This window comes from Paenibacillus sp. J22R160 (genome assembly GCF_059692135.1).
In genome coordinates this window covers 57,672-107,701 of the sequence record NZ_JCAUAU010000024.1, presented here as the reverse complement: position 1 = coordinate 107,701, position 50,030 = coordinate 57,672, and the positions used below count along the sequence as shown (strand labels likewise).

The window sequence follows — 50,030 nt, the reverse complement described above, 5'->3', positions numbered from 1 at the left end:
TAACGTCGGTAGTAACCTGATCACCATTGAAGTAACGGCTGAGAACCAGACGAAGAAAACATATACCGTTGTAGTAAATCGTGCGGTTGCTCCACAGTCTGATGACGCGACTCTCAAAAAGTTAACCTTAAGCACAGGCATCTTAACGCCATCATTTGATCCAAATGTTTTCAATTATAAGGCAAGTGTAACCAATCAAATCAACAGCATTTCTGTAACCGCATCGGTATACGCGACTTCTTCACTTGTTGTCAGGTCCAATGGAGGTTTGGTAAGCGTAAGCGATGGGGTGTACGGTCCGATCAGTCTTAACGTTGGTGATAACAAGATCACTTTGGAAGTAACGGCTGAGAACCAGACGAAGGCAACATATACCGTTGTAGTAAATCGTGCGGGTGAAGAATTATCCAACGATGCCACACTTAAGCAGATGCAATTGGATAACAAATCAATTCAAGTATCTGCAGACCAAACAGAGTATACGGTAAGTGTAGGTAATAAGACTGCCACTGTTACTGTAATGGCAACCCCGAATGACAACCAGGCTAAGGTTGAAATTAATGATGAAGCAGTGAGTAGTAAACAGATACGTCTAAATGAAGGATTAAATACAGTTAAGATTAAAGTAACGGCTCAAAACGGAACAACAGTTAAAATTTATACGCTATTCATTAAAAGAGCCATTTCTCAAACCGTTTCCGATACACCGGTTCAAGTATCAAACGATCCTTTAACCCTAGTAATTCCTAATGGTGTGAAGAATGCTCAGATTCATGTTACACCTAGTCCAACAGGGGATACTAATCAAGCAACTATGCCATTAGTGGAAGCGAAAGCAGCCACGTCTCTGGGTGAAGTTAGTATGTCAATCCCTTCTGGAGTAACGGTATCGGGTCCTTCTACTTGGGATGGAACAATCAAATTACCAGAGCTTCAACCCAATAGCAGTGTATCAGTTAACGGAACGGTTAATGCTGTCGTTGAGGTTGGTGTAGAAGGAATGACATTAACTTTCGATAAAGCAGTAAGGCTGCTTTTACCAAACCAGAAAGGTAAGAAAGTTGGCTTTGTAAAAGATGGGATTGTTGTGCCGATCACTGGACAATTAAACGAAGATACTCAGGAAGCCGCAGATCTAATTGCTGCTGGTAAAGAGGCAGAAATTGAAGTAGGCAACGATATCGTGGTCTGGACGAAACACTTCACCAAATATGTAAGCTTTTCTTCGGGTTCGGGTGAAACACCTGAGCAAGGTTCCGATTCGGATAACGACAGTAGCTCAGATGCCAACACGAATATGATTACGTCTGCTGGTGGAACCGTTTCAGTGAATGGTGTTCAAATCGTTGTACCTGCAGGTGCAATCAATACGGATATCAATGTAACGATTGAAAAAGTAACAAACACAGTTGACTTAGTCGCAGAGTCTTCTTTGAAACTAATCGGTGATATTTTTGAAATTAAGAAGAATAAAGAGAACGCATTTAGTAAGTCCGTGTCTGTTTCCATACCGTTTGATAAATCAAAGGTTGATCCAACGAAGTCAACGGTATCCGTTTATTGGTATGATGAAGCAGCAAAGAAATGGATTGCATTGGATAATCCTATAGCAGATTTCGATAAAGCTGCAGCAACCGGAACGGTCAATCATTTTGCCAAGTTTGGGGTCTTCGCAGCGAATAAGCCAGTGCCTCCTGTTGAACCAACACCAGATTCAGTAAACTTTACTGATACTAAGGGGCATTGGGCAGAAAATAATATCCATGAACTCATCAAGGTAGGTGCTATTGAAGGATACCCGGATGGAACGTTTGGTCCGGATAAAAACATCACCCGTGCTGAGTTTACAGCTATCTTAGTAAAAGCCCTTAAGCTTGGTAAAAAGAGTGGGAAAGTATTTGCGGATTCAGTGAACCATTGGGCGAAAGAATCGATTGAGACAGCAACCGCCTACGAAATTATTTCGGGCTACTCCGAAGAATCTTTCGGACCTAATGAGCTGATAACGCGAGAACAAATGGCTGCAATGATTGTAAGAGCAGTTAAGCTGCCGAATGCAACAAATAAAGGTGCATTTACGGATGGCTCTGATATTTCAGAGTGGGCAAGTTCGGCAGTGTCCACAGCTATGGCGAGTGGTTTAATCAATGGCTACGAAAATGGCTCATTCAAACCAAAAGCAAATGCAACACGCGCTGAAGCCGTAACTGTCATTCTAAAAGCTATAGCGAAGAAATAAAATTGAATTGCTAGTGTGCAGGTATGAGATGACTTCTGTTTTATCAGAAGTCATCTTTTTTTACCCATTACAGCCCCCAAGCAGCTCCTTGACGCTCACAGCAACCTTCTTTGTCTTATACATGTGATGGTCAAAGATGGATGTCACACATTGAATCCGTCAATTGTCTTACTAGTGTTAAAAAATACATTGGAGGGGCGGAGAATAAGTAAAATGGCAAAAGTATTGTATATCACAGCGCACCCTGATCACCAGAACTCTTATAGTTTATCTGTCGGAAACGAATTTATTGAGGCGTACAGAGAGGCTAATCCCAACGATGAAGTACTGCATCTTGATCTGTTCCAAATGAACATCCCCCAAATTGATACGGATGTATGCAACGGATGGGGGAAATTAAGTTCTGGCATTGATTTTAATCAATTGAAAAAAGAAGAAAAAGAGAAATTAAATCGTATGGGTGAATTGGTGGATCAATTTGTTGATGCTGATAAATATGTGTTCGTCAATCCTATGTGGAATTTTTCATTCCCGCCCGTTCTGAAAGCGTACATTGATTCGATATGTGTTGCTGGAAAAACCTTTAAATACACGAGTAAAGGTCCTATTGGGTTACTTAGCGATAAAAAGGCTGTGCATATTCAAGCAAGTGGTAGCTTTTATGCGAAAGGGGGGCCGTTTGCAGATTTTGAAATCGGTCATCGACATTTAAAAATGATTATGGCGTTTTTTGCTGTCCCTTCATTTGAAGGCATCTTTATAGAAGGTGTCTCTGCAAAGCCGGATGAAGCACCAGCAATTAAAGAAAAATCCATTCAAGAGGCTCGTGAGCTAGCTCGAAAGTTTTGATATCTAGGAAAAATTCAACCCGTAGGAGGCCACTTTATCAGTGCCATCGAACGGGTTTTGTTCATATAAAATTTAACGTTGACGTAAACGTTAATCAATAATATGATGTTGTCAGTTGAGAGTTGCGGCATGAAGGAGGACAGCGTGCAACTGGCCATGGTTGATAACCAAAAATAAAAGATGAAAAGGAGTCTTCAAACATGCAATCTCCTGCAATGAGAAAGACCGACGAGCAAAAGCAAACACCGTCTCATCAAAAAGCGAAGAAAGCGAGTATGTTCAATCAGCCAATTGCGGTCTGGGCTGTTGCCTTCGCAAGTATTATCGCTTTCATGGGACTTGGACTCGTTGATCCGATTTTACCTATGATGAAAGAACAATTAGGTGCGTCAGACAGTCAGCTTACGTTACTTTTTACGAGCTATAATGCGGTCATGGCCGTAACCATGCTCGTAACCGGCGTTATTTCCTCACGCCTAGGCATTAAGAGGATGTTGCTAGCCGGTATCGTCCTAATTGCCTTGTTCTCAGCACTTTCGGGCAACGCGAGCAATGTCATGGAAATTGTTTGGCTTCGCGCCGGCTGGGGACTTGGCAATGCCTTTTTCGTCGCCACTGCGTTAACGGCGCTCGTTTCAATGTCTAGAGTCGGTGTCGCGAAGTCCATTATTTTGTTCGAAGTAGCTGTTGGCCTTGGTATTTCCGTTGGACCTCTTTTGGGCGGAGAGCTCGGGGCCATTTCTTGGCGGGGGCCTTTCTATGGCGTAGCGGGGCTAATGATCATTGCATTCTGCTGCATTTACTTTATGATGCCGAAGAAACCCGCGGTAGCTATTGCCACAACTCTACCGAAGAAAAAAGTGTCCATCCTGGACCCATTCCGAGCGCTCAAGCATCGCTCATTGCTGGTATTCGGTATCGCGGCTATGTTGTATAACTTTGGGTTTTTCACATTGCTCGTTTACGCGGCTCTCGTACTCGGCCACTTGCACCATTTAGACGTTCACCAGCTTGGGTATGTCTTCCTCGGATGGGGTCTTTTGCTGGCGTTTACTTCCGTTTTTACGGCTCCGAGCCTGCAGAAATCACAAGGCACCATCAAAGCAATGTGCGTGCAGTTATTACTTTTCGCTGTGACGTTAGGGGTGATGGGCTATTGGACAACGGAAAAAGCGGTCGTTATTACGATGGTTATCTTGGCTGGCGCTTTCCTTGGCAATAACAATACGCTTATTACAACCGCGGTTATGAATGCCGCTCCTATTGAACGTTCCACGGCTTCCGCTGCGTATAGCTTCCTACGCTTCATTGGCGGTGCGCTAGCTCCTTATTACGCTGTCAAGTTTGCTGAGTGGTTCAACTTCCATGCTCCCTTCTACATTGGAGCGGGTTTCGTAGTTTTGGCGGTTATTGTCATTTGGATAAACAGGAAGCACTTGAAGCATGTAGATGAGGTCGAAAGCGCAGGCGATCGGATAGTCGTCGATTAAGTTTAATTTAAACTATCTTTCCACTTTCCTTTTATTGGGATGAACTGCATACTTAAACTGAATCTTTGCAGTAATCATATTTTCAATGTAAAAGGGGAGTGGAGCTGCGTGAATAAGAACTCGAATATCAGCTCGAATATCATCAAAGAACAATGGAATCAGTGGTCCGATACCTGGTATTTGAAGCATAGAACAGATGAGGTTATAAGCAAAATTATTAGTTCTCCTGCTTCCGCCTTTCATCACATGACGTATTCCATGCTTCAGAAAGCTATGCCAGATATGAATGGCAAACAGGTTTTGGTTCCATCAAGTGGTGATAACCATGCGGTCTATGCCTTTCATTTAATGGGGGCAAAAGTAACGTCATGTGATATTTCGGAGAAACAAATAGAGAACGCTTACAATATTGCGAAAGATCATAACTGGGATATTGAATTCATTTGCGACGATACGATGAAATTAACGGAAATTAGTCCTAATGAATATGACCTTGTATACACATCAAATGGCGTTCATATTTGGATAAACGATTTAGAATCCATGTACAATAATATTCAGCGGGTGCTTAAGCATAATGGGATCTACATCATGTTCGATATACACCCGTTTATGCGTCCTTTTGGAATCACAGCGAGTAAATCAATAATAGTTGAAAAACCATACGATGTATTAGGTCCTTTTGGAGAAATCCCAACCTACAAGTGGCGTATGCAAGATATTATGAATGCTATGATATCCTCTAATCTTACCGTTATGGGTATGGAAGAAATGTATGCGGAGCATGGTTCGTTTTGGATAGACGATTCAAACGATGATGGGGAACGTTTATCAGAACAAGAGCTGGAAGACTACTGCAACTGGCATATAAATCCTTTAGCAGCTATCCCTCAATGGCTTTCTATAAAAGCAATGAAAGGGTAGTTGCTGGCTCGACACAAAAACCGCGTCCTTATCAGCGCGGTTTTTTGTGTTCTTCCAATGTCCGTAGTGTCTGTTGGGAGGGCTATACGATTTCATCTTCTGTTTTATGACCAATCGCATAGTGCATTTGAACGACGCCGCTGCCGAGCGATTTGAAATTCAACAGTTTCACTTCCTTATATTGGTATTTCTCCGTATCAATCAATAGATTGAGCCCTTTACCTTCAAGTACTGGCGCGACATTGAATATGAGCTCATCAACAAGCCCTTGACCCAGAAAAGCATTATGAAGGTCCGCACCTCCCGAGATGAGGGCCGTTTGATAGCCTCTTTCTCGCAGGTAGCTTAGGGCTTCGCTTGGAGAGCCAACAACCGTCACACCTGGGATTTCGTTTACGCTCCCCGATACGACGACGATATCCATGCCAGCCAAAGTACCGCCGTTGCCGCTTGACTGCATCCCTTCAAACGTGCGTCTTCCGACAATGAAATTACCCGCTGCCTGAGCATGTGCCTCAAAATCGCCTAGTGCTTCCTTTTTTGGGGGGTTATTCGGACTCGATTGCGCGTAGTTGCCATTACCTGTTAGAGTTGCCCATAGAATTGTTTTCATCATATTGCCTCCTTTGGTTGTTTCGCTGTCCTTTCAAGGACTCTGCGGATAGATGCGGTCACCCGATCAGGTCGATCCTCCTGCACATAGTGGGAGGCATCGACTAAGGACTCGGTTTCATTCAATTTCAAATAACTCTGCCATTTCGCCATCTCTTCGGGTGGAAACCCAGCGCTATCCTTCATTCCCCACAGAATTTGAGCTGGCAAATTAGAGAGAACCGGAAGTTTCTCCTCGATCTTCTCCAGCCATGGACGCGCCTTTCGGATCTGCCTCGGGAATACCCATGTCGGTTTCCGTGATTGTGGAGTTGGAAATGGATCTGTGTAGGCCTTTCTCAAGGCATCTGTGATTTTATCGGTATGATGGATCCCACGCGGGACAATTTTTTTAGCGAAAAAGTTTTGCCTTGTCTGCAGCCAGTATCCAATAGGCCAACCGCCCATGGCAACCGAGAATAGTTTCATCGCAGGGAGCGTGGCCGGCCATGCCCAGGTATTCATAACGACAATTCCGCGCAAGTTCTCACGGTGTCTTACGGCGTAATTGAGTCCGATTGGACCTCCCCAATCTTGGACGACTAGTACGAAGTCTTTGAGTTCCAAGCGCCGGATGAATTCGGTGACAGCCTCCGAATGCTCCTTAGGTGTATAGCCATAGTCGGATGGAGCCCGTGACATACCAAGTCCTGGGTAATCCAGTGCAATCAACCGGCATTCACCGCTCAAATCCTTGATGATATTTCGGTAAAGATACGACCAGGTAGGGTTTCCGTGCAGGAGAAGAATGACAGGCCCTTGCCCCTCGTCAACGTAATGAATCATGCCATCGCGATAAGGCATCCAGTTGTCCTTGAACGGATACTCCGCTCTATCTACATCAAATGGTCTTTGCATATGTGCCTCCAATCAGCCTTTTTCCAGGTAGCGTTTAAGTTGTATGAGTCAATTAGCTGAATATTCAGATTTTTAAAATGGTAAATAGTCCTGATCCTATCGCTTGATCGCCCTGGTTGCGCGCACCACGCAGGGGTTGATGTCGATATGAAGTTGAAAGTTGTATTCCTGATCTTTAATTAGACTACAATACTGTGGTACATTTGAAAAGTAGTTACAATAAAGTGCAATAGTTTCATAAAATGAACTATGGAGGAAACGTCCATGTTGGATCGTTCTTGTATCGAAGCCATTGATCCTTTGATCGAAATTTTGGATGGTAAATGGACTCTCCCTCTTTTGTTGGAGTTGTTCGTCGGCACTAGACGATTTGGAGAGTTGCGGAGAAGACTGCACCCGATTAGCCCGAAGACATTAACAGATCGACTGAGGGTGCTGAAGGAAAAGGGGATTATTACGCGTACGCTCTACCCCGGCGTTCCCTTGCACGTAGAATATGAGCTAACTGAGCGCGGATGGAAACTGCAGCCTATTTTTGCGGCTATGTGGGATTGGGTGAAGGAAGATGACCTGAGTGCAAACAAAAAGAACCAGCTTTAAGAAGCAGGTTCTTTTTGTTTGCGTTCATTATGTTGTTCTCCCCAAGCACACATTACTTCTGCTACAGGGACCAATGTTCTGCCATATTCGCTAAGTGAGTATTCTACTTTGGGGGGGACCGTTGGGTATACCGTTCTTAGGACCACGCCTTCTTGTTCCAAGTCTCGAAGATGCTGCGTGAGCATTTTCTGGGAGACATCAGGTATTAGCTTTTCCAGATCGTTATACCGCCTGGTTGATTCCACCAAATGCCATAAAATTGTCGGTTTCCATTTTCCGCCTAAAACATGAATGACCGTCTCGATGGGACACTCGAGTTGATGAATCATTGATTAATCACACCCTTACTTTTAAGTATGTGGCGTACTTTAAAGTGCGTTCTTAACAGAATCATAGTACCGGTATACACTAAAGTCAATCAAATTAATTGGAAAAAGGAGACAATAAAATGAGCAAATCTGATTGGGGATTAAAGTCAGTATCATTTTGGTTAGCGGGTGTTGTTACACTGTTGATGTTGTTTTTAGGAGTAAAAGGATTTATCCTGCCGGAAGCTGCGATTCGAGATTTTGGTATCCCCTTGCATGACGCTTCTGATAAATATCTGGTTCATATTAAAGCGGATCGTGACCTGTTTATTGGTATCTTCCTACTAGCCTTGATGGTACTTCGCATGAGAAAAGCGATGCTTGTTGTTATGTTAACTTCTATTTTAATGCCTATAATCGATGCCCTATTGGTATTAACGAATGCCGTAGATAAAACACCGTCTTGGATCCATATTGTTACTGCAGTATACGGACTTGTTGTAAGTTGGATGTTGTATCGAGAAGAGCAGCGTGCCCAGACGGTAAATACTGAATCAGTGGGTACTATAACAGTAAGCGCTAAAACAGTTTAAACCATAGTAAAAGAAAAAGTCCTATTTGCGGCAAGAAGGCTACGGTTTGACTTTGAATTATGAAGCTACGGGCTCAATCGGTAGCTTCACCCCGTTGGTGGACCCGCGAGTCCTGCATTGCGCAGGCTATCGGGAACTACAAGGCGCTATTTCATCGAAAAGCGTCCTTTGATGTGCGGAGGGGAACTAGGGGCCGCTATTTCCTCACATTTGGCTAGAATTCAGCCAAAACCGAGGAAATAAAGCACTGTAGTTCCCCTCCGGCCGCGAAGCCCCCGCTATTCATCGAAATAGCGGACTGTAGTTCCATTACCCCATGATTCTTTCGCTGATACTGCGCCCACTCTTAGACTAGCATTACTCAATAATCAGATTGCAAGTGCACACTCTCCCGCCGGCGACTCATGAACACCAAAGACAATGCGATTACCGTGAGGATGATCCCAAGCACTTGAAAACCCTTGAAGCTGAACGTACCGCCCATCACGATACCTATCAATAATGAAGAAAGAATAGTACCTAGATATCTTGATGTAATAAATAATCCAGATGCAACACCAATTATTTCTTTTGGTGAACTTTGAAACAAGGCTGCTTGCATACCGACACTGTTTAACCCGTTGCTAATACCGAACGCTGCCAAAGCCAAACACACGCTAATAACCGGTGAAGTTTGATTTAATGTCACGAGCCACACCGATCCGAATGTCATCAGAATGGCTGATATTCGTAAGGCTGGCCGAGGTCCTGATTTATCAATCCATCGCCCTGCAATGGGAGAAGCAACCAGCGAGCACAAGCCTAAGCTTAGCATGAGAATCCCCGTATGGAATTCACTGACATGACGTACCATTTGCAAGTAGGACGGAAGTCCGAAAAAGAGGGAGTAATAAAGCAGATTAACGAGCATGAATTTGACATTGACCCAAGTCATCGTTGGATAGTTGGCGAAAGTACGCAAAGGAATAAAAGGTGACTTCGCTCTTAATTCGTGGCGTACAAAAGCTCCCAATGCTATGACGCCAGTTAGCCCCACAATAATATGACTTAATGAGATCTTCCCCGATGATTTCGCTGACAGTAATCCTATAAGCAGGGCAACCAACCCCACTGCGAATAGCAGAATTCCTAGAGCATCCATCATTTCAAACCATTTACGAAAGGACATGTTGCGGGCATCGGAGGATTGCGGTCCGTCATGAGGGATATGCCTCCAAGATAATAGAAAGCTAGCAGCTACGATCGGGATATTGACGAAAAAAATGGCCTGCCAGCCCCACCAGTGTATCAAGATTCCGCCAATAAAAGGCCCAATTGCCGCTGCTCCCGATAAAAAGATGGACAAAACAGCCAGCGCAGCTGCTTGGTTCTCCGTAATATGAACCCGAACAATGGCCATTCCAACCCCAACCATCATGCTTGTTCCGATGGATTGCACAATACGGAACACGATGAGCCACCCGAAGTTTGGTGATAATGGGGCTAATAATGATGCAAGGAAAGCTACGACCAGCCCTGCAAGAAATATCTTCCTACGCCCGAATAAATCGCTAGCTCTTCCCATAACAGGTTGAGCGATGCTGCTAGCCATATAGAAAGAGAAAATAATCCAGGAAATACTTGTGAAATCTAGCTGGAACACATGCTGCAGTCTCGGAATAGCAACGGAGACCATCGAAGAATTTAATGGGTTCAGCAGTATCCCAAGGCAAACGGAAATCAGTAACCACCTGCTGCGAATGTTCATTTGTTGATCCCCCCAAAGAGTAATAATGTCATCCTACTTGAGATTGCTCATTTATTCCAACGCATTTTATGTTATTATTTCATTGATTTGAAGGAATGAGGGGGACAGGAAATGGAGCTTCTTCAACTGCAATATTTTCTGGCAGTAGCTCGTTTGGAGCATGTAACCGAAGCAGCACGAAGTCTGCACGTTACGCAGTCTTCTCTAAGCAGAACGATTCAGCGCTTGGAAGAGGATTTAGGGGTCCCATTATTCGATCGCGTAGGGCGGAAACTGCGGTTAAATGAATTTGGAAGCCGATTTCTTCTCCGCGCTGAAAGGGCGTTATTTGAACTGGAACAGGGGAAGCAGGAATTGATTGATCTATCCGGCTCAGAACATGGCACACTCGAATTGGCGGTGACCACGGCAAGCACGTTGCCCCATATTCTTCGAGAGTTTCGGAAAAAGCTTCCGTCCATCCAATTTCATGTACAAATGCTATCTACTCAGGAGATGGTTACACTTCTTCATAGAGGAGAGGTCGATTTTTGCTTATCTTCCCCTCCTATACATGAGGATGGCATTGAATGTCAGGTCTTGTTCATAGACCCTATCGTTGTTGCGGTTCCCAAGGGGCATCGGTTGGCAAACCGAAGTAGCGTGGCCTTAGCAGAACTAAGGGATGAATGGTTTGTAGGGGTAAAAAAAGGCTATGGTGCTCGTGATTTTGTGGACTCGTTATGTCAATTGGCCGGATTTGTCCCTAAATACGTGTATGAGGGGGATGAACCTGCAAGGCTGAGTGCTCTTGTAGAAGCCGAGATCGGCATAGCCTTCATACCAAGCACCGCAAGGGATTCAAGGGAACCTATCAAATATCTTCAAGTAGAGAATCATGAATTGGTGCGGGAAATAGCGTTATTATGGCACAAGAGTCGGTACATTTCGCGGGCTGCTCAGGAATTTCGTGAGGTAGTTGTAGAGTATTTTGGAGCCTTATCCAAACAGGAATAATGAAGTCGATACAAAAAATGAATTGTGAAGGAGCTGCGTACACTTACAGCGGCTTCTTTTTGTTTTCGAAACTTTATGTATGGATTTTGCGTCTATTTCTATGTGTGGGAAATTATGGAATATTTATATGTCCTACAAAGTAAATGCCGGGAGTGAATTTAAATGAAAAAAATAGGTATTGGTCTAGTCTTAACATTATTCTTGATGACCCTGAGCTCTACGTACCCTACTCATGCAGAAGTACCCCCTATTCATTTTGTTATCATCCAGGAAACAAACTTGTATGCGAATGACGATGGAAGCAGCCGTCCTCTAGGTGCCATATCGCCATATCAGAATGTGCAGCTTGCCCCGGATGCTCCATTCAATTTTTATGATAAAAGAAGTCCTGAGGAATGGTTAAAGGTGCAGACTTGGTTGGGAGACCGCTGGATACAGGATGATGACAAAGTCTTATATGGCACATATGAAGAGCGTAAGAACACCTTAACGCTTATGAACACCGCAAGTTTATTTAACCAGCCAAATATCCACACGAAAACAGATCAGATGCTTGCACCTCAGGAGATTCGCACTACTGCCACTATACATTATGGACCGAAGTACGTCATAAACGCGATGAGTGCCGCTGGGCAAGCCGGAACGTGGTACCAAGTGGATACATGGCTGGGATCTAAGTGGATTATTAATCCAGCCCTCATGGAGGATGTCCATGCTGAACCCGTAGATTATCAACTTAAGTTAATGGGGGCTGAGACGGCTTATTTAGTCCCTTATGACCAAGAAGGTGGCGGAGAATTGCTGGAATCGGGAACTGTGCACGCTATTGCTAAATGGAAATACGCCCCGCAGCCCGCTAATGTCATTACTTGGTATAAAATTAATCTTCCGCAAGGGGAGCGGTGGGTAAAACCTCAGAATGAAGTGATTGAACTAGCAACCGCTACAATTTTCTAAAACGAAATATAACCGCAGGAGGAAGCTCATACCAATCGAATTTATTGTTTGTATGTTCATCCTTCTCGAAGCTCGGTTCTTGCCACCCATCAAGAACAAAACCCAAACTAAAAAATAAGTTCATATAATAGGATAAAGGTCTATGAAATAGGATATGAGGAACAGGCTGACCTTTTATGCCTATTGTTTTACTAGACTCTGGAGTTAAGTAAGTTGAGATTTGGACACTATTTCTTGTGACGATCTCCCCGTTCCTATCTTCAGTTTCATGTATTTTTCTTGTAGAAGGCGTTTGGAAGCAAGGATGTGGTATTGAGAATACGAAGATCCCATTCTTTTTTAATAACTGTGAAAGAGCCTTTGTTAAACAGGTGATGTCGGCAATATCCATTAAAGCCATATTAGCTACAGCGCCATCATATTTATCAGTTCCAAGTGCTAATAATGAATGATAGTTCGTTGCATCAATCACTTGATAATCTATGCGATTTAAGTAGTCCTTTGACCTTGATTTTGCTCGCTCAATCATTTTAGGGCTATAGTCAAAAGCAACAACCTCAGCGCCTAAGTCAGCTAATCTTCGAGAGAAGTTTCCGTTACCACAAGCAATATCTAGTAGGATTTGACCTTCTTTTATCTCAAGCAGTTCTTCCGTTTGTGGTCTGATAATTTCACGATGGAATCGATTACTATGTTCACCCATATAATCATCCCAAAACTCCGCGATCTCGTCCCATCTTGATTGAGAATCGTCCGTCATCTCATTCCATTGGCTCAGAGTACCCACTTCCCTTTCAGTAATGTTCTAGATTGTTTCAACACTGATAATACCATATGTTGGTATAAAAAGTGAGACAATCGATTCAATGAAAAATAAAGCCCAAGCATAGTACGCTTGAGCTTTATTTTTGCGCTCCCGATCAGTCCCGGCCCGCCTCGTAAAGCTTCTGCGCCAACATGGCAGGCCTTGTGCGCGTATCCGTAAAATGGTCCCCATCTCCGACGATCAGGCGGAACACCCCAAGTCGTGAGGACATATGCGGATTCCAGCCGAAGCCTTCTCCTTGCGGCAATGCGTTGTCTTGGTAGAAATAGACATAACTTTTGGGTGTAGGCAATGTATAGAACACTTTGAGATTCAACTTCTCGAAAAGTGGTTTCGCCGGCTCAGGACGGACACTTGTATAAAATCGTTTGGCTTCTTCCAAAGTTGCCGTGTTGACGAACAAATCCCGAAACAGCGGAAACGGCAGCATGATGGTATCGTCCTTCGATCGGGCTCTAAGCTGCTCGAAGCTCTGTCTGGTTGGAGGCGGCAGCTCGTCGGCGAGCGACTCGCCGTCTTTCAATACAAACGCGTCCCAGAAGACGAGGCGCTTGATGCGGTCCGGTATCTGTTCAGCAACCTTCTGGACGACTGTACCACCGAAGCTGTGCCCAACGAGAACGATGTCGCGTAGGTTCAGCCTCATAATATAATCGACGACGGACTTTGTGATCATCGCGTGCGTGACATTTTTGGTTGGGTCTGTGCCATGACCCGCGTATTCCGGCGAATAGACGATGTGCCCCTGACTGCGCAGCACGGCAGCAACGCCGTCCCAGAAATTAGCGTCGGCCCAAGAGCCATGCACTAGCACGAATGTAAGCCGTTGCTGTTCAGGCAGACGACTGTTTTCGTCCGATTCGATGGCACCGCGCCAACCGAGCCATCCTTGCTCGGGATAAGGAGAATAATATGGCCAGAGGAGCGTAAATCTGTAATCGGAATATGGCATTGGATGAATTTCCGGGCGATAAGGAAACATGTTCAAACATCCTCTCAAAATGGCATATCTCAGCTTATGCCTACTGAGGTTGAGAGGTACCCGTATAGGAGCGAGATGAATACGGCATGCAGGGAGGAGCAGATCCCGACAACCGTCGCACATTTGATTGGGCGCAAGGATCGACTTCGAACAGTGCCGTTTCCTTGACACAGCAATTAATCAGCATTCGCAATCAATATCCCGCATTAAGGACGGGGTCATTCATGACATTACTTGCAGACGATGCCACTGACATTTATTCATTTGGCCGATTTGATCTTACAAACCGAATTGCTGTTGTGTTAAACAACGATACGGCAAGGAAATCAGTTACGGTCCCAGTGTCGAAGCTAAGTGTTGTGGACGGAAGTACCATGACGGATCAAATTACAGGAACTACATATACCGTTCAGAATGGTTCTGTGACCGTTTCTGTGAATGGGCATTATGGTGCTATTTTAACCCAGTAGAGGACTTGCGATCGCAAGGAAAATGACAGTTTTGTGTGATTTTACACCAGTTCTGTTCCTAGAATGTATGCGTATTATCACGTACAATTGGATTTGTAGGAGCGAAGGTTCGAGAATGATGTAAGCGTTATCTTTAAAAAGATGATTAAATAAGGGGGTTAACACTTTGATCAAAAACAGATTGCGTAAGGTAAATACTCTTGCAGCAACAGCAGTTCTAACTGCCTCTTTAATTGGTTGTTCTTCCGCTCCAACTGCAAACTCCTCTTCCGGTAATTCAAAAGCTGCTGCACCCATGGATTTAAGCGTGATGTTTTACACATCGGCTAATATTCAAATTACTCATGACGATAATGAGGCTATCAAATTTTTGGAGAAAAAGTTTAACGTTAAGCTGACGATTATGGACACGCCAATCAATGATTACACAACGAAGCAAAATACGATTGTTGCTTCGGGCAGTATCCCTGATGTGATGGTCTGGAACGCATTCCCCGATGCGGCTTTAAGTGGTTATTTGAAGCAAGGGGCCTTCATGCAATTAGATAAATATTTGGATAAAGCGCCTAATTTGAAAAAATACCCCCAAATGATTTGGGACAATGTGAAAGTAGACGGACATTTCTATATGATACCGAGGGTAAGGCCAATTGTGCGTACAGGCGTCCTTATTCGGAAGGATTGGTTGGATAAACTTAACTTACCTATTCCCAAAACGACAGATGACTTGGCTAAAGTCGCAGTCGCATTCACCAAAAATGATCCTGACGGCGACGGCAATGCAGATACATATGGGATTGCCACTGATCCTAAACTATCGAATTTGAATCCATTGTATGCTGCGTTCGGAACAGGTAACGGCTGGTTGAAACAAACAGATGGAACACTAGTAAATTCATTTGTTACGCCAGGAATGAACCAGTCTCTTCAATTTTTACGGGATTTATACGCGCAAGGAGCACTAAGTAAAGACTTCCCAGTCCAACAAGGAAACACTAGAAAAGAAATTCAAAGCGGGAAAGCTGGGATTCTCCTAGAAAGCTATATCGTTGACTACGCTCAGGATATTGCTGCACTGAAAAAAGTGGATCCAAAGGCGGAGCTTATCTATATCGATCCTCCTGCAGGGCCAACTGGAATCAGTGGATACTTTGCCGGCAGCGGAAACGCTGCTGGATGGGTGATACCTGCAACTGCAAAACCCGAGAAGGTAGATAAAGTATTAGAGATTATGAACTGGGAAGCAAGTGAGGAAGGCTATCATTTCAATAAATACGGCATAGATGGCATCCATAACACCAAGAATGCAGACGGTACATTTACTACGAACGAGAAGTATATTAAGGATGACCTTAAGGAATTGATCATGGTTTCACCATATGACGTCTATAGCTACACGGATACTGGAGCACCATTGGAGGTTCAAAAAGTCCAGCGTGATGCACTCGATAAGGTTAAGGACAAGGGAATTCCTCTACTTATTCCATCCTACATCTCACCAACTCAAATACAGAAAAACGAAGAAATCAACAACAAGCTTAGATATGATTACTTTACAAGAATTATTACGGGGCAGCTGCCGGCTAATGCTTTCGATGAGTTTGTCACGAAATGGAAAACGGGTGGCGGCGACCAAATCACGAAGGAAACAAACGAGTTCTATAAATCACAGGGTAGTAAATAAATGAAAGCCGCATTCTTTCAGTTTCCCTTGCCGTACATGGTGCGGCAAGGGAACTAGTATCATTGGGGGATGACATGTATGAACCAAATCTCAGGGCAATCCAGCTTAACGGGGCCGATAACGAAGAAAGCAACGAAACGAAGATTTGTCTCTTTTTTTCAGGATTGGGACCTTTATTTGCTTGCTCTTCCTGGGATCGTCTATTTTCTTTTGTTTAAATATCTGCCGATGTGGGGAATTCTAATTTCCTTCCAGGATTTCAGTCCTTTTTTGGGGTTTTGGAAAAGCGACTGGGTAGGATTTAAACATTTCCAGGAGCTTTTTGCTTATGATCATTTTTGGAACTTAATGAGAAATACGTTGTTAATTAGCTTTTATCAGCTGATCTTTTTCTTTCCAGTTCCAATCATTTTTGCCCTAATGCTGCACGAAATAAGCAAAACTTTCTTTAAAAAGTTGATACAGACGATCATTTATCTGCCGCATTTTATTTCCTGGGTTGTCATTGCCTCAATAACGTTTGTCTTGTTGTCAGGCGGGGGAGTCGTTAATCACATCATTGAAGCCATGGGTGGAAAAGCGGTTAATTTATTGTCCGAACCGGCAATTTTTAGATCGCTGATTGTTGTGCAAGATATTTGGAAAGAAGCCGGCTGGGGAACCATCATCTATTTAGCTGCGCTCGCAGGTGTCGATCCCCAATTGTATGAAGCAGCGGTTATGGACGGAGCGAACCGTTGGAAACAGTTATGGCATATTACGCTACCAACGATTCGCAGTACGATTATCATTCTGTTTCTATTACGTCTGGGACATATCATGGATGTCGGATTTGAACAAATTTTCCTCATGTTAAACAGCTTGGTGCGAAATGTAGGAGATGTTTTCGAAACGTTTGTCTATCAAAAGGGATTGGTTGAAGGGCAATTGAGCTTTTCCACGGCTGTTGGATTATTTAAATCAATCATCAGTCTCATTGTAGTCGCTGTTGCGAATTGGTTGGTAAAAAAGGCTGGCGAAGATGGCATATATTGAGCAGGGAATGAGAAGGAGGATGGCAGCATGATTCGAAATAGAGGGGTAAGCAGTCGGATTTTCGATGGAGCAAACTACCTATCATTGTTCATAGTAGCGCTAATAACCTTTATTCCCTTCTATTATGTCATTGTCGCATCACTATCACCAATCAAGCAGGTGCTTACTGAAAGCATTATTTTATGGCCAGAGAAGTTTACTCTAACGTCATACCACATGATTCTTACTACCCCGTCGTTCGTAAGAGCGTTACTCTTTACAATGTTTATAACGGTTGTAGGGACAGCAATTAACATGCTGTTTACCTCAACATTAGGCTACTCCTTATCGAAAAAGCGTTTTCGTGCTCGCAGGTCTATTTTGATGTTAATCGTGTTTTCAATGATGTTTAGCGGTGGACTTATCCCAACTTACCTAGTTGTTAAGCAACTGGGGATGATCAATAGCCTTTGGGCTTTAATGTTACCTGGTGCCATCTCTGCTTTTAACCTGATTGTTTTGAAAAATTTTTTTGCGAGCATCCCACAAGCGCTAGAAGACTCGGCAAGAATTGACGGATGCAGCAACTTTGGCATTTTTATGAGAATCGCATTACCGTTGTCATTGCCTGCACTTGCGTCTTTCACGTTATTTTATGCTGTTGGGAACTGGAATCAGTTTTTCGCGGCAATCATGTATATGAATAATTCGCGTTATTGGACGCTGCAGGTCGTTCTAAGGCAGCTTGTCATTATTGGCGATTCCACAGGTTACGGACAAGTTATCGATGATGCGAGTAAAACTGCTTTTCCCGAAACATTGAAATATGCGGCTATTGTGGTCGCCACACTCCCCATTTTGTTGGTGTATCCATTCTTGCAGAAATATTTTGTTAAAGGGGTATTAATGGGTTCGGTTAAAGAATAGAAAGAACAAAATAGAGCAGGTTGGCAGGATCTACAGGAGGGAAGATTATGTTTAAATTGGGCTTGATGGGTTGTGGAGTTGTTGCAAATTACGGGCATATTCCCTCAATAATAAATTCGTCTAAATTTGAATTAGCAGCTATTTATGAACCTGTTGTCTCTCGAAAAGAAGAGCTGGAGAAGAAACACAATGTTCAAGTTTTTAGTGAGGTAGAGCCGTTTTTCCAATCAGGCATTGATGCGGTAGTCATTACATCTCCAGCGCCTTCTCATTATCAAAATGTACGTGATGCCGCACGTTATGGAAAGCATGTCTTATGTGAGAAGCCACTAGCGATGGATGATAAAGAAGCCACAGAGATGATTGCCATAATGGCAGAAGCGGGATTAATGTTGTTTACAGCATTTGATTATCGATTTAGTCCTATTGCTCAAAAAATTAAAACCATCGTTGAAAATAAGAGCATCGGTGACGTTCGCTCACTGAGGTTAAGTTATATCTGGAATAATCATGGGAAATATGTGAATTATGATCAAGCCCCTCAACAGTTAAACTTAAGACGCGCGAACCGAATGATCGAAGGCGGACCTATGGTTGACTGTGGTGTGCATCAGATTGACCTTGCAAGATGGTGGCTGAATTCGGACGTCCAACTTCAGCATTCGGAAGGAGCCTGGGTGGACAATTATGAAGCTCCAGACCATATGTATCTTCATATGACGCATGCCAATGATGTACATACGATGTTAGAAATCAGCTATTCTTACTGTTTTACGGCGAAAGAACCGGTTTCACAGTTTATTTATGAACTGATCGGGACGGATGGCGTTATTCGCTATGATCGTGAATCCAAGCTATTTGAGATGCGGAACTCAACCGGCACAACTCGTTTCCCTTTTACCCGAGAGAAAAATTTCCCTGGTATGTACGATGCTTTTGCTTTATCACTTGAAACCGGTCAAACGGGCGATATGCCGACTGGCCTGGATGGGCTTATCGCAACCCGTATCGCTCGTAGGGCAACGAATGAACTCATTCAAAAACATGCGCATTTGCAGGATAAATAAGATGCAAAAAAGTGCTCTTCCGATTGGGGAAGAACACTTTTTTGTTATTCAAGTCGTTAAACAAACGATATAGGCTTTTGTATTCGCTTTTTTCGAAACTCGGAAGGCGTATACTCGTTGTAGCGTTTGAAAATTCGAATGAACATATTGACATTCGGGAAACCAGATTGCACACCAACATCGGCAATATTAAGCGATTCGGTAAGCAACAGATGCTCAGCTGTTTTAATTCGCCTCAAATGAAGATAATCGACAAAGGACATTCCGATACACTGCTGGAAATATTTGATAAAATAGTGATATTCTAAATGTACGAGATGGAGGATATCCTGAATCCGAATCGGATTTCGGTAGTGTAAGTCAATATAATCTAGTACTGGCTTGAGACGCTGCCAATCTGCAGGTGAAATGGGAGGAGAGGAGGGAGCATGACGTATGAGCAGGGAGAGCAGCTGTTTGAAGGCGCCGCTTATCGCCAGTTCGTAGCCGGGTTCCATATGGCTTGCTTCTTGGTAGACTTGGACTAACAAATGAAACATGGTTTCTTTGACTGATGGGTTGTTAGCCAGGACCTCATTAATGCGATCAAGTGGTTCCGATAATTCCAACAAAATAGGTGAGAAGTCTTTGGTATATTGATCTAATTGTGCTACTATGTCCAACTGCAGTACAATTTGTTTGACTAGCTTCTGTCTTCTAGTACGGTGTAACCGAGATGATCCGATGATTAACAAATCCTGATCTTGTAAGTTATAAATGGTATCGACAGTTTCAACTTGCATGGAACCTTCAAACAGCAGAATGATTTCTATTTCTTTATGATAGTGCCACGGGTTCCAAGGGAGCGAAGGAAGTGGCTCTAAAGTAATGTCCCATATTTTGTAGCGCAGTAAGGGATGATGGTAATTGACGTGCTCATTTTTTGCGTTTTCTTCCACATGTGTTCCTCCAACATTTCTGAATATAAGGATGCAAGGTGATATGCAAAGTAAGCGCTATCACAATTTTAACATAGATAGTAGGATATCACAAAGTGTTATATACTATTGATATTTCATAGTCTAGGGGATGGCAGAATGAGTGTAAAGGATAGTAAAAAGGGGCGGAAAACATCGCTTTATATGCAAACTGCCGAGAAGGTAAAAGAGGAAATACTACGTAAGAATCTGCAACCTCATGATCCTGTTCCTTCTGAAGGTGAATTAGCTAAGCTTTACGCAGTCAGTCGAATGACAGCTAAGCTTGCATTAGAGATTTTAGTAAAAGAAGGTATTGTGTATAGGCTTGCACGCAGAGGGACTTTCGTCTCAGGGGACTACGTGAGTGATAAACAAGTGAAGCCCTTGACACAAGCAGACAAAACGAAGCAGCCTGGGAAGAAAAGAATAGTTATGATATTTCCGAATTTGGATGAATATACAGCGAGAATTATTGCTTCAGCAGAAAGCGAAGCGCGGAAATTACAATGCCATTTATTAGTTCGTATTTCCAAGGACAAAGAGGATGAAAGTGAGTGCCTTCAGGAGCTGTACGAGGATCAAGTGGATGGCATCATCTTGTACCCAAGAGGACGGGAAAAGTGCAGCGAAAAGGTGTTGGCGCTGAATCTTATGAATTATCCGCTTGTCATTATCGACCGAATTTTCCGTGAGGTACATATCGATTGCGTCTATCATGATCATTATCAAGGAACGTATAGTCTCACTGAATATTTGATTGCAAAAGGGCATAAGGAAATCGGTTATATCTCCATGCCATTTGATGGGGTGACCAGTAGGAATGATCGGTATCAAGGGTATGTACAGGCGATGTTGGATCACAATCTTTCGCTTAACCGGCAAAATATCTTTTTGCAGTGTTCGGAGGATTACCTAGATAATCTTACTGCTTTCAATCCGCAATTAGAGGAGTTTCTAGGAAACAATCCCTCTTTAACAGCCGTCTTATGCACCGACGATTATTTGGCGACTTCTTGCCTTTTTACGGCTTTTCACATGAATAAGTCCGTACCTGAGCAGCTGTCTATTGTCGGTTTTTCTGATATTTTATTGGCAAGTTTGCTTCCTGTTCCTTTGACAACAGCTAGGCAAACGACAGAGCAGCTCGGACAAGTTGCTGTCAATCTGTTACACAAACGGATGGAGAATTCCAGAGAAGGAGCTGTTAGCATTAAAGTAAATACTTCGATTATTGAACGCAGTTCCGTGCATAACCTATTGAGCGTATAGACCTTCCTACGATACATAATGAAATCTTAACAGTGGATAATGGACCGGTAATATCTCCATTCCAATGTTAAGATTTTTTTATTTTCAATATTTAGTTATATGTCAGTGATATACTAAATCATTTGAATTACGTGGATTTTTACTTGTGAGCCCTTTGAAAGAGTTTGTTTTCTTTTTGTTAAGGTGCTTATCGGATGATTACAAGTCGTATTTGGGATTATATGGTTTACAAAATCAACAAAATCAGAACGATTGTATATGTCAGTGACATAATATAATCTGATATTGCACAACTGGTATTTAATGTTATCAGGAAAATTCAAATGAGAAGAGTGGGGAAAGTACAGTGAGAAAACAATTAGTAGTAAGCGCAGTTGCTCTTGGTATCCTTACAGCTTTGACAGGCTGTGAATCAAGCAATAGTCAAACGAATTCAGCTGCAGCGGTAACTGGAACTCCTTCGGCTGCACCCAAGGCTAGTGCAACTGCCAATAACGCTGCACTCAAAGAAGCTCCGATGCTGCAAGAACTTGTTAAAGCAGGTACATTGCCTGCCGTGAAAGATCGGCTTCCGGTTAAAGACGACGTCATGGTAGAGCCGGTTTTCGAAACAATCGGTACATACGGCGGTGACTGGAACAATCCTTGGAACGGGCCAGATGACAAATGGGGTATTGAAATGATAACGGAAGAGCCTCTTTTCCGTTTCAAACAAGATGGTAATGGCGTAGAACCAAACGTTGCCAAAAGCTATGAAGTGAATGCTGATTCCACCGAATATGTCATTCATTTGCGTGAAGGCATGAAGTGGTCGGATGGAAAACCATTTACGGCAGATGACGTTATTTTCTACTGGGAGCATATGCTGATTCCAGAAACGTTCGGTAAAGCGTTGTACGATTGTTATTATTCCAATGATCCAGTAACAGGAGCGAAGGAAAGAGCAGAAGTTACCAAAGTGAACGACTATGCGTTCAAGGTCACCTTCAAACATCCGAGCGTTCAGTTCCTGGAGCGCGTGGCCATTGATAATAAATGGTTCTTTGCACCAGCACATTATTATAAAACAATTTTGCCTGAGTTCATCGGCGAAGCTAAAGCACTTGAGGTTGCCAAACAATATGGTTTCGCAGATACGAAGACCCTGGGTCAATGGACAGGCTACTATTACTGGTTATACCCGCAGCGTCCAACGCTTCGCCCTTGGGTTGCGAAGAACGATGCGAACAGTGCCCGTTTCGTGATGGAGCGTAACCCTTACTTTTTCAAAACGGATGCAGAAGGGCAACAACTTCCATACATCGATCGTATCGTTATGACCAAAATGCAAGACGCAAGTCACAAGCTGGTTGAAACGATGGCAGGAAACGTGGAAATTGCACAATTTGACTTTAAGGATTACACCGTACTTAAAGAAAATGAGAAAAAAGGTAATTACCGTGTGCTTCCATGGAAAACACCAGGTTGGTCCAGCACAGGCGTTGAATTAAATCAAACAGCAGAAGATCCTAAGCTCCGTAAGCTGTTCCAAGATATTCGTTTCAGAGAAGCGTTATCTGTGGCTGTAGACCGCAAGGAAGTATCCGAGATTATTACGAGTGGAGTCGGTCTGCCAGCTCAAGCTTCTGTACCAGAAAGCCTCCCGAACTTCCAAGATGGTTGGAAAAATCAATGGGTTTCGTTCGACGCTGCGCGTGCTGCGAAGCTATTCGATGAAATTGGTTTGAAGTGGGATAGCAATCATAAATACCGAACATTTGATGACAACTCTAATCTATCCTTACTGATTTACGAGGAAAAAGGTTCGGATAACGAGCAATTTATCGAGCTTCTTAGAAAGTATTATGATCAAGTTGGTATCAAAACAGAGCTGAAAATTGTTGACCAAGGCGCTTACTTCGATCTGAAGTATGCGAACAAAATTCCCGTTTCCGTTAAAAACGTAAATATCGTGAACGTGGCATTAAGGCCAGATGAACTTGTTCCACTTCGCGTTATTACACCATGGTTCGGTCACTACGGTTTGTACAATTCCTCTAATGGCAAGGAAGGCGTTAAGCCAGAAGGCGACGTTGCTATGATTATGGAGAATTGGAACAAAGTGAAAGCTGCTAAGACCAAAGATGAAATTACGAAGTGGAGCAATGAAATCATTAAGCTACACCAGAAAAATCAATGGGTTATCGGCTATACAGCGGCTACGCCATACCTCACTGTTGTTAAGAATAATGTGAAGAATGTGCCAACGCTAGTCAATGCCGATGAGTACAGAGGCATTGGTTATGCCCATCCGGATCAATTTTTCATGAAATAATCAACTAGCTGCGTAAAAATGGGGGGGCTTGTCCTCTCCCATTTTTTGCGTAATGAAGAGAGGAAAACCATGTTAACCTACATCGCGCGAAGAGTGATCATGATGATCCCGGTCGTTTTGTTCATTTCTATCATTGTATTCTTCATTATTCAGCTTCCTCCAGGGGATTTCATCAGCACGTATGCTTCCAAAATGTCAACTAGCGGTGAAATCATGGATGATCAATCGCTTCAGTTGATGCGTGAAGCCTATGGATTGGATCAAGCCTGGTATATCCAATATGGCAAGTGGATATGGGGCATGATTAGCAGAGGGGATTTTGGATATTCACTCAGCTTTAACCGCCCGGTATCTGCTATTATTGGCCAATTCATGCCGCTAACGTTGGTCGTTTCCCTGATTTCAATGGTGTTTACCTATGTAATTTCAATCCCAATCGGGATTTATAGTGCTGTGAAGCAGTATTCTGTTGGTGATTACGTATTTACGGCAATCGGCTTTCTAGGAATGGCAACACCTAACTTTCTGATGGCCATTATTTTAATGTACCTCTCTTATGTTAGCTTTGGTGATCCGATGCTGGGACTGTTCTCTCCCAAATTCGTAGAAACAGCGTGGTCTTTTGCCAAATTCATGGATTTTATTAAGCATATGATCATTCCGGTTATCGTCATTGGTACGGGCAGCACCTGCGATTTGATACGCGTAATGAGAGCGCAGATGCTTGATGAGATGGACAAGCCTTATATGTTAACGGCAAGAGCAAAGGGGCTCTCAGAGAAGAAAATTATCATGAAGTATCCGGTGCGAGCTGCCATTAATCCAATTATCAGTACGTTAGGATGGTCGCTTACCGCTATCTTCACAGGTTCAACGATTACGGCTATTGTATTAAATCTACCGACACAGGGACCCGTTATGTACACAGCACTGCTTACGCAGGACATGTACCTTGCTGGTACGTGGTTACTCTTCATGGCTGTATGCATTGTGCTTGGTACGTTGATTTCGGATATATTACTCGTCTGGCTCGATCCTCGAATCCGCATGCAAAGTAAAGGAATGTGACGAATGAAAACGAGATTTAGCGGTTCAACTTTATGGTCAAATCTCTTATGGTCCAAACGCTATGCAGCAGTAAATAAAGAAGAAACCTATTACGCTGCCTCTCACTGGCGACTGATGATACGCAAGCTAATGAAGCATAAACTGGCAAGAGTCAGCCTTTTTTTGTTAACTTTTATGTACTTGTTGGCATTATTCGGCAACTTCATCGCCCCGCAAGGGCTGGACAGCTATGACAGCGTGAATTTAAACAGCCGGCCGTCCAAATTGCATTGGATAGATGCCCAAAATAAATTCCACTTTGTTCCCTTCGTATATGGTCTCAAATCGGAACGCAATCCGGAAACGCTTAGAAAAATATTCGTAGAGGATACGGAGAAAAGGTATGCGATTCAATTTTTTGTCACGGGAACGGAGTATAAGTTTCTTGGTCTAATTCCAAGCAATAAACATTTATTTGGCGTCGAAGCGCCTGGGAAATTTTTCGTGTTTGGTACGGATGGCATGGGAAGGGATTTGTTCTCAAGAATCGTTCTTGGGAGCCAGGTTTCACTTACCATTCCGCTTGTTGGCGTCAGCATCAGCTTTATCCTCGGTTTGTTGATTGGGGGGATCTCTGGGTATTTCGGCGGTGTCATCGATACGATTATTCAAAGGCTTATTGAGATTATTCGCTCTTTTCCCACGCTGCCACTGTGGATGGCACTCTCTGCGGCGATACCTCCGAAGGTTCCTATCGTGCAAATGTTTTTATACATTACGATTATTATGGCTTTGATTGAATGGACTGAGCTGGCAAGGGTTGTACGCAGTAAATTTATGTCCTTAAGGAATGAAGATTATGTTATGTCGGCAAGAATTTCCGGTGTCAGCAGTGCACGAATTATTGGCGTACACCTTGTTCCTGGATTTATGAGCTATCTTGTAGTCACGATGACACTTGCTATTCCAGCAATGATTATCGGTGAAACCGCTATGAGCTTTCTCGGGCTTGGCATTCGCTCGCCTGCGGCAAGCTGGGGAGTGCTTCTGCAGGAAGCTCAGCAAATGGAAAATGTCGCCTTGTATCCATGGAAATTGATCCCGCTTATCTTTGTTATCACAACGGTGCTCTCCTTCAACTTTCTGGGCGATGGCTTACGGGATGCGGCGGATCCTTACAAATAATACATACATTCTAATTGAGTGAGGTAATTTCTTATGGCCGAATCGGCTACAGTAAAGCAATCTCAAACACTTCTTCAAGTGGATGAATTGAATATACATTTTCCAACAGACCGGGGCATGTTAAAAGCAGTGAACGGGGTTAGTTTCCATGTGAAGAAAGGTCAAACCTTGGGCATCGTAGGGGAGTCTGGCTGTGGCAAAAGTATTACTGGCAAGGCTCTTCTTGGCATTCAGCCGAAGACTTCCGTCATTTCGGGATCCATCCAGCTTGGGGATGTCGATGTTGTGAAGCTCAAAAGAAACGGGGCTGAAATTCGTGCCATTCGTGGAAGCAAAATCGCGATGATTTTTCAAGAGCCGATGGCTGCTTTTTCCCCTTTGTATACGATTGGCAATCAAATAATTGAATCCATCTTGCTTCATCGGACCAAAAAGAAAAAGGAAGCCGTCCAAATGACGATTGACATCCTGCAGCGTGTGGGGATTTCAAACCCGGACAAGCGATTCCACCAGTATCCACATGAGTTCTCCGGTGGTATGATGCAAAGAGCGATGATTGCTATGGCCCTATCCTGCGAACCCGAGCTGCTCATTGCCGATGAGCCAACAACCGCACTAGATGTAACTATTCAAGCCCAGGTCTTGGAGTTAATGAAACAGCTTCAGAGGGATTTTGGCATGGCTATTGTGTTTATTACGCATGATTTAGGAATTGTAGCGGAGATGTGCGATGAAGTCGCGGTCATGTACTTAGGAAAGATTGTCGAGCAAGCGCCCGTACAAGAAATCTACCATCATCCGAAGCATCCCTATACACAAGGACTGCTGCGTTCTATTCCGACCATCCACAGCAATAAGGCTCGTTTAGAATCCATTGAGGGAACAGTGCCCGTTCCTATCAACATGCCTCCGATGTGCGGATTCTACGATCGCTGTAAGGATCGGATTCCGGGTCTTTGCGATAAGTATGAAGTTCCGCAGACGATGCTGTCTGATGATCATAGGGTCACTTGTTTTCTGTATAGCGATAAACCAAATGGAAACGGAGTGCAGCCATGACCGATCAGCTAATTATGCAAGTACAGAAGCTAGTCAAGGAGTACCCGGCGTCCGAAGGGATCGGAAGAACACGCAGGGCAGCTTCGGTCAAAGCGGTTTCGGATATTTCGTTTACCATTCATAAGGGTGAGACATTTAGTCTGGTAGGCGAGTCTGGCTGCGGCAAGACGACGCTTGGCAGGTGCTTAGTTCGGGGAATCGAAGCGACCTCAGGCCAAGTGTACTACTATACAGAGGACGGCCAGAAAGTCGACTTTTTGCAGCTGAAGAAACAAGCGTATAAAGATGTGCGACAAGACATTCAAATGATTTTCCAAGACCCTTATTCTTCCTTGAATCCTAGAATGACCGTTTACGATATTATCAGCGAGCCGTTAAGGGCATCTTCACGATTGACTAAATCGCAAATTGAAAGCATGGTTGTTGAGATGGCTGAACGAACGGGCTTAAATGCTAGCTACTTGAGGCGTTATCCGCACGCCTTCTCGGGAGGACAGCGTCAACGTATCGGAATCGCTAGAGCACTCATCACCAATCCTAGAGTTATCGTTTGCGATGAAGCTGTATCAGCGCTTGATGTTTCCGTACAGGCACAAATTATTAATTTGCTGAAGGATTTGCAGCAGCAATATCAAATGACCTATCTTTTTATTTCGCATGACCTATCCGTCGTTAACCATATTTCTGACCGAATTGCCGTCATGTACTTGGGGAGAATTGTGGAGCTTGGAACGACTGAAGCCTTATTTCAGCAGCCAAAGCATCCTTACACGCAGGCGCTGCTTTCATCGGTGCCTAATCCCGACCCGGCGATAAAAAGGGAGAGAATTATCCTGCAGGGTGAGGTCCCGAATCCAGCAAACCCGCCGAAGGGCTGTCATTTTCATCCAAGATGTAATTACAAAACGTCGTTATGCGAGACAACCGCACCCGAATTACAAGAGGTGGGCGAGGGGCACTTGGCTGCTTGTCATTATGCGAATGAATTAATGCTCAAAGGAATCAAAGGAGGAGTTCTACTATGAAAATATCCGAGAATATCCCGCATTGGGACACTGTGGTTCGTGTTGCGCCTCTGCTATATATGGATCGTCTTGAACCATTTAAGCCTGATCGCGTAGGGGTTACCGTTTTCAAGTCTTCCGGGCCCTCACAATCTTTTAACAGAAATATTGAAGTTGATCCTGATAAGGTTCAAATGGTTATCGAATACGCGATTTATTATGATTACGATATCCAGCATATGTATGACCTGGAACATGTCTGGATGTATATCGACCATGAGGGGGCAATCCTCACATGCGAAGTAAGCTTCCATGGGCGATACCTGCTTGGCGTTATGCGCGATGGCAGTAATAGAACGGATGACGGTCGCGTCAGTCTGTTTGTGCAGCCAGGCAAACATGCGATGTCTCCGCTGGCAGAGGTATTCCGTTTGCTTCCTAATGTGGAGTCCTGCTGCCTTATGGAGATAGGAGATGGGGGCGTGCTTGAGCCAGACATGTTTAAAGGTGAGTTTAAAACAGGGGAGGGTATTGACCAGCTAGCCGAAGAGCATATGCAGACCTTCCGGTTTCAACCAACCTTTGAGTATGAGCTGCACGAGTGGGCGCCAGAAGATATCTTCGTTTCTTGGGAAGAACTTCGGAGTGAGATTCCTGCTCGTATGAAATCTCTTCTTTCCACATTGGCCTAAACACAAGTATTCTGACATTATGAAAAGCGAGGATGACTCCAACATGACTGACAAGAAATTGATCATATTTCTGGATAGCGGAGATACGATTATCGATGAATCAACCGAAGTCCGAGATGCCGAGGGGATTGTTATAAGCGCGAATTTGATACCTGGAGCAGATATTATGGTGAGGACTCTTTTTGAAAGAGGCTATACGCTCGCCTTGGTGGCCGATGGGGATGCACAGTCGTTTAAGAACGTATATAAACAAAATAATTTGTATGATTATTTTACAACGATGATTTATTCAGAGACGATTAAAGCAAGCAAACCAAGCCCTCGAATGTTTAAGGCGGCGATAGGCGCGCTTGATCTTAGCGAGGCAGATTGCTCGCGTATTATCATGGTTGGCAACAATTTGAGCCGTGATGTCAAAGGCGCTAATGCGCTTGGAATAGCGAGTGTCTTTCAAAGCTGGACAACGCGCTATCCTCATTCACCTGCGGATGAAACAGAGGTGCCTGCTTATACAATTCGCGAGCCTCTGGAGCTGCTTGAGTTGGTTGAACAGCTGAATCAGGAGCTAATTTTAAAATAAAAGAAGGCTACCGATTCGTTACTGTCGGTAGCCTTTGTCGTTAATGTTTATTTTTGCAGCTGCGGGAGTCTCATCAGTCTACTAGTTAAACGGCTCTATTGAATCGCAGCAAGATATGCGAGATTTGCTTATTTTTCAGTTAAAAATGCGGAGAATGCCTTCGAATAGTATGTTATTTTTATAGATAATGTGTGTTAAAACTATAAATTCCATCAGGTAGTATAAATCGGAGGTATCGATCCTATGCGGAAATTTGAATGCAACGAAGACGAAGTAAAAGAGCTCATAGACCGGGTAGTCCGCAGAACGATGAATATGGATTTCACATGGAACTGGTCTTGCGGAGTGGCTTATTATGGGATTTGCAAAGCTTGGGAAGTGACCGGTAATCAGGCGTACATCGATTTTTTGGTTAAATGGGTGGACGAGTACCTGGAGCTCGGGTTGCCGCCGATGATGGTTAACGCTTGCGCCATGGGGCATACCATGCTGACGTTGCATGAAGCCACGGGCGATTCCAAGTACCTTGACCTAGCGTTGTTGAAAGCCGAATATCTGCGTAAAGATGCCATCCGATTCGGGGAAGGTGTTTTCCAACATACGGTATCCTCGAAGAATGATTTTCCAGAGCAGGCGTGGGCGGATACGTTATTCATGGCGGCGTATTTCCTGCTGCGGCTTGGATTTAAACTAGATAATAAGGCCTACATTGACGATGCGCTCAATCAGTTTTACTGGCATGAAGAATACCTGCAGGACACGAAGTCGAATTTGTTCTATCACGCATGGGATAATGTGAGAAAAGATCATTTGTCTGCTATTTATTGGGGCAGAGCCAATGCATGGGCTGCTTATACAATGGCACAGTCGTACAAAATGCTGAATCCTTTCATGCCCATGTGGATGCAAATCGGTGGGGCTCTTGGCGATCAATTAAGCGCTCTAGTCAGGCTGCAATCTGAGAATGGGCTGTGGCGCACGGTATTGAATGATGAAACCTCCTATGAGGAAACATCAGCATCCGCTGGTATCGCCGCTGCACTCGTAACTTATGCGCACCCGCTGCATCAAAATGATATGGCCAAAGCGTATGAGGGCATCTTGGCAAACATCGATGAAGACGGTTCGGTACGAAACGTATCTGCAGGTACGGCAGTCATGTACTCCGTAGATGATTACAAGGTGATTTCTAAGAAAAGAGTGCAAGGATGGGGTCAAGGATTGACCTTGGCCTACCTGGTAGCTTTGCTTCAGAATAAAGAAGTTGTTAGTAAAATTTAGGGTTAGGTATATATTGTTATTAACATTTAGGGGTGATTCATGTGGCCGAGGAAGTTGTGATCAAAGCATACACGCCAGAATGGGCTAGAGAGTTTGAGAGGGAGAAGGTGAGGATACACCAATCTCTGCAACACAAGGCCGTTTATATTGAACATATAGGCAGTACCTCTGTAGTGGGATTACCCTCAAAACCAATAGTGGACATTGCAGTTGGGGTGAATCATCTTGATGAAGCAGACTTATTTATAGAACCTCTAAGTAAGCTTAATTACGAATATGTTCCGAAAATAGAGTTTCCCAAGCGCCGCTTCTTTCGAAAAGGTGAATGGCGTAAAGGAACGCATCACCTTCACGTATATGAAATTACCAGCAGCGAGTGGACAAATAATCTGTTATTCCGGGATTATCTCCGAAGTCATCAAGAGAAAATAACCGAATATGCCGAGCTTAAGAAGCATCTTGCCTCTATCTACTCAGAAGATAGAGTGACTTATACCCAAATGAAAGCACCGTTCATTCAATCGGTTATAGAATTAGCGAGGAAATCATAAAGAAAAGTCACTTGGCTATTTGCTAAGTGACTTTTTTCATGCATAATCAAGATTGAATAACTATGTATGGGAGGCGCCTTATGCTAGATTACATACTGTTAAACTTTCTATTTATTTTGGTAGGTGCCCTTTCATACTTTGCTTTTGGATTGTATAAGAATAAACATTCCAAATTAATTATCGGTGTGTTTTCCGGTGTATCCGTGGTATGCTGCATGTCTTTTCCTTTTACGGTTTTCCCGGGATATATTTATGATCTTAGAATCATTCCTTTTCTAGTAGCGCTTATTTACGGGGGTTATCGCTCAGGAGTGCTTGTGGCCATTATTTTGCTCCTTTATCGGTTCTATCTCGGGGGGAGCGGGTTTATAGTAACCGCCTTATCTTATATTCCTATATTCATTATTGTCGTTGTATTTCTGAAGCTCCGAAAAAAAATAACAGGAAAACAAAATATTGTAATGGGTGTGTTTTTTTCATTATTGTCAGCATTGATTGTATCTATTTGGAGCTCCATTCAATTGTACAAAGATATGGTTCATCATGAGGTTTTCTTTGTGTATTACTGCGTCATTCTTACAGTTTGTTCGTTTATCACTTTCTTTTTCATTGAAACGATGCGAGACAACATCCTTATGCGGGATGAAATATACCGATCTGAGAAACTTAGCGTTTTGGGTGAGCTTGCCGCAACTATCGCTCATGAAATTCGAAATCCTATTACGGTATCCAAAGGTTTTCTTCAATTATTAAAGTCACGAACGCAAAATGAAACGGATCTTAAGTATTCGATTCTTGCACTAGAAGAGATTGATCGGGCGGAAGGCATTATTTCCGAATACCTTATGTATGCTAAGCCTCAAGCTGAAAAGGTAGAAAAAATTGATGTTAAAGCCCATTTGACTAACGTAATAAGCATTACCGAACCTTACATTACGTCAAAAGGTCATATTGTGGATAGCCGGTTGGAGGATGTATATATTTATGCAGATTCGAAAAAATTGACTCAGGTCTTGATCAACTTAATTAAAAATGCAGCCGAAGCGATCGAGAAAAACGGGAAAATAACGATTCATGCCTTTGCTCAAAATAACCGTGCTGTTATTGAAATTATGGATACGGGTATCGGAATGAATGAAGAGCAGCTTTCGCGATTAGGGAATCCCTTCTATTCAACGAAGTCGAAAGGTACAGGTCTCGGACTCATGGTCAGTTACCGAATTATTGAAGCCTTGGGTGGAACGATTCGCGTTCAGAGCAAACAGGGGATAGGCACTAAATTCAGCGTCCTCATTCCTATGGATGTAGATGCAAACACTAAGTAGACATTATTCCGATCTGATTCACCTTAAAGTACTAGGTGGAGCAGATCCAAATTAACTATAACCAGACTATCCATTGATCTCGAGATCAACATCACGGTATGGTGGGTGAGAGGTCATTATCATCGTGAGAGGAGTGGTCAGGTTGTTGATTAAGGAATGCAATATGAATGAAGTACAGCATCTCATGCAAGAGTATGTTCGCACTTTATCTTCCCCTTTTGATGCTTTTTTGGAGGAGCATATTCTCAGCTCTACTTTTTATTTGTTCCTAGATGAATCAGAAGAAGTCGGGTATTCGGCAATTCACAATAGTCAGCTGCTTACTCAATTTTTCATTCGGCCATTTTATCTAAAGTATGCCCAAGAGCTTATGGATCAAATGATTGCAAAGCATGCAATAACGTCCCTATTCGTTCCAACCTGTGATGAACAATTCGTAAGTCTAGCCTTAGATAAAGACTTTACCATAACGAAGCAGGCCTATTTTTTCCAAGATACTCGGGTTAATATAGCCGTGGATAACGCAATTGAGGGGGGTATTTTTGCCCTTGCTACTCTAGATGACCTTATAATAATCCAGCAGATTTGCGGTGATTTTCTCGACCACTATACAAGAAGGATTGAGAACGGAGAAATATTCACTTATTATCGCGGGGCAGACTTGCTTGGCATCGGCGTCCTGGAAAAAAGCAGTATGCTCTCGGGAATGGCGAGTATAGGCATGTTTACGAATGAATCCTATAGAAAACAAGGCATTGGGCGCAGCATCATTTTGAAATTGAAAGTTTGGTGTTATGACCACGATTTAACACCTATCTGCGGATGCTGGTATTACAATGAGGCATCCAAACGGACATTAGAAAGTGCTGGGATGTTTACCAGAACCAGATTGCTAAACGTAAAGGTAACCAAGACATCAAAACCGACAACGAAATAAACAGCGGCAGCCGAGGACTTAATCCAAGGCTGCCGCTGTTTATTTCCTATGGTTTAGGTGGAAACCACATTTTTCCTTGCCCGTTTCATCGTATACATGGCCTCATCGGCGTTCTTCAGTAATGTCGTGATGTCCGTCGCATCTCGGGGATATTGACTGACACCGGCACTAAACGAAATCGGAATTTCAATTCCTTTATACGTAAAAGGTTTCTTCTGTAAGAGGGACAATCGCGTATCGACTACACGGTCTAATTCGCTATTTTCATCAATGGTGGAAAGGATCCAAACGAATTCGTCGCCCCCAATCCGTCCTATCAGATCATTAGGTTGGGAGCTGTGTTCCAAAGTATGTGCAATATGCTTCAGATAAAGATCACCGACCAAATGCCCGTATCGATCATTAATTGGTTTAAAATTATCTAGGTCAATTAATATAAGAGCAAAACATTCTCGACGCGCTATCTTTTCTTGCAACAGCTCGTGGAGGGCAGCGCGATTATATAAATCCGTAAGTGAATCATGGTGCGCTAGATACTTGTAATTTTGTTCTGATTTCAATAATTTACGTTCCGCAACTTTCAGAGAAGTAACGTCCGTAAGGTGCATTACAAATAACTTCTCGTCAGTTTCTTCAATCAATTCAAGACCCATAACCAAATCCAAATCACCTTTATTCGGATTATGCAGTTGAGCCTCCCACTGGGCTTCATTCTCTTGTTGAACCAGGGCCAACATATCGACTACGGGCAAGTTATCTTCAAACTGGAAATAGCTCATAATATGATGAACAGGGATCCCTTCAAACCATTGTTTGGCCCTTGGATTCATTTCTTTGATGGCTCCCTTTTGGTCCAGAAGCAGGATGGCGGTTGGCGCAGATTTGAAAAGAATATGAAAGAGCTTGCGGTAATCCGGCATGATGTCATATTTACCAACCAAATGACGAAGGGCAATAGCCCATAGCAAATAGCCGATAAAGAATAGGATCATTGCATTCCTTGACGTTACTACCTTCGATTGAAGAATAGATGTAACAAAGACAAACCAGGCAAATAGCAAAAATAAGCTGAGAAGCAGCGAACGCAGAACCTGTCGATGCTTGACTACCTTCACACGATACCAAGATACAACGAGGATAATGACCGAAAGAAGGATATATCCTGCTACGAGGAGAACCGTAACTAGTAGAAATAGCGGATCAAGAGGACTCCGTCCATCTGTCACAGCAGCATTGAATAATACGCGATGATCTTTGGTAATTAAAAATATAAGCCATAGGACATAAGGCGCTGCGTAAATGAAAGGTAAAAATCGCTTGAACGACGAAGTAGCAGGGCTTCCGATGAGAATGCTGAGATGGACCAAGCAGCAAATGACGAGCAGAAGCATCGGGCTATTTCCATAAAGGACAATCTGCATCTGATACTCAGGCAACAAAGATGTTTTAATGTACTCCCCTAAAAAATAAAACTGAAAAGCAAGCATGAGGAGAGCAGCAATTCGGTTCAACATGCTTTTCATGTTTCGATGAATTAAGGTTACTGCCATGTAGAAAAAGAAAAAAGTAGGGAGTAAAATCGTTAAGAAGTCCATGAAAAGTTCGTTCATTTAACAGTTACCTTATCGTGATCATGTAGTGGAGTTTCCACTCTCACAGTAGCATGAATTTTACTTGCGATGCAATAACAAAACAGGAGGAAAAGACAAGGTGGTATGACGAAGATCTTAACTAACAATAAAAAAGGGGATTGACTATGGAAATTAGGAATATGACTCGGCGGCTTCAGTCTCCTTTTCAAATGAGCATGAGATACAAGCTTATGATTCTAATGGTGATTATCGCTGTTTTGCCGTTAACCTTAGTGACGATCTTTGCCGCAAAGAACACCAAGCAATCATTAAGTTTGGAAATCATACGTTCTAATGAATCAAGAATGGACTGGTCTGCCAAATATTTCGATGAAAAATTTAGCCAATTGCATTCGGTGGCGTATTCCCTACTTATGGATAATAACTTATTTCCAAATACGAATGGTGAAACGATGAGCACTGGTAGCGATCTGGATACAGGAAAACTGTATATTGATGAGAAACTCAGATCCCTGTATGTTGCCAACAATACGAATATTGCCTCAATCTCGCTGTATCTGAATGCCAAGCGGCGTTTGTATATCGTCGATAAAGATGCCGTTCGATCAACAGATCAAATGGTTAATCTCGCCTTGGAAGGGGGAGAATCAGCAAATAATCATCAAACGGTCAATAAAATTGTGAAATCCACACACAATAATTTCAAATTGGTGCGCAGCATGAATCGGTTTGAAGATCATGAGATACTCGGTGGTGTGTTTATTGAAGCAAGATGGAATATGATGGATAACGTCATCAAGATGATCCATTCGGAGCCCAATAGTCAAGTGCTCGTTTTGGACGCACAAGGAAACATCATGTACAATCCTTACCCCGTGCAACCGATGATCGACCAGGAGATGCTGGATAAGGCGATACACAGTCCGATGGAACCTGGCTTTATTGAATCCAAGCAAGGCATTCTGTTTTACCAGCCTGTGGTATCGGCCAATTTATGGATCGTGAAATTTATTCCGATTAGCTACGTAAATGAAGGCGCCTCCAACACGCTGAGCTTTAGTTTTTATACAGCGATGGTTTCTATTCTTCTGGCTATTATTCTTTCCGTTTTAATTGCTTATTTCACGACGAAACCGATTATTCGACTGACGAGGTCGATGAAGGCCGTGGAGCATCTGAATTTCAATGTGGGGGTCGAAAAGTTACGGAGCGATGAGATTGGTACACTAGAGAGACGGTTCAATTCTATGCTTCAGAAAATTAAAGAGCTGGTTCAAATTGAGTATAAAAGTAAAATCGAGAAGAGGACTGCGCAGCTGAAAGCGATGCAGGCACAGATTAATCCGCATTTTCTGTATAATGCGCTGCAATCCATTGGTGGGGTTGCCCTCTCACGAAATGCGCCAGAAATTTATGAGTATGTCAGAGCGCTTAGTGAATTATTTCGTTATACGATTAAAATGAAATCAGATCTTGTCACTGTGGCCGATGAAATCGAACATGTTACGAACTATTTGCATATTCAAAAGCTGCGCTTTCAGGACACGATTCATATTCAGATTGACATCGAAGAAGACTGCGGAATTTACGAGCTCCCCAAATTCATCCTCCAGCCCATTGTGGAGAATTGTTTCGTCCATGGTCTGGAAGGCCAGATGGGCCAGTGGATGATAACGATCAGGGTGGAGAAGATGATGGATGAAATTGAGATTAGCATTGAAGATAACGGTCAAGGCATAGATGAGGTGCGATTGGAGGATATTCGGCGACAATTAAACCGCCCAGGGGAGGATCATGTGATTGGGGAAAGCATGGGAATGAATAACGTGAATTCACGGATTAAGCTAATTTTCGGTCAAGAGTACGGAATGTTTGTCACCAGCTCAAAAGGTGTCGGAACGACGGTCAAAGTCGTTATCCCAGCAATAATTAAAGGAGAGGAGCCTCTACAATGAAAGCTGTCATTATTGATGATGAGTTCTGGGTCCGCAACAGTATAAGGCATTTGGGCGATTGGGAGCGACTAGGCATCTCTCAGGTTGAGGAAGCCGAGGATGGGCTTAGCGGGCTAACGATCATAGCGCAGATACATCCTGATATTGTCATTACGGATATGAAAATGCGAGGGATGGACGGAGCTCAGCTTCTTCAAAAAATAAGTGAGGACTATCCGTTTATACGCAAAATTGTCATTAGTGGATTTGATGATTTCACCTATATGAAACAGGCGATTTTATCCAAAGTGGATGAGTACTTGATAAAGCCAATCAATCCGGAAGAGCTAAATAGAGCTTTGGAGAAAGCGGTTCGAGAACTGGGCGTAACACGGGGAATCCATGCTGCCAAACCGCTGGACAAGCAGTTATTAAAGGTCATCACCGAGTTAAAGCACATTGTCATCAGATATTTTCAAGAGATGAACACCGAGGCGGTCAAGAAGAGTTTTAAACAGTTGGAGCAAACGTTGAGCGATCAAGAGATCCTGCAGCCGGGTCTGAATAATTCGCTTTACAAGCAATTCATGCTGCTTTTGGAGGAGCAATGCGCGCTTTCAGGAAGCGAATTAACACCCGATGCGCAAGCAAGCGCCAGCCATTTTTTCGTCACGGATGATACGCCAGTGTCCGAGTGGATCGGGGTTTTGACGACCACTTATGTTGGGATCTTGGAAGCCTTAATTCACCAAAGGAAAAACAAGAATCGTATTAATATCGACGAGATTCGGAAGTATATCGATCTTTCATACGCAGAACAAGTGAGCCTTGGAACTATTGCTAGTAAGTTTTTTGTTAGCAAAGAGCATCTGTCCCGTACGTTTAAACAAGAAATCGGTGTTACCGTCATGGATTACTTGATTGCTAAAAGAATGGAGAAAGCGCTTCAGCTTCTTCAGGATCCTTCCGTATCCATCAAGAGCGCCGCAGAAACAGTCGGCTATTCAGATCTTACTTATTTTCACCGTATATTCAAAAAAATGACAGGAATGACGCCATCTCAGATTAGACAGGATGCTTAAGGAGAGCTTAAGCCAGCCCAATGATATCAATATTGTCCAGTCCGAGACGCTTTTTCTGTCCAATGAATGGTTACGCTTTCTTGAGTATACTAGGGTTCGTAAGCGTTACCATAATAGGGGAGGCGACAAAATGAAGAAAGCATTTGCAATCATTGTTGCAATGACGATGCTAGGAAGCACAGTAGCTTGTTCTTCTGGTCAAGGAACACCTGGAGAAAGCAGCAATTCCAAAAGCGAGGGTGCGGCTAAAAAGGTTGAATTGAAAGTATTCCTTGGCGGCTTGGACCGTTTTCGTGATCAATTCGAGAAATACTTCGCTGAATTTGCTAAGAAAGAAAAGAAGGAGAAAAATATCGAGGTTACGATTAACACGGAGTATCCAGGCTCCGATAATTCAACACAAATCTTAAAAACTCGTCTAGCTACCGGTGACGTACCGGATATATTCAGTCTCCATGCAGTAAACGACATTCCTGATTACTACAAAGCTGGTTATTTGGACGATTTAACGAAACAACCGCTTACCCCTAAGCTGATTGATGGCATCAAGACACTTGTGACGATCGACAACAAAGTAGTAGCGGTACCTATGGAAAGCTTGGCATGGGGGTATCTCTACAACAAAAAAATCTTCAAAGATCTAGGTATTAAACCGCCGTCTACTCTAACGGAAATGAAGGCCGTTGTTCAAAAGCTAAATGACAATAAAATCAAGCCGTTTATGCTCAGCTACAAAGAAAGCTGGATACCTCAGCTGTTCTTGCCTCTAACCATTGGTGGATTAGGCAACTCAAGCCATAAGGATTTTGTTGATAAAATGAATAAAAATCAAGGAAGTTTTGCCGAAGTGAAAGAGATGTTCGGGATCATCGATCTTGTTAACAGCAATGGAACCGATCGTGTATTCGAGGTAGGCAACGATGACGGAGCTGCTGATTTTGCTGCCGGCAAAGCTGCAATGTGGGTGCAAGGACCATGGGATGCGGACAGCATATTGAAAGCTAATGATAAGTTCGAGTTTGGGGTTGCTCCACTTCCTATCAATGATGATCCTAATGCAACACAAATCAACGTTTCCGTGTCAACTTCCTTAGCGATGGCTTCCCAAGGCAAAAATAAGGAAGTTTCCGCAGATCTGCTCAATTTCATTTTGGATGATCAAGCGTCAAACGGTCTGTATCAAGGATTGAAATTCAATCCAGTATCCAAAAACCACACGTTCAAGCCTTATCCTTGGGTTGAGGATGCTTCCGTTTATGTGAACAAAGGGCAGGCCTACAAAGATCCACAGATTCCAGCAGCTGTGAAGGATGAATCAGGGAAAGCGCTACAAGCTTATTTTAACAAGAAAATGTCCGCCGATGATGTCATTAAGGATCTGGATAAAACCTGGAAAGACGCAAATGCCATAGCGAACAAAAAATAAAGATTGGAAGACATGTTGTGCTCTGCCCTGGTCTGGAAAGATCAGGGCAGAGCACGAGATTTTCCTAAGGAGTGAGCCCGCGTGCTGAAACGCCTTGTCAAAGACCATACATCATTGATCTTGTTCGTGCTGCCCGCTTTTATCATGTATGTGACCTTTCTTGTTATTCCGATGCTCCAAGGCTCTTATTACAGCTTTACGAACTGGGATGGCTTGAATAAACATTACAGCTTCGTTGGGATAGAGAACTTCATTGAAGCAATTCGCGATGATGCGAATTTTCGATCATCGATTCTATTTACAGCCAAATATGTTTTGTTTGCTGTCGTTTTTCAGAACGCGATCGCCTTGCTGCTTGCCCTAATGATTGAATCTCAAAGCAAAGGAAAAGGGTGGCTTCGAACCATCTTTTTCATGCCGAGCATGTTAAGCATTATCATCAGCACTTTCATGTGGGTTTTCGTATTTACAAAGGTCATGCCAGCATTGTCCAAGTATGCCGTTTTGAAATTCCTCGATATTTCCTGGCTAGGCGACCCTAATATTTCGTTCTACACCATCATGCTCGTTTCCGTTTGGGGCGGTATAGGAACTTTAATGATTATTTATATGTCTGCCATTCAAGGCATTCCCATGCATCTCAAAGAAGCGGCGATTATTGACGGCGCCAAGCCTCATCATATGCTGCGCTACATTACTTTGCCATTGATTGCGCATGCGCTCACGATCTGCATCTTTTTAACCTTGAACAACTCGTTTAAAGTATATGACCTTATCTATGCTTTAACAGGCGGAGGTCCTGCCCGGGCAACGCAAGTTATCTCTATGAATATTCTGGAAGAGGCTTATCAGCGCAATTTCAGGTATGGGTATGCCAGCGCGAAAGCGATTATTCTCTTCTTGATCATACTTGTCATTACGCTTATTCAAGTGTCCGTCATGAAGAAACGGGAGGTAGAGGCATGAACAAGCGGCAGTATGCAGGGCTGTCTCTATTGATATTGGCTATATTATCGATTTTCTTCCTTTTTCCTATTTATATGGCTATACTGAATTCTTTTAAAACGCAAGGAGAGATGTACAGCTCTGTTCTAGGCCTTCCTGTCAAGCTTCACATTGAAAACTATGTGCAGGCCTTTAGCAAAGCGAACATGCTCAAGAGCGGTTGGAATACGATTGTTGTAACTGTAACAGGGATAGTCGTCATCGTGTTATGCAGCTCTTTGGCGGGATACAAGCTTTCCCGAACGCCTGGGAAGCTGAGCAACGTGATTTTCATGCTGTTCGTATCATCCATGCTGATTCCTTTTCAAACGATCATGGTTACTTTAACCAAGATGGCCAAATCGCTAGGGCTTCAAGGATCGCCTCTCGGTCTAGGCATTGTTTGTGCCGGATTAGGTGTCAGTATGGCCGTGTTTCTGTACCACGGTTTTGTAAAAGGCATTCCGCGAGAGTTAGATGAATCCGCCAAAATGGATGGATGCAGCGAAATTAAAACCTTTTTCATGATCATTTTACCACTGCTGCTTCCAATTACATTTACAATCGGTATTTTGAATCTATTGTGGCTGTGGAATGATTTCCTACTGCCTGTCTTAATGCTTACCGATTTTCGCCAATATACGCTAGTTTTGACAATCAATATGTTCTTCGGCAAGTACAGCCGGGAATGGTCGTTGATTCTGGCTTCGCTGATTTTGTCATCGATTCCGATTGTCGTCATATTCGCGCTCTTCCAGCGTTGGATTATTCAAGGAATCACGGATGGGGCTGTGAAAGGATAATTACACAACAAGAAGAAATATGCACAAGAGAAATGAAAAATTTGTCGAAATTAATCGAATATCATCCATGAAACCATCCGATTGGGGTGGTTTTTTAGGTTATTCAGGTCTATTATCCTACGAAAACCGCGCCTTTTTCCTTGTTTTTACATATTCTTCACACTTTAATCACACTTCTATCATGAATGTCAAATATGGTGAGAGGGAGCATTTGCCCAAATGAAATGAATCAGACGGAGGTTTCCATCCCATGAGGAAGTACAGTTCACTCAAGAGTACCACAATCATCGCAGTCGTTACCGCGATAACCGTCACCATAGCGGGCTGCAGCACGCCAGCAAGCACTGCTAAACCAGGGGCAAACGGACGAACGGGAACACGTCAGATGGCAGTAGAAACACAAGTTGTTAAATTGTCGGACATCGGTGGCGGGCAAGTATTTACGGGCTCGATCACGCCGGCTTTCACTACGAATCTTTCTTCCAAAGTGAATGGCCGCATAACTTCCCTTGATGTTCAAATCGGGGATAAAGTGAAAGTGGGACAGGCTTTAGCACACATTGATACAACCACGCTACAGCAATCTGTCGAGCAGACCCAAAGCGATTACGCTTTAAGTCAAGTGCAGTACAACAAAGTAGTGAATGATCAAGCGAACAGTTTAGCTTTAGCACAGAAGACGCTAGCCGTTCAGCAAGCTGCTTATGAGAAAACGATTAACGATCAGAAGAATGCAGTAGCTCTAGCGCAAACCCAATTAAATAATGCAATCACGACACAACAAAACTCTGTTGAAACAGCTAAACAAGGGGTTTCTACGGCACAGGTAGGTTTCAGTAAGGCACAAGCTGATGCTGCTACCTCAGTGACAGTCGCGCAGACGAACCTGAATTCACAGTTAGACAGCTTATTAACGACACAGAATAATAATATAGATACCTCACAACTGAACGTGCAACAAGCTGTTGCCGCCTATAATTCAGCTGTTCAGTCCGGAAAGGACATAGACAATGCCTTCGCTAAGTTGCAAACGACTCAGCTTGCGTTGCAGCAAGCGCAGCAGGCTCAATATAAAGACACACAGTCAGCGCAGCAATCGTTGACGAGCTTACAAAATGCGTTGCTAACTGCACAAAGCTCGCAAGCTGTGCAAGTTGCACAGGAATCCTTAAATTCAGCACTATTAACTCTTGCTAATACGCAAGCTACAGCAGCAGCCCAGCTCGATCTCAGTCGTACACAGCTTGCACAAACGCAATCCTCTCAGGATATTTCCAAAAACAGTGCGGAGGCTGCTCTCGAACAATCGAAGCAAGCGTTGAAAACAGCGCAGTCTACGGATTCCTTGCAAGTAAGTGCTGCACAACTTCAGCAAGCTCAAACCAAATTGAGTATATTGAGCGAACAGCTTCAAGATGGTGTGTTAACCAGCCCGGTTGAAGGGATCGTAAGCGCAATTATGGTGCCAGTCGGACAGAATGCGGGGCAAGCTGCCGTCATGTCGATCTCTACGGTAGATCCATTATTGGCAACCGTAAACGTATCTGAAGCATCTATTGGCAAAATCAAAAGCGGTTCACCCATGTCGGTGAAAATCCCTACGTTGAATAAATCGTTTGATGGAACGGTGTACACCATTCATCCAACCATGGATCCTACTTCCAAATCTTTTCTGGTAGACATTAAAATTAATGATGATAAGCATGAAGTATTACCTGGTATGTTTGCGGAATCCTCACTCAAAAGTGAAGGTAAACAATCCATTGTTGTACCTGCAGACGCCGTACTCAGCCAACCAAGTGGGAATGCGGTGTACATAGTTAAAGAGGGGAAAGCGTCGAAGGTACTTGTAAAAGTAGGGGTGATGACTAGTTCATCCTTCGAAATTATTAGCGGACTGAAGGTAGGAGACGAGCTTGTCGTTAAAGGGCAAGAGCTGCTATCTGATAACGTTCCGGTACAGATTAATCAACCAGGACAAGAAAATGGAGCAGGCAAAGGCCAAGGGCAAGCCGGACAAGGACAGGGCCAAAATAGAAATGGCGGTCAAGGCGGTCAAGGCGGTCAAGGCGGTCAAGGTGGCGGTCAAGGCGGTCAAGGGCAAGGCAGAAACGGTGGCCAAGGACAGAACGGACAAGGCACTCAAGGTAAGGGCGCTGACCCTGCAGGGGCCAAGCCAACCGGCAATGGCGCTGATGCAGCAGCTCCCACTCCGAAAGCGGGGGCTGGACAGTGAAATTAGCTGATTTCTCCGTTCATCGTCCGGTCACCATCTTGATGATCATGATTTCGCTCGTGATCGTGGGCTCAATAGCCATTCCGCTTTTGCCAGTGGATCTTTACCCGAATCTAGAAATTCCGTCGGCGACCGTATCGGTCTCTTGGAGCGGCGCATCGCCAGGACAGATTGAACAACAAATTACGAAGCCCATTGAGAATGCGATGGCTACCGTTACAGGAGTAACGAGCATTTCCTCTAACTCTCGTACAGGTTCGAGTAACGTTACACTGCAATTTAATTACGGAACGAATATTGATCAGGCAACACTAACCATGAGGGACAAATTAGATCGTGTCCGAAGGCAGCTTCCAGCGGATGCGGATGCCCCAGTCGTTTCACGTGTTGATCCGAACAGTACACCGATCATGACGCTAGCTTTGTATGGTAAAACCGACCTTGTCACACTTCGTGACATTGCAGACAATATTGTGAGTCCTGATGTTCAGCGTTCGGATGGCGTTGCATCGGTTGGCGTCACTGGCGGGCGTGTCAGACAAATACAAATTCTTGTAGAACCAAGTCGATTGCAGCAATACAATATCTCTTTCAATACCTTGGTTTCAGCGCTTGGTAATGATAATTCTTCCACAGATGCCGGACTTGTCAATAAAGGGAGTCAACTGGTGCCCTTGCATATTGACGGAGAATTCAAGTCAACGGCTGACATCGGCAAAGTACAAGTACAGCTGGGGCGTGGGCAAACGATTGCTCTAAGCGAACTCGGTAAAATTATAGACACTTATCAAGATGTTACGCTAGAAGCGCGCAAAGACGGAGAAGTCAGTGTTTCTCTCTCTGTACTTAAGCAATCGGATGGGAACACGGTTTCCGTGTCTAGCAACATCCAGAAGTCGCTTCAAGAAATTCAAGCCAAGCTTCCGGAAGGCATGCATATCGCGGTATTGAATGATTCTGCCAAGTTTATTCGCGATTCCTTACGTACCGTTGTTGAGCATACATTGCTCGGAGGCGTGTTCTCGGTCATCATCCTGTTGTTCTTCTTGCGAAGTGTAAGGGCGACACTCATTATCGGCGTCGTGATCCCGATTTCAATCATAAGCACATTTAGTATGATGTATTTCGGCCATCAAACGATAAACACCATCACGCTTGGAGGGTTGGCACTTGGTCTCGGTTCACTCGTAGACTTCGCCGTCGTTGTCTTGGAAAGTATTTTCCGTAAGCGACATGAAGGCTTGTCTCCTGAAGAAGCCGCCAAAGTGGGAACAGCCGAGGTGGGAACAGCGGTTATGGCGTCGGCCTTAGCACAAATTGCGGTTTTTGCGCCGACGGCTTTCATCAGTGGCTTAGTCAAACAATTCTTCTGGCCGATGGCGCTAGTTGTTTGTTTTTCTCATATAGCCGCATGGTTTGCAGCTGTTACTTTGGTGCCTATGCTGGCTGCCAAAATTTTGCGTCGCAAGGTCGATGAAGAGCTGCCAACGGGTAGAAGCTTTAATCCTTTCGTTTGGTTCGGTAGAGGTATGGAGTTTATCACGAAGGTGTATGGCAGGCTGCTACGCTGGTCCATGCTCCATCGTTGGGTCATTATCTCCATTACAGTTCTGTTATTCGCTGCCAGTGTGTACTCGGTTCGTTTTGTAGGCAGTGAGTTAACACCCAAAACAGATCAAGGGCAAGTCAATTTAAATATTAATCTGCCGCAAGGGACAGATTTTGCTGTCACGAATCAAGTGGCCACGACGCTGGAGATGAGATTGAAAGATGTGCCGGAAATAGACACCGTCTTTACTTCTGTCGGATCCGCCGGCGGCGGAGCCTTTCAGTCAGCGGCAACGAATACGGGCAGTATTCAAATTAGATTAAAACCGCTTAGCGAGAGAAAGAAAAGCACCGATCAAGTTGCCGAACAAATCCGGTCGCTCACTACGGGCTTTGCGGGAGCACAAATTGGTGTAAGTGTTCCATCGGGGGTGCGTCTGCCAGGACTTGGCGGTGGAGGTAACTTTGGTGGCGGTGACATTCAAGTTAATTTATCAGGACCGGATTTAGCTGTCTTACAAAAGCTGGGAGATCTCGTCGCACAGGAAATCACTTCCGTAGAAGGCACACGCAATGTGCAGAATACGCTAGATCGTTCGATTCCACAGTTTAATCTAACCATTGATCGTGATGCAGCGGCTCACTACGGTGTTTCGTTAAGAGATGTGATGACTGCTTTGCGCACCGCTTATCAGGGAAGCGTAGCTACACAGTTTAAAACAGCTAGCTCGCAAATTTCTGTTCTTGTGAAGTATCCGAATGATTTCACGAACAAGCTGGAGAATTTCAATAATGTAACGATTAATACAGCAGGTGGTACGATTGTCCCTGTCAGTCTCATTGCGAAGGTAGAACCGGGTACAGGTCCTGCACAAATTCGCAGACAAGATCAGAACCGTGTGGCGACCGTGCAAGCTTCCATATTTGGGGCTTCTGTTGGTGAAGTATCGGCTCTGGTCAAACAGAAAATTGATGCGATTCAACCGCCGGATGGTTATCAAGTTACGATGGGCGGCCAGCAGGCTAGTCAGAATGATTCTTTTAAAAGCTTATACTTAGTTCTTATTCTATCGGTTGCCTTGGTGTACATGGTTATGGCTAGTCAATTTGAATCGTTATACGGCCCGTTTATCATCATGTTCTCCCTTCCGCCTACTTTTATTGGCGCCATATTGGGACTTTTGGTAACCCATCGAACGATTAATATGAACTCTATCATTGGAATGATCATGCTCGTGGGAATTGTCGTTAACAATGCGATTGTTCTAATCGATTATACGAATCAATTGCGAGCCAAAGGCATGCCGTTATTCGATGCTCTAATTGAAGCGGGGAAAGTACGCTTGCGGCCTATTCTGATGACTACAGCAACTACCGTTCTTGCGATGGTGCCGCTTGTTATCGGGTTTGGTGAAGGAGCGGAGACGCAGGCTTCCATGGCTACAGTTGTAGCTTTTGGTTTGACCTTATCTACATTAGTCACTCTAGTATTGATTCCTGTTGTCTACACATTGCTGGAAAGTTGGAAAAATGGCATCACGAAAAGATTTAAACGTAAACCTCCAATTGTTCAGGAGCAAGGGACTATAGCTTAGTTATAGGGATTTACGAAGATAGCTTCCTTATGGAAAGCTTTAAGGAGAAGGAACATGAAAACAGTGAAACGTAACGTTACTTTCTGGCTGCTAGGTTTTCTGCTTTTTAGTTCCTTTACAGCTTTCTCGGTATTTCCCGGGAAAGTTTTTGGGGAAACTAACAGCCCTTTTACCGTCACTTCAGATGTAAACTCGGCTTCAGCTTCGATTCAGCAAATTCGTGGCGGTAAAGGTTTTACGGTTATTTTGAAGAAAGATGGTACTGTTTGGACATGGGGAAATAATCTTCGCGGTAAACTGGGGTCAGGCCTTAATAACCGCAATCAAGCAACACCAATCAGCGGACTGTCCGATATTACGGCAATTGCGGTTGGTTTAACTCACTCTTTAGCACTCAAATCGGATGGCACCGTATGGGCTTGGGGTGAGAACACGTTTGGCCAGTTGGGCGACGGATCAACGATCGATCGGTCAACACCTGTTCAGGTGGCAGATCTTACCCATGTGACGGCGATTTCCGCAGGTAATTTCCACTCTGTTGCGATCAAAGATGACGGAACAGCTTGGAGCTGGGGAGACAATACGTATGGTCAACTAGGAGACGGTACGAATAGTGCTCAAAATAAACCCGTTCAAGTAGCAGGCAACATCGTATCTGTTAAAGCGATAGCGAGCGGTGCGTACCATACGTTGGCGCTTGATCAGGATGGTGTTGTATGGGCTTGGGGGGATAATTTCTTTGGCGAGCTTGGCTATGGCTATGATCAGAACCGATTAAATACACCCATCATGGCTACAAACACGAACTGGCATATTACACAGATTGCTGCCGGATTCGACTTCTCATTAGCTCTTAAGGATGACGGTACCGTGTTAACTTGGGGACTGATGGATTCAGACCCAAGCACGATGTATAGTGTTGTGACGAACAATACGCAGGATGAACATAAGTTCCCCGTTCTTATCACTGGGTTTGATCACGTAACTCAGATTACGGCCGGGAGTTCGCATGCTGTTGCTTTAAAAGAGGATGGCAGCGTCTATACGTGGGGGAATAATACGTCTGGTCAATTAGGCGTAGGAACCGCGTTCGATGGGAAAACATGGAGTCAGACATTCCCTGAGCATGTCAATGATCTGCCCGAAATAGCTGGATTAGGGGTAGGTTCCAATTTCACTTTTGCGATCGATAAAGAGGGTAAGCTCTGGGCATGGGGGAACAACAGTTACAGTCAACTCGGCGACAAGACGCTGAACAATCAAGCTGCTCCGGTTCAAACACAAGTAAGCGAATGGCTGAACCCTACGGTGCTTAAGCCGGGCGAAGGAACGGTTTTGATTAAAGCTCCTAGACTACAGCCCCTTACAGCGAGTGAAAGTGATACATTTGTTATCAAAAATAATCAGCTGTACGGTTGGGGGAGTAATACATTCGGTCAATTAGGAGACGGTACTCATACCTCTGTCATATCTCCGAAAGCTTTAAGTCTAGACGGGATCGCTGCCATTGAAGGCGGCGACACTCACATGGTTGTCGTTAAGCAGGATGAAACCCTCTGGACATGGGGACAGAACTTCTTCGGTCAATTGGGCGATGGAACTACAACGCCAAGCACCGCACCTGCTCAAGTGAAAGCATTGAACGGCGTTGTATCCGCAGCTGCTGGAAGTAATCATACGTTAGCGCTGCTTAATAATGGATCTGTTTGGAGTTATGGAGACAATACGTATGGGCAACTCGGTCATGACAAGACTGCAGCGTCAAACCAAATTATCCAACTAACGAATATCGTTGCCATCGCTTCAGGCGCCAATTTCAACTTGGCTCTAGAAAATACCGGGAAAATATGGGCTTGGGGAGATAATACGAATGGACAGCTAGGAGATGGGACGCTTGCCAGCAAGCAGCAGCCTGTGCAAATTTATGATCTAGCTGGTGTTATCGCAATTACAGCCGGTAAAAACTTTGCACTTGCTCTCAAAGACGATGGCTCCGTCTGGGCATGGGGCTACAACGCCTTTGGACAACTAGGCAACGGAACAACCGTCAATCAATCGAAGCCAGTTCTAGTGACGGCATTGCCTTCCATGAAATCCATACATGCAGGCTCATACCATAGTCTAGCGATTGCAAATGACGGAAGTGTTTGGGCTTGGGGCCAAAACCTTTTTGGACAATTAGGCGATGGTACCAAGGCCAATCAGAACAAACCGGTACAACTTAAGGGAATTGCCAAAGCAGATGACGCTGCCGCAGGCGGGACTCATAGCGTAGTGAAAGGAACGGATGGTACCATCTGGACATGGGGCGGCAACTACACAGGCCAACTTGGGAGCAATTCTTTAGCCAATCGCAATCTGCCTGCTGTTGTTACTGGACTAGGCGCGTCTTTCAACGACTTGGAAGGCCACTGGGCGAAGGAAACTATTCTTCAAGCAGCAGAAAAAGGGGTTGTTAATGGCTATAGCGATGGCAGTTTTCTTCCTGATCGCGTCATTACTAGAGGTGAATTTCTGAAGCTTGCCGTTACGGCTATGCATCTTCCTATTGCTTCAGGAAACGCGGGCGGAGTCTGGTATCAACCCTATATCGACGCTGTACAAAAGGCGGGAATCCTCCATACCGGAGATCTGCAACAAGGCTGGGATCTTCCTATTACACGTCAGGAGATTGCCACAGTGGCTCTCCGTGCGGTAAGCCCGGATTTGCAAAAAGCAAATACCGCCATGGATCCGAGCTTTGTGATGAGCGAAGCCGTCAGCAAAGGAATCATACAAGGTTTAAGTGACGGTAGGTTGGAGCCGAATGAGGCAACGACACGCGCGCAAGCGGTAGTTGTTGTTGAGCGTATCGGAAACATTCAACAAGGCAAGGGATCTTAGCACTTTAGGGTACAGTTGGAACACAACGAGTGAATGCTGCTCGGGTGATCTGACTGTATTTTTTTTTACATAAGCCTTAGCTGGATCTCCACTAGATGATTAGGAATATGTTAAATATTGTCCGTCAAAACAAGTGCATTCTTGTTAACTATGCCCTTCAGCTCTAGCAAAGAAAGATTAACGTAGACCGTGCCATCATAGGTGAAAGATCCAGTTCCTTTGGAATATTGGCTCATGGTTGCAATTAAGCCGACAAGTTGGCCATCGAGGCTCAATTGCACCACGGGTTCTTCCCAACTGATGGTGTAAAAGTTGGCTATGGTGGAAAGGGAGACATACTGCGATCCATCGATTTGGATGAAGCCAAATTCTCCCGTGCTTTTTTTGTCTTTTTCATCATTTAAGCTCAGAATAACCGTTGTAATAGCCTGGTATCCACTTCTAGGATCGCCGGATGTTTGTGACTCAGGTGTTGCGGAGGGGGAGGGCTGAACTTCTATTTTTTTTAGAGAAATTCCTAGGTCTGCATCGAAAGAAACCTCGTAACCGGTTGCTTCACCGA

Annotated in this window: 42 protein-coding genes (1 of these 42 only partly in view); 33 read left to right on the top strand and 9 right to left on the bottom strand. The window is 43.9% G+C overall.

Going from position 1 to position 50,030, the window contains the following annotated elements; all coding sequences use genetic code 11:
- From AC58UW_RS29255 to AC58UW_RS29240, 4 genes are all read left to right on the top strand, one after another.
- The coding region (locus AC58UW_RS29255; RefSeq protein WP_497424084.1) for an S-layer homology domain-containing protein at positions 1–2,239 on the top strand (2,239 nt) is incomplete at its 5' end.
- Positions 2,240–2,452: 213 nt separating this feature from the next.
- Positions 2,453–3,088 carry an FMN-dependent NADH-azoreductase gene (locus AC58UW_RS29250; protein ID WP_497424083.1) on the top strand — a complete coding sequence of 212 codons (636 nt, stop codon included), beginning with the start codon at positions 2,453–2,455 and terminating at the stop codon, positions 3,086–3,088.
- A gap of 215 nt (positions 3,089–3,303) precedes the next feature.
- Positions 3,304–4,578, top strand: a complete 1,275-nt coding sequence (locus tag AC58UW_RS29245) for an MFS transporter (protein WP_497424088.1) — start codon at positions 3,304–3,306, stop codon at positions 4,576–4,578.
- A gap of 108 nt (positions 4,579–4,686) precedes the next feature.
- A complete protein-coding gene (locus tag AC58UW_RS29240; protein ID WP_497424082.1) occupies positions 4,687–5,502 on the top strand; it encodes a class I SAM-dependent methyltransferase in 816 nt (271 codons plus the stop codon).
- An 82-nt stretch (positions 5,503–5,584) separates the two neighbouring features.
- On the opposite strand, the gene AC58UW_RS29235 is transcribed toward AC58UW_RS29240, so the two are convergent.
- Positions 5,585–6,115 (bottom strand): dihydrofolate reductase family protein, encoded by a 531-nt coding sequence (locus AC58UW_RS29235; RefSeq protein WP_497424081.1) that lies wholly within the window; start codon positions 6,113–6,115, stop codon positions 5,585–5,587.
- Positions 6,115–7,011, bottom strand: coding sequence for an alpha/beta fold hydrolase (locus AC58UW_RS29230; protein WP_497424080.1), 897 nt, complete (start codon positions 7,009–7,011; stop codon positions 6,115–6,117). The genes AC58UW_RS29235 and AC58UW_RS29230 overlap by 1 nt, the downstream gene beginning before the upstream one ends.
- Before the next feature lie 264 nt (positions 7,012–7,275).
- Here AC58UW_RS29230 and AC58UW_RS29225 point away from each other — a divergent pair, with 264 nt between their 5' ends.
- Positions 7,276–7,611 carry a winged helix-turn-helix transcriptional regulator gene (locus AC58UW_RS29225; RefSeq protein ID WP_497424079.1) on the top strand — a complete coding sequence of 112 codons (336 nt, stop codon included), beginning with the start codon at positions 7,276–7,278 and terminating at the stop codon, positions 7,609–7,611.
- Here the strand turns inward: AC58UW_RS29225 and AC58UW_RS29220 are convergent.
- A complete protein-coding gene (locus AC58UW_RS29220; RefSeq protein ID WP_497424078.1) occupies positions 7,608–7,940 on the bottom strand; it encodes a winged helix-turn-helix transcriptional regulator in 333 nt (110 codons plus the stop codon). The genes AC58UW_RS29225 and AC58UW_RS29220 overlap by 4 nt on opposite strands.
- Positions 7,941–8,059: 119 nt before the next feature.
- Between AC58UW_RS29220 and AC58UW_RS29215 the strand changes: the two genes are divergently transcribed.
- Positions 8,060–8,512 (top strand): DUF4267 domain-containing protein, encoded by a 453-nt coding sequence (locus tag AC58UW_RS29215; protein WP_497424077.1) that lies wholly within the window; start codon positions 8,060–8,062, stop codon positions 8,510–8,512.
- Positions 8,513–8,873: 361 nt separating this feature from the next.
- Here the strand turns inward: AC58UW_RS29215 and AC58UW_RS29210 are convergent, their stop codons facing one another.
- Positions 8,874–10,259, bottom strand: coding sequence for an MFS transporter (locus tag AC58UW_RS29210; RefSeq protein WP_497424076.1), 1,386 nt, complete (start codon positions 10,257–10,259; stop codon positions 8,874–8,876).
- 111 nt (positions 10,260–10,370) lie between these two features.
- On the opposite strand from AC58UW_RS29210, the gene AC58UW_RS29205 reads away from it, so the two are divergent.
- Positions 10,371–11,255, top strand: coding sequence for a LysR family transcriptional regulator (locus AC58UW_RS29205; RefSeq protein ID WP_497424075.1), 885 nt, complete (start codon positions 10,371–10,373; stop codon positions 11,253–11,255).
- Between the two features lie 162 nt (positions 11,256–11,417).
- Positions 11,418–12,212: a hypothetical protein gene (locus AC58UW_RS29200; protein ID WP_497424074.1), complete on the top strand. Its 795-nt coding sequence runs from the start codon at positions 11,418–11,420 to the stop codon at positions 12,210–12,212.
- On the opposite strand, the gene AC58UW_RS29195 is transcribed toward AC58UW_RS29200, so the two are convergent.
- Both AC58UW_RS29195 and AC58UW_RS29190 read right to left on the bottom strand, forming a co-directional pair.
- On the bottom strand, positions 12,199–12,972 hold the full coding sequence (locus AC58UW_RS29195) for a class I SAM-dependent methyltransferase (protein WP_497424073.1): 774 nt from the start codon (positions 12,970–12,972) through the stop codon (positions 12,199–12,201). The genes AC58UW_RS29200 and AC58UW_RS29195 overlap by 14 nt on opposite strands.
- Positions 12,973–13,132: 160 nt before the next feature.
- Positions 13,133–14,038, bottom strand: coding sequence for an alpha/beta hydrolase (locus AC58UW_RS29190; protein WP_497424072.1), 906 nt, complete (start codon positions 14,036–14,038; stop codon positions 13,133–13,135).
- A gap of 68 nt (positions 14,039–14,106) precedes the next feature.
- Between AC58UW_RS29190 and AC58UW_RS29185 the strand changes: the two genes are divergently transcribed.
- From AC58UW_RS29185 to AC58UW_RS29165, 5 genes are all read left to right on the top strand, one after another.
- Positions 14,107–14,490, top strand: coding sequence for a hypothetical protein (locus tag AC58UW_RS29185; RefSeq protein ID WP_497424071.1), 384 nt, complete (start codon positions 14,107–14,109; stop codon positions 14,488–14,490).
- Positions 14,491–14,656: 166 nt separating this feature from the next.
- On the top strand, positions 14,657–16,174 hold the full coding sequence (locus tag AC58UW_RS29180; RefSeq protein ID WP_497424070.1) for an extracellular solute-binding protein: 1,518 nt from the start codon (positions 14,657–14,659) through the stop codon (positions 16,172–16,174).
- A 78-nt stretch (positions 16,175–16,252) separates the two neighbouring features.
- Positions 16,253–17,209: an ABC transporter permease gene (locus AC58UW_RS29175; RefSeq protein WP_497424069.1), complete on the top strand. Its 957-nt coding sequence runs from the start codon at positions 16,253–16,255 to the stop codon at positions 17,207–17,209.
- A gap of 27 nt (positions 17,210–17,236) precedes the next feature.
- Entirely contained in the window at positions 17,237–18,115 is an 879-nt protein-coding gene (locus AC58UW_RS29170; protein ID WP_497424068.1) for a carbohydrate ABC transporter permease, read from the top strand.
- A gap of 47 nt (positions 18,116–18,162) precedes the next feature.
- Complete coding sequence (locus AC58UW_RS29165; RefSeq protein ID WP_497424067.1) at positions 18,163–19,182, top strand: Gfo/Idh/MocA family protein; 1,020 nt, start codon at positions 18,163–18,165, stop codon at positions 19,180–19,182.
- Positions 19,183–19,238: 56 nt separating this feature from the next.
- Here the strand turns inward: AC58UW_RS29165 and AC58UW_RS29160 are convergent, their stop codons facing one another.
- A complete protein-coding gene (locus AC58UW_RS29160; protein WP_497424066.1) occupies positions 19,239–20,120 on the bottom strand; it encodes an AraC family transcriptional regulator in 882 nt (293 codons plus the stop codon).
- Positions 20,121–20,258: 138 nt separating this feature from the next.
- Here AC58UW_RS29160 and AC58UW_RS29155 point away from each other — a divergent pair, with 138 nt between their 5' ends.
- The 12 genes from AC58UW_RS29155 (at position 20,259) to AC58UW_RS29100 (ending at position 33,385) form a co-directional block, all read left to right on the top strand.
- Positions 20,259–21,410: a GntR family transcriptional regulator gene (locus AC58UW_RS29155; RefSeq protein ID WP_497424065.1), complete on the top strand. Its 1,152-nt coding sequence runs from the start codon at positions 20,259–20,261 to the stop codon at positions 21,408–21,410.
- A 346-nt stretch (positions 21,411–21,756) separates the two neighbouring features.
- Positions 21,757–23,724 (top strand): ABC transporter substrate-binding protein, encoded by a 1,968-nt coding sequence (locus AC58UW_RS29150; protein WP_497424064.1) that lies wholly within the window; start codon positions 21,757–21,759, stop codon positions 23,722–23,724.
- Between the two features lie 69 nt (positions 23,725–23,793).
- Entirely contained in the window at positions 23,794–24,792 is a 999-nt protein-coding gene (locus AC58UW_RS29145; RefSeq protein WP_497424063.1) for an ABC transporter permease, read from the top strand.
- A gap of 3 nt (positions 24,793–24,795) precedes the next feature.
- Positions 24,796–25,956, top strand: coding sequence for an ABC transporter permease (locus tag AC58UW_RS29140; RefSeq protein WP_497424062.1), 1,161 nt, complete (start codon positions 24,796–24,798; stop codon positions 25,954–25,956).
- A 33-nt stretch (positions 25,957–25,989) separates the two neighbouring features.
- On the top strand, positions 25,990–27,015 hold the full coding sequence (locus AC58UW_RS29135) for an ABC transporter ATP-binding protein (RefSeq protein WP_497424061.1): 1,026 nt from the start codon (positions 25,990–25,992) through the stop codon (positions 27,013–27,015).
- Positions 27,012–28,040, top strand: a complete 1,029-nt coding sequence (locus AC58UW_RS29130; RefSeq protein ID WP_497424060.1) for an ABC transporter ATP-binding protein — start codon at positions 27,012–27,014, stop codon at positions 28,038–28,040. Before AC58UW_RS29135 ends, AC58UW_RS29130 begins: the two co-directional genes overlap by 4 nt.
- The gene (locus AC58UW_RS29125; protein ID WP_497424059.1) at positions 28,037–28,711 is read left to right on the top strand and encodes a hypothetical protein; all 675 of its coding nucleotides are present in this window, start codon (positions 28,037–28,039) and stop codon (positions 28,709–28,711) included. Before AC58UW_RS29130 ends, AC58UW_RS29125 begins: the two co-directional genes overlap by 4 nt.
- A gap of 43 nt (positions 28,712–28,754) precedes the next feature.
- Entirely contained in the window at positions 28,755–29,291 is a 537-nt protein-coding gene (locus AC58UW_RS29120; protein ID WP_497424058.1) for an HAD family hydrolase, read from the top strand.
- Between the two features lie 243 nt (positions 29,292–29,534).
- Complete coding sequence (locus AC58UW_RS29115; RefSeq protein WP_497424057.1) at positions 29,535–30,572, top strand: glycoside hydrolase family 88/105 protein; 1,038 nt, start codon at positions 29,535–29,537, stop codon at positions 30,570–30,572.
- Between the two features lie 41 nt (positions 30,573–30,613).
- A complete protein-coding gene (locus AC58UW_RS29110) occupies positions 30,614–31,123 on the top strand; it encodes a GrpB family protein (RefSeq protein WP_497424056.1) in 510 nt (169 codons plus the stop codon).
- Positions 31,124–31,203: 80 nt separating this feature from the next.
- Complete coding sequence (locus AC58UW_RS29105; protein ID WP_497424055.1) at positions 31,204–32,448, top strand: ATP-binding protein; 1,245 nt, start codon at positions 31,204–31,206, stop codon at positions 32,446–32,448.
- 142 nt (positions 32,449–32,590) lie between these two features.
- Positions 32,591–33,385 carry a GNAT family N-acetyltransferase gene (locus AC58UW_RS29100; RefSeq protein WP_497424054.1) on the top strand — a complete coding sequence of 265 codons (795 nt, stop codon included), beginning with the start codon at positions 32,591–32,593 and terminating at the stop codon, positions 33,383–33,385.
- Between the two features lie 53 nt (positions 33,386–33,438).
- On the opposite strand, the gene AC58UW_RS29095 is transcribed toward AC58UW_RS29100, so the two are convergent.
- Positions 33,439–34,935: a GGDEF domain-containing protein gene (locus AC58UW_RS29095; protein WP_497424053.1), complete on the bottom strand. Its 1,497-nt coding sequence runs from the start codon at positions 34,933–34,935 to the stop codon at positions 33,439–33,441.
- 206 nt (positions 34,936–35,141) lie between these two features.
- Here AC58UW_RS29095 and AC58UW_RS29090 point away from each other — a divergent pair, with 206 nt between their 5' ends.
- The 8 genes from AC58UW_RS29090 (at position 35,142) to AC58UW_RS29055 (ending at position 49,468) form a co-directional block, all read left to right on the top strand.
- Positions 35,142–36,932, top strand: a complete 1,791-nt coding sequence (locus AC58UW_RS29090; protein WP_497424052.1) for a sensor histidine kinase — start codon at positions 35,142–35,144, stop codon at positions 36,930–36,932.
- On the top strand, positions 36,929–37,993 hold the full coding sequence (locus tag AC58UW_RS29085) for a response regulator transcription factor (RefSeq protein WP_497424051.1): 1,065 nt from the start codon (positions 36,929–36,931) through the stop codon (positions 37,991–37,993). Before AC58UW_RS29090 ends, AC58UW_RS29085 begins: the two co-directional genes overlap by 4 nt.
- A gap of 130 nt (positions 37,994–38,123) precedes the next feature.
- On the top strand, positions 38,124–39,419 hold the full coding sequence (locus AC58UW_RS29080; protein WP_497424050.1) for an ABC transporter substrate-binding protein: 1,296 nt from the start codon (positions 38,124–38,126) through the stop codon (positions 39,417–39,419).
- A 144-nt stretch (positions 39,420–39,563) separates the two neighbouring features.
- Positions 39,564–40,385 carry a carbohydrate ABC transporter permease gene (locus AC58UW_RS29075; protein ID WP_497424087.1) on the top strand — a complete coding sequence of 274 codons (822 nt, stop codon included), beginning with the start codon at positions 39,564–39,566 and terminating at the stop codon, positions 40,383–40,385.
- Entirely contained in the window at positions 40,382–41,206 is an 825-nt protein-coding gene (locus AC58UW_RS29070) for a carbohydrate ABC transporter permease (RefSeq protein WP_497424049.1), read from the top strand. The genes AC58UW_RS29075 and AC58UW_RS29070 overlap by 4 nt, the downstream gene beginning before the upstream one ends.
- Before the next feature lie 250 nt (positions 41,207–41,456).
- The gene (locus AC58UW_RS29065) at positions 41,457–43,442 is read left to right on the top strand and encodes an efflux RND transporter periplasmic adaptor subunit (protein ID WP_497424048.1); all 1,986 of its coding nucleotides are present in this window, start codon (positions 41,457–41,459) and stop codon (positions 43,440–43,442) included.
- Complete coding sequence (locus AC58UW_RS29060) at positions 43,439–46,585, top strand: efflux RND transporter permease subunit (RefSeq protein ID WP_497424047.1); 3,147 nt, start codon at positions 43,439–43,441, stop codon at positions 46,583–46,585. The genes AC58UW_RS29065 and AC58UW_RS29060 overlap by 4 nt, the downstream gene beginning before the upstream one ends.
- A 54-nt stretch (positions 46,586–46,639) precedes the next feature.
- Complete coding sequence (locus tag AC58UW_RS29055; protein ID WP_497424046.1) at positions 46,640–49,468, top strand: RCC1 domain-containing protein; 2,829 nt, start codon at positions 46,640–46,642, stop codon at positions 49,466–49,468.
- Positions 49,469–49,578: 110 nt separating this feature from the next.
- On the opposite strand, the gene AC58UW_RS29050 is transcribed toward AC58UW_RS29055, so the two are convergent.
- Positions 49,579–50,030, bottom strand: the 3' portion of a protein-coding gene (locus tag AC58UW_RS29050; RefSeq protein ID WP_497424045.1) for a stalk domain-containing protein. The gene runs 190 nt beyond the window's last position; 452 of the gene's 642 nt are visible here — the last part of the coding sequence; its start codon lies beyond the right edge, outside the window; it ends in the stop codon at positions 49,579–49,581.

Coding starts and splice junctions, on each gene's coding strand:
- AC58UW_RS29235 (WP_497424081.1), bottom strand. CDS start 6,115: ATGAAAACAATTCTATGGGCAACTCTAACAGGTAATGGCAACTACGCG.
- AC58UW_RS29195 (WP_497424073.1), bottom strand. CDS start 12,972: ATGACGGACGATTCTCAATCAAGATGGGACGAGATCGCGGAGTTTTGG.
- AC58UW_RS29230 (WP_497424080.1), bottom strand. CDS start 7,011: ATGCAAAGACCATTTGATGTAGATAGAGCGGAGTATCCGTTCAAGGAC.
- AC58UW_RS29070 (WP_497424049.1), top strand. CDS start 40,382: ATGAACAAGCGGCAGTATGCAGGGCTGTCTCTATTGATATTGGCTATA.
- AC58UW_RS29105 (WP_497424055.1), top strand. CDS start 31,204: ATGCTAGATTACATACTGTTAAACTTTCTATTTATTTTGGTAGGTGCC.
- AC58UW_RS29245 (WP_497424088.1), top strand. CDS start 3,304: ATGAGAAAGACCGACGAGCAAAAGCAAACACCGTCTCATCAAAAAGCG.
- AC58UW_RS29165 (WP_497424067.1), top strand. CDS start 18,163: ATGTTTAAATTGGGCTTGATGGGTTGTGGAGTTGTTGCAAATTACGGG.
- AC58UW_RS29095 (WP_497424053.1), bottom strand. CDS start 34,935: ATGGCAGTAACCTTAATTCATCGAAACATGAAAAGCATGTTGAACCGA.
- AC58UW_RS29090 (WP_497424052.1), top strand. CDS start 35,142: ATGGAAATTAGGAATATGACTCGGCGGCTTCAGTCTCCTTTTCAAATG.
- AC58UW_RS29140 (WP_497424062.1), top strand. CDS start 24,796: ATGAAAACGAGATTTAGCGGTTCAACTTTATGGTCAAATCTCTTATGG.
- AC58UW_RS29225 (WP_497424079.1), top strand. CDS start 7,276: ATGTTGGATCGTTCTTGTATCGAAGCCATTGATCCTTTGATCGAAATT.
- AC58UW_RS29065 (WP_497424048.1), top strand. CDS start 41,457: ATGAGGAAGTACAGTTCACTCAAGAGTACCACAATCATCGCAGTCGTT.
- AC58UW_RS29170 (WP_497424068.1), top strand. CDS start 17,237: ATGATTCGAAATAGAGGGGTAAGCAGTCGGATTTTCGATGGAGCAAAC.
- AC58UW_RS29220 (WP_497424078.1), bottom strand. CDS start 7,940: ATGATTCATCAACTCGAGTGTCCCATCGAGACGGTCATTCATGTTTTA.
- AC58UW_RS29215 (WP_497424077.1), top strand. CDS start 8,060: ATGAGCAAATCTGATTGGGGATTAAAGTCAGTATCATTTTGGTTAGCG.
- AC58UW_RS29135 (WP_497424061.1), top strand. CDS start 25,990: ATGGCCGAATCGGCTACAGTAAAGCAATCTCAAACACTTCTTCAAGTG.
- AC58UW_RS29250 (WP_497424083.1), top strand. CDS start 2,453: ATGGCAAAAGTATTGTATATCACAGCGCACCCTGATCACCAGAACTCT.
- AC58UW_RS29185 (WP_497424071.1), top strand. CDS start 14,107: ATGCAGGGAGGAGCAGATCCCGACAACCGTCGCACATTTGATTGGGCG.
- AC58UW_RS29155 (WP_497424065.1), top strand. CDS start 20,259: ATGAGTGTAAAGGATAGTAAAAAGGGGCGGAAAACATCGCTTTATATG.
- AC58UW_RS29210 (WP_497424076.1), bottom strand. CDS start 10,259: ATGAACATTCGCAGCAGGTGGTTACTGATTTCCGTTTGCCTTGGGATA.
- AC58UW_RS29125 (WP_497424059.1), top strand. CDS start 28,037: ATGAAAATATCCGAGAATATCCCGCATTGGGACACTGTGGTTCGTGTT.
- AC58UW_RS29085 (WP_497424051.1), top strand. CDS start 36,929: ATGAAAGCTGTCATTATTGATGATGAGTTCTGGGTCCGCAACAGTATA.
- AC58UW_RS29175 (WP_497424069.1), top strand. CDS start 16,253: ATGAACCAAATCTCAGGGCAATCCAGCTTAACGGGGCCGATAACGAAG.
- AC58UW_RS29080 (WP_497424050.1), top strand. CDS start 38,124: ATGAAGAAAGCATTTGCAATCATTGTTGCAATGACGATGCTAGGAAGC.
- AC58UW_RS29055 (WP_497424046.1), top strand. CDS start 46,640: ATGAAAACAGTGAAACGTAACGTTACTTTCTGGCTGCTAGGTTTTCTG.
- AC58UW_RS29115 (WP_497424057.1), top strand. CDS start 29,535: ATGCGGAAATTTGAATGCAACGAAGACGAAGTAAAAGAGCTCATAGAC.
- AC58UW_RS29120 (WP_497424058.1), top strand. CDS start 28,755: ATGACTGACAAGAAATTGATCATATTTCTGGATAGCGGAGATACGATT.
- AC58UW_RS29200 (WP_497424074.1), top strand. CDS start 11,418: ATGAAAAAAATAGGTATTGGTCTAGTCTTAACATTATTCTTGATGACC.
- AC58UW_RS29130 (WP_497424060.1), top strand. CDS start 27,012: ATGACCGATCAGCTAATTATGCAAGTACAGAAGCTAGTCAAGGAGTAC.
- AC58UW_RS29075 (WP_497424087.1), top strand. CDS start 39,564: ATGTATGTGACCTTTCTTGTTATTCCGATGCTCCAAGGCTCTTATTAC.
- AC58UW_RS29145 (WP_497424063.1), top strand. CDS start 23,794: ATGTTAACCTACATCGCGCGAAGAGTGATCATGATGATCCCGGTCGTT.
- AC58UW_RS29205 (WP_497424075.1), top strand. CDS start 10,371: ATGGAGCTTCTTCAACTGCAATATTTTCTGGCAGTAGCTCGTTTGGAG.